Source organism: Pelagihabitans pacificus (genome assembly GCF_009371985.2).
GTDB classification, from domain to species: domain Bacteria; phylum Bacteroidota; class Bacteroidia; order Flavobacteriales; family Flavobacteriaceae; genus Pelagihabitans; species Pelagihabitans pacificus.
This window is the reverse complement of the sequence record NZ_VIKU02000001.1, coordinates 1498307-1555977: the sequence shown is the minus strand read 5'-3', so window position 1 is coordinate 1555977 and position 57671 is coordinate 1498307. Positions and strand designations below refer to the sequence as shown.

50 protein-coding genes (2 of these 50 running past the window's edge) are annotated in these 57671 nt (G+C 44.5%); 27 read left to right on the top strand and 23 right to left on the bottom strand.

Features of this window, described 5'->3' with window-relative positions:
- The 3 genes from FK220_RS06765 to FK220_RS06755 form a co-directional block, all read left to right on the top strand.
- Positions 1 to 252, top strand: partial view of a (2Fe-2S)-binding protein gene (locus tag FK220_RS06765; protein ID WP_152573490.1) — the 3' portion only. 213 nt of this gene lie to the left of the window's left edge; 252 of the gene's 465 nt are visible here — the last part of the coding sequence; its start codon lies beyond the left edge, outside the window; it ends in the stop codon at positions 250 to 252.
- Positions 253 to 281: 29 nt separating this feature from the next.
- Entirely contained in the window at positions 282 to 2486 is a 2205-nt protein-coding gene (locus tag FK220_RS06760; protein WP_152573489.1) for a xanthine dehydrogenase family protein molybdopterin-binding subunit, read from the top strand.
- A 145-nt stretch (positions 2487 to 2631) separates the two neighbouring features.
- Positions 2632 to 3831: a C40 family peptidase gene (locus FK220_RS06755; RefSeq protein ID WP_238718917.1), complete on the top strand. Its 1200-nt coding sequence runs from the start codon at positions 2632 to 2634 to the stop codon at positions 3829 to 3831.
- Here FK220_RS06755 and FK220_RS06750 read toward each other — a convergent pair.
- Positions 3821 to 5362, bottom strand: a complete 1542-nt coding sequence (locus tag FK220_RS06750) for a sodium:solute symporter family protein (protein WP_152573488.1) — start codon at positions 5360 to 5362, stop codon at positions 3821 to 3823. The genes FK220_RS06755 and FK220_RS06750 overlap by 11 nt on opposite strands.
- Before the next feature lie 155 nt (positions 5363 to 5517).
- Positions 5518 to 6996, bottom strand: a complete 1479-nt coding sequence (locus tag FK220_RS06745; RefSeq protein ID WP_152573487.1) for an acyl-CoA synthetase — start codon at positions 6994 to 6996, stop codon at positions 5518 to 5520.
- Between the two features lie 343 nt (positions 6997 to 7339).
- Here FK220_RS06745 and FK220_RS20180 point away from each other — a divergent pair, with 343 nt between their 5' ends.
- Both FK220_RS20180 and FK220_RS06740 read left to right on the top strand, forming a co-directional pair.
- A complete protein-coding gene (locus FK220_RS20180) occupies positions 7340 to 7474 on the top strand; it encodes a hypothetical protein (protein ID WP_262887891.1) in 135 nt (44 codons plus the stop codon).
- A gap of 15 nt (positions 7475 to 7489) precedes the next feature.
- On the top strand, positions 7490 to 7729 hold the full coding sequence (locus FK220_RS06740) for a hypothetical protein (RefSeq protein ID WP_152573486.1): 240 nt from the start codon (positions 7490 to 7492) through the stop codon (positions 7727 to 7729).
- A 48-nt stretch (positions 7730 to 7777) separates the two neighbouring features.
- On the opposite strand, the gene FK220_RS06735 is transcribed toward FK220_RS06740, so the two are convergent.
- The gene (locus FK220_RS06735) at positions 7778 to 8842 is read right to left on the bottom strand and encodes a Gfo/Idh/MocA family protein (RefSeq protein WP_152573485.1); all 1065 of its coding nucleotides are present in this window, start codon (positions 8840 to 8842) and stop codon (positions 7778 to 7780) included.
- Positions 8843 to 8933: 91 nt separating this feature from the next.
- Between FK220_RS06735 and FK220_RS06730 the strand changes: the two genes are divergently transcribed.
- A complete protein-coding gene (locus tag FK220_RS06730) occupies positions 8934 to 10496 on the top strand; it encodes a sulfatase family protein (protein WP_152573484.1) in 1563 nt (520 codons plus the stop codon).
- Positions 10497 to 10505: 9 nt separating this feature from the next.
- Here the strand turns inward: FK220_RS06730 and FK220_RS06725 are convergent, their stop codons facing one another.
- The 16 genes from FK220_RS06725 to pdxA form a co-directional block, all read right to left on the bottom strand.
- Positions 10506 to 11711, bottom strand: a complete 1206-nt coding sequence (locus tag FK220_RS06725; RefSeq protein WP_152573483.1) for a hypothetical protein — start codon at positions 11709 to 11711, stop codon at positions 10506 to 10508.
- Positions 11708 to 13849 carry an outer membrane protein assembly factor BamB family protein gene (locus tag FK220_RS06720; RefSeq protein ID WP_152573482.1) on the bottom strand — a complete coding sequence of 714 codons (2142 nt, stop codon included), beginning with the start codon at positions 13847 to 13849 and terminating at the stop codon, positions 11708 to 11710. Before FK220_RS06720 ends, FK220_RS06725 begins: the two co-directional genes overlap by 4 nt.
- Entirely contained in the window at positions 13839 to 14405 is a 567-nt protein-coding gene (locus tag FK220_RS06715; protein ID WP_152573481.1) for a hypothetical protein, read from the bottom strand. The genes FK220_RS06720 and FK220_RS06715 overlap by 11 nt, the downstream gene beginning before the upstream one ends.
- 91 nt (positions 14406 to 14496) lie before the next feature.
- Positions 14497 to 14955, bottom strand: a complete 459-nt coding sequence (locus tag FK220_RS06710) for a 3-oxoacyl-ACP synthase (protein WP_152573480.1) — start codon at positions 14953 to 14955, stop codon at positions 14497 to 14499.
- A 102-nt stretch (positions 14956 to 15057) separates the two neighbouring features.
- Positions 15058 to 15645, bottom strand: a complete 588-nt coding sequence (locus FK220_RS06705; RefSeq protein ID WP_152573479.1) for a hypothetical protein — start codon at positions 15643 to 15645, stop codon at positions 15058 to 15060.
- A gap of 222 nt (positions 15646 to 15867) precedes the next feature.
- Complete coding sequence (locus tag FK220_RS06700; protein WP_152573478.1) at positions 15868 to 17589, bottom strand: IlvD/Edd family dehydratase; 1722 nt, start codon at positions 17587 to 17589, stop codon at positions 15868 to 15870.
- A gap of 167 nt (positions 17590 to 17756) precedes the next feature.
- Positions 17757 to 18869 carry an NAD(P)/FAD-dependent oxidoreductase gene (locus FK220_RS06695; protein ID WP_152573477.1) on the bottom strand — a complete coding sequence of 371 codons (1113 nt, stop codon included), beginning with the start codon at positions 18867 to 18869 and terminating at the stop codon, positions 17757 to 17759.
- 261 nt (positions 18870 to 19130) lie between these two features.
- Positions 19131 to 20534, bottom strand: a complete 1404-nt coding sequence (locus FK220_RS06690; RefSeq protein WP_152573476.1) for a hypothetical protein — start codon at positions 20532 to 20534, stop codon at positions 19131 to 19133.
- Positions 20535 to 20552: 18 nt separating this feature from the next.
- Positions 20553 to 22565 (bottom strand): DUF4836 family protein, encoded by a 2013-nt coding sequence (locus FK220_RS06685; protein WP_152573475.1) that lies wholly within the window; start codon positions 22563 to 22565, stop codon positions 20553 to 20555.
- Positions 22566 to 22593: 28 nt separating this feature from the next.
- Positions 22594 to 23280 (bottom strand): hypothetical protein, encoded by a 687-nt coding sequence (locus tag FK220_RS06680; protein WP_152573474.1) that lies wholly within the window; start codon positions 23278 to 23280, stop codon positions 22594 to 22596.
- Positions 23281 to 23489: 209 nt separating this feature from the next.
- A complete protein-coding gene (gene accC / locus FK220_RS06675) occupies positions 23490 to 24839 on the bottom strand; it encodes an acetyl-CoA carboxylase biotin carboxylase subunit (RefSeq protein ID WP_152573473.1) in 1350 nt (449 codons plus the stop codon).
- A 68-nt stretch (positions 24840 to 24907) separates the two neighbouring features.
- A complete protein-coding gene (accB, locus tag FK220_RS06670; RefSeq protein WP_152573472.1) occupies positions 24908 to 25396 on the bottom strand; it encodes an acetyl-CoA carboxylase biotin carboxyl carrier protein in 489 nt (162 codons plus the stop codon).
- A gap of 24 nt (positions 25397 to 25420) precedes the next feature.
- Complete coding sequence (locus FK220_RS06665; RefSeq protein WP_152573471.1) at positions 25421 to 26416, bottom strand: beta-ketoacyl-ACP synthase III; 996 nt, start codon at positions 26414 to 26416, stop codon at positions 25421 to 25423.
- A 256-nt stretch (positions 26417 to 26672) separates the two neighbouring features.
- Complete coding sequence (gene rpmF / locus FK220_RS06660; RefSeq protein WP_152573470.1) at positions 26673 to 26870, bottom strand: 50S ribosomal protein L32; 198 nt, start codon at positions 26868 to 26870, stop codon at positions 26673 to 26675.
- 7 nt (positions 26871 to 26877) lie between these two features.
- The gene (locus FK220_RS06655; protein WP_152573469.1) at positions 26878 to 27408 is read right to left on the bottom strand and encodes a YceD family protein; all 531 of its coding nucleotides are present in this window, start codon (positions 27406 to 27408) and stop codon (positions 26878 to 26880) included.
- A gap of 199 nt (positions 27409 to 27607) precedes the next feature.
- Entirely contained in the window at positions 27608 to 28654 is a 1047-nt protein-coding gene (gene pdxA / locus FK220_RS06650) for a 4-hydroxythreonine-4-phosphate dehydrogenase PdxA (protein WP_152573468.1), read from the bottom strand.
- 73 nt (positions 28655 to 28727) lie between these two features.
- Here pdxA and FK220_RS06645 point away from each other — a divergent pair, with 73 nt between their 5' ends.
- A complete protein-coding gene (locus FK220_RS06645; protein WP_152573467.1) occupies positions 28728 to 29324 on the top strand; it encodes a riboflavin synthase in 597 nt (198 codons plus the stop codon).
- Positions 29325 to 29441: 117 nt separating this feature from the next.
- On the opposite strand, the gene FK220_RS06640 is transcribed toward FK220_RS06645, so the two are convergent.
- Genes FK220_RS06640 through FK220_RS06625 form a run of 4 tightly spaced genes read right to left on the bottom strand, consistent with a single transcriptional unit; the run spans position 29442 to position 33458 of the window.
- Entirely contained in the window at positions 29442 to 30044 is a 603-nt protein-coding gene (locus FK220_RS06640; RefSeq protein WP_152573466.1) for a hypothetical protein, read from the bottom strand.
- Positions 30045 to 30078: 34 nt separating this feature from the next.
- Positions 30079 to 31164 (bottom strand): acyltransferase family protein, encoded by a 1086-nt coding sequence (locus tag FK220_RS06635; RefSeq protein ID WP_152573465.1) that lies wholly within the window; start codon positions 31162 to 31164, stop codon positions 30079 to 30081.
- 39 nt (positions 31165 to 31203) lie between these two features.
- The gene (locus FK220_RS06630) at positions 31204 to 31617 is read right to left on the bottom strand and encodes a DUF3052 domain-containing protein (RefSeq protein ID WP_152573464.1); all 414 of its coding nucleotides are present in this window, start codon (positions 31615 to 31617) and stop codon (positions 31204 to 31206) included.
- A 35-nt stretch (positions 31618 to 31652) separates the two neighbouring features.
- A complete protein-coding gene (locus FK220_RS06625; RefSeq protein ID WP_152573463.1) occupies positions 31653 to 33458 on the bottom strand; it encodes a sodium:solute symporter family protein in 1806 nt (601 codons plus the stop codon).
- A gap of 75 nt (positions 33459 to 33533) precedes the next feature.
- Here FK220_RS06625 and FK220_RS06620 point away from each other — a divergent pair, with 75 nt between their 5' ends.
- The 20 genes from FK220_RS06620 to FK220_RS06525 all read left to right on the top strand — a co-directional run.
- Positions 33534 to 34289 (top strand): sulfite exporter TauE/SafE family protein, encoded by a 756-nt coding sequence (locus FK220_RS06620; protein ID WP_152573462.1) that lies wholly within the window; start codon positions 33534 to 33536, stop codon positions 34287 to 34289.
- Positions 34290 to 34398: 109 nt separating this feature from the next.
- Positions 34399 to 35799, top strand: coding sequence for an AGE family epimerase/isomerase (locus FK220_RS06615; RefSeq protein WP_152573461.1), 1401 nt, complete (start codon positions 34399 to 34401; stop codon positions 35797 to 35799).
- A 289-nt stretch (positions 35800 to 36088) separates the two neighbouring features.
- A complete protein-coding gene (locus FK220_RS06610; protein WP_238718916.1) occupies positions 36089 to 38674 on the top strand; it encodes a zinc-dependent metalloprotease in 2586 nt (861 codons plus the stop codon).
- Between the two features lie 236 nt (positions 38675 to 38910).
- A complete protein-coding gene (locus tag FK220_RS06605; RefSeq protein WP_152573460.1) occupies positions 38911 to 39594 on the top strand; it encodes a toxin-antitoxin system YwqK family antitoxin in 684 nt (227 codons plus the stop codon).
- Between the two features lie 66 nt (positions 39595 to 39660).
- Positions 39661 to 40836, top strand: a complete 1176-nt coding sequence (locus tag FK220_RS06600) for a bactofilin family protein (RefSeq protein ID WP_152573459.1) — start codon at positions 39661 to 39663, stop codon at positions 40834 to 40836.
- Positions 40814 to 41185: a hypothetical protein gene (locus FK220_RS06595; protein ID WP_152573458.1), complete on the top strand. Its 372-nt coding sequence runs from the start codon at positions 40814 to 40816 to the stop codon at positions 41183 to 41185. The genes FK220_RS06600 and FK220_RS06595 overlap by 23 nt, the downstream gene beginning before the upstream one ends.
- Entirely contained in the window at positions 41169 to 41648 is a 480-nt protein-coding gene (locus tag FK220_RS06590; protein WP_152573457.1) for a hypothetical protein, read from the top strand. Before FK220_RS06595 ends, FK220_RS06590 begins: the two co-directional genes overlap by 17 nt.
- Complete coding sequence (locus FK220_RS06585) at positions 41638 to 42777, top strand: type II secretion system F family protein (protein WP_152573456.1); 1140 nt, start codon at positions 41638 to 41640, stop codon at positions 42775 to 42777. The genes FK220_RS06590 and FK220_RS06585 overlap by 11 nt, the downstream gene beginning before the upstream one ends.
- Positions 42778 to 42827: 50 nt before the next feature.
- Positions 42828 to 43268, top strand: a complete 441-nt coding sequence (locus tag FK220_RS06580; protein ID WP_152573455.1) for a type IV pilin protein — start codon at positions 42828 to 42830, stop codon at positions 43266 to 43268.
- Positions 43269 to 43272: 4 nt separating this feature from the next.
- Entirely contained in the window at positions 43273 to 43758 is a 486-nt protein-coding gene (locus FK220_RS06575; protein ID WP_152573454.1) for a prepilin peptidase, read from the top strand.
- Between the two features lie 11 nt (positions 43759 to 43769).
- Positions 43770 to 45188 carry a GspE/PulE family protein gene (locus FK220_RS06570; RefSeq protein WP_152573453.1) on the top strand — a complete coding sequence of 473 codons (1419 nt, stop codon included), beginning with the start codon at positions 43770 to 43772 and terminating at the stop codon, positions 45186 to 45188.
- Positions 45188 to 47110, top strand: a complete 1923-nt coding sequence (locus FK220_RS06565; protein WP_152573452.1) for a type II secretion system protein GspD — start codon at positions 45188 to 45190, stop codon at positions 47108 to 47110. Before FK220_RS06570 ends, FK220_RS06565 begins: the two co-directional genes overlap by 1 nt.
- Positions 47110 to 48306 (top strand): PilN domain-containing protein, encoded by a 1197-nt coding sequence (locus FK220_RS06560; RefSeq protein ID WP_152573451.1) that lies wholly within the window; start codon positions 47110 to 47112, stop codon positions 48304 to 48306. The genes FK220_RS06565 and FK220_RS06560 overlap by 1 nt, the downstream gene beginning before the upstream one ends.
- The gene (locus FK220_RS06555) at positions 48299 to 48826 is read left to right on the top strand and encodes a hypothetical protein (protein WP_152573450.1); all 528 of its coding nucleotides are present in this window, start codon (positions 48299 to 48301) and stop codon (positions 48824 to 48826) included. Before FK220_RS06560 ends, FK220_RS06555 begins: the two co-directional genes overlap by 8 nt.
- Positions 48810 to 49766: a hypothetical protein gene (locus FK220_RS06550; protein WP_152573449.1), complete on the top strand. Its 957-nt coding sequence runs from the start codon at positions 48810 to 48812 to the stop codon at positions 49764 to 49766. Before FK220_RS06555 ends, FK220_RS06550 begins: the two co-directional genes overlap by 17 nt.
- Before the next feature lies 1 nt (position 49767).
- The gene (locus FK220_RS06545; protein WP_152573448.1) at positions 49768 to 50253 is read left to right on the top strand and encodes a hypothetical protein; all 486 of its coding nucleotides are present in this window, start codon (positions 49768 to 49770) and stop codon (positions 50251 to 50253) included.
- Positions 50254 to 50340: 87 nt separating this feature from the next.
- A complete protein-coding gene (locus tag FK220_RS06540) occupies positions 50341 to 50853 on the top strand; it encodes an OmpH family outer membrane protein (protein WP_152573447.1) in 513 nt (170 codons plus the stop codon).
- An 82-nt stretch (positions 50854 to 50935) separates the two neighbouring features.
- Positions 50936 to 51886: an autotransporter outer membrane beta-barrel domain-containing protein gene (locus tag FK220_RS06535; protein WP_152573446.1), complete on the top strand. Its 951-nt coding sequence runs from the start codon at positions 50936 to 50938 to the stop codon at positions 51884 to 51886.
- 37 nt (positions 51887 to 51923) lie between these two features.
- The gene (locus tag FK220_RS06530; protein WP_152573445.1) at positions 51924 to 52514 is read left to right on the top strand and encodes a hypothetical protein; all 591 of its coding nucleotides are present in this window, start codon (positions 51924 to 51926) and stop codon (positions 52512 to 52514) included.
- 13 nt (positions 52515 to 52527) lie between these two features.
- Positions 52528 to 57671, top strand: partial view of a hypothetical protein gene (locus FK220_RS06525; protein WP_152573444.1) — the 5' portion only. 1174 nt of this gene lie beyond the right edge of the window; the window shows 5144 of its 6318 coding nt (coding positions 1-5144); it begins with the start codon at positions 52528 to 52530; its stop codon lies off the right edge, out of view.

Here is a 57671-nt window from a genome sequence, read left to right as displayed (position 1 = left end):
ATAACGACCATCGAAGGTCTTTCCGAAAATGGCGACCATCCGGTGCAACAGGCTTGGATCGAAGAAGATGTATACCAATGTGGCTATTGTCAGGCTGGGCAAATTATGAACGCCAGTGCTTTCTTAAAAAGCAATTCCAACCCGACGGACGCAGAAATCGAAACGGCCATGAATGGCAATATTTGTCGGTGTGGCACCTACACCAGGATTAAAAAAGCGATTAAAAAGGCCGCTGCCTCGGAAAATGCCTAGAAGCCAATTAAGAATTTAAAACAACAACAATGAAACTCGTAAAAACTACTTACAATAGACGCTCCTTTTTAAGAAGTTCGGCACTAGCCGGAGGAGGAATGATGCTAGGTTTTAGTTGGCTGGCATCCTGTAAGCCGACTCCGGAGCAACTTAAAAGCATCCCGAAGGAATGGTTCGATATCAACGGATTTTTAAAAATTGCCGATAACGGCATGGTGACTATCATGTCGCCCAACCCCGAAATAGGTCAGAACGTGAAGACGGCCATGCCCATGATCGTTGCCGAAGAGTTGGATGTCGATTGGGACGATGTCATCGTCGAACAAGCCCCATTGAACACCGATATTTTTACGCGACAACTGGCCGGTGGAAGCCAATCGATACGTCAAGGATGGGAAGGGTTGCGGATGGCCGGGGCAACCGCTCGGCAAATGTTGATTACCGCGGCTGCCGCTGCCTGGCAAGTTCCGGCAAACGAAATTACCACGAAAGCAGGGGTGCTGAGCCATGAAGGAAGCAATAAAACGGCCGGATATGGGGAAATGGCCTCGGCGGCTGCAGGCGTCGAAATTCCGGAGGAAGTGCCTTTAAAGGAAGCCACGGAGTTCACCATCATCGGTACAGACCGGAAAAATGTGGATGGACCAAAGATTGTCACAGGGCAGCCGATGTTCGGTCTTGATATCCAGGAAGACGGCATGCTTACCGCGATGATTGTGCATCCGCCTGCTTTTGGAATGACCTATAAATCGATGGATGTGGAATCGGTCAAGGCAATGCCGGGCATAAAGGATGTTTTTCCTATTGAAGTGTACCCAGAGGGCGTGGAAAAACAATGGTCGGATGGCGGTGGCATCGCAACCTTGGTTGCAGTGGTCGGGGAATCTACCTGGCAGTGTATGCAGGCGAAAAAAGCCTTAAAGGTTGAATGGGAGACCACTTCCAAGCTCGAAAGCAGCGCTGATCACGAGGAAGCGCTCACTCGATTATTGAATAGCAAGCCCAAAGAAGCCGCTCGGCGAGACGGTGACGTCCCCAAAGCGTTCAAAAATGCCGCCAAGGTAATAGAACGCACGTATAGCGCTCCTTTTTTGGCGCATAATACGATGGAGCCCATGAACTTTTACGCCCATGTGACAGCGGAAGAAGCAAAATTGAAAGGGCCCATTCAAACCCCTGAGTTTTTGGAGAAAACCTTGGCTTCCCGTTTGGAGATGCCGTTGGAGAAAATCGATATCATGATGACCCGGATGGGAGGTGGCTTTGGCAGACGGCTGTACGGTCACTTTGGAGTGGAAGCGGCCGTTATTTCAAAAAAGATGCAGGCACCCATCAAGCTGGTCTATACCCGCGAAGATGATATGACCCAAGGCACCTATCGCCCTTCTTACAAGGTACGCTACAAGGCAGGGCTTGACGAAAATGGTAAGCTTATCGCATGGCACGTCCGGGGAGTTGGAACGAACGACGATTTGGTATTTGAAAACCGCTTTCCCGCTGGCGCGGTCGATAATTACTTGGCAGAAAAACACATGCTGGAATCGAATGTGACCACAGGCGCCTGGAGAGCCCCCCGATCTAATTTCATTGCCGGAGCCGAGCAAGCTTTTATAGACGAGGTCGCAGAGTTGGCCGGAAAGGACCCGATTGAATTCCGATTGGAATTGTTCGACAGGGCCATCAACGACCCAGTGGGCGATCCTGAGACCAATGATTACGATCCCAAAAGATATGCAGGTGTTCTCAGACTGGTGAAGGAAAAAGCCGGATGGACCGGAGGAAAAAATGGAAATAGTGCCCGGGGGGTTGCCTCTTATTACTGTCACAATTCATACGTGGCCCAGGTATTGGATTTGACCATGGAAGGGGACACCCCGACAATCGACAAGGTATGGTGTGCCGTGGACTGTGGTATCGTTATCAATCCATTGAGTGCCAGGAACCAGATTGAAGGGGGCATTATCGACGGTATCGGTCATGCCACCTATAGTCAAATGACCTTTACGGACGGGAAGCCCGATCAAGAAAATTTTGACACCTATAACCTGATTAGGAACAATCAGGCACCCAAGGAAATTGAAACCTTTTTTGTTGAAAACGGTATCGACCCGACCGGGCTGGGAGAACCTTCCCTACCGCCCGTGATCGGCGCCTTGGCCAACGCGCTTTACAAAGCTACCGGCCAGCGTTACTATCATCAACCTTTTATTTCCGAGCGACAAGTGGTCGGATAGAAAATATTTTATTAAACAGTATGTAAAAAAAGCGAATCAGAAGTACTTTTGATTCGCTTTTTTGATTTCCCTTCGAACCTTGTTTTCATCCATTCGTTTTAAGGCAAATTCAATTATTCCTTACTTTTACCAAAAGCTATTTGGTATGCGTTTAATCACCAGCGAGGTGCTATTTTTTTTTCTACTAAGTTTCATGATATCGTGTGGGAACCTTGAGGAAAAGGCTGAAAAAGTACTTTTAGAAGAACAAATTTCCACCATAAAAAATAAGTTTGCACCCGACAAGCGGGTAGCCTTGTTTCAGGTGGAGGCGGTTGCGAGAGAAGGAAAGTATCTCTTAAAAGGAGAAAGCAACCTACCGGAGGCGGTAAGCGCATTAAAGAAAAGACTGTCCGACGACAACATCGACTTTATTGACAGTATTCAGCTTTTGCCATCGGCCGATTTGGAGGGAAAAACACGGGGCTTGATTACCATCTCCGTAGCCAACTTGCGAAGCAATCCCAAGCATTCGGCAGAATTGGCGACGCAGGCGACCTTGGGAACGCCCATCAAAATTTACAAGAAAAAGGGGGACTGGTCCTTGATTCAGACCCCCGACGGCTATCTTGCTTGGGTAGACGATGGTGGTATCGTCCCCTTGACCGAAGATGAATTGGAACGATGGAAAATCACCAAAAAAATTATCTATACCGAAACCTACGGACATGTTTATGAGCGACCGGACAAGAGCTCCCAACCGGTGTCCGATGTCGTAGCCGGAAACGTGCTGGAGCTTTTAGACGAACAAAATGATTTCTATGCCGTAAAGTACCCGGACGGGCGAATCGGCTATGTGGATGGTTCCAAGTCACAACCGTACCAACAATGGCTGGAATCCATGGAGCCTTCAGGGGAGTCACTGGTGACTACCTCAAAGCAATTGATGGGGATACCCTATCTCTGGGGTGGTACCTCCACCAAAGGAGTGGACTGTAGCGGATTCACTAAAACCGTCTTTTTTCTAAACGGTTTGGTGATTCCCCGCGATGCTTCCCAACAAGTGCACACCGGAATACCTATCGATTCGATTCAAAGTTTTGACTTGTTGGAAAAAGGCGATTTGCTGTTTTTTGGAAGAAAGGCCACAGATTCGACCCGGGAAAAAGTAGTGCATGTAGGGATGTGGATTGGCGATAATCAGTTTATTCATTCGTCCGGGAAAGTTCGCATTAGCAGTATGGACAATAAAGCGGATAATTATGACGAATTCAATCGCAATCGTTATTTGCGCAGCAAACGGGTGTTGAAACAAGAGGATAAAGGGCTCATAAGTTTGGTCAAAACACCTTTGTTCAAAGAGTAGGAATTTTGTCCGAACCCCCAAATATCAACTTGAGATGCTTGGAATCGGGCTTTCGCTTTTCACTTAGCAAGCTCACCACAACATAGGTCGTTAGTGAAATTAGAAAAGCGGGAATAATCTCGTGAACATCCTTCAGGGCCTCATATTCAAAACGAAATCCAAAACGCCATACCACGTTTACGATCATTCCCATCACCATGGAGGCCATGGCCCCCAGGTCGGTGCCCCATTTCAGATAAAGGCCGCCAAAAATAGCCGGAAAGAAACTTGCGGCAAAGACGGCCCCGGCGAAGGCAGTCAGCTCCACAATTCCGGCCATTGGGTATAGCGTCAGGGCGTAAACAAGCAAGCAATAGAGGGCCATAAACCATTTGGTCCTTGGAATGATTTTGGAAATAGGCATGGGCCTTATCACGTGCCAGATATCCTTGACAAAGGCGGTACCGACGATAATGATGACCGATGCCAAAGAAGACATTCCCGCGGCAAACAAGCCTGCGACGCAGATACCATTAACCCATTTATTATCGAACTTATCAAGCATAAAACCCACCACCTCATCGGTATCGTTGATGAGGTATGCGGCCTCATCCGATGTCGCCATTCCATGAACCAGGGCGCCCAGGCCCATGACACAAACCAGGGAAATTCCTAGAAAAACAGGTGTCCATATCATGGCGAAGCGCATGCTTTTGGCATTGTTGACAGAATAAAACCGAATAAGGTTCTTGGGCTCGGAAATCTGTTTCATTCCTACTGCCAATCCAATTCCCAAGATGTAAAGAAACGATACGAGCTCCCCGAAGGTCACCAATCCGGATTTCATCGGCTCCCCAGTTTTGGTCATATGATCGGTAGTACTGATCGATTCCATCAAATTATCCACTCCGCCAGCGTATAGAAAGGGAATCATCAACATTAAAATCGCCACCCCGAACATGATAATACCTTGAATCGCATCTGTCCACAACACACTGTACATGCCGCCCCAGATGGTATAGGCGCAGGTGATGGCAATTATGGCAAACGCTCCATACCCGTAAGGAATATCCAAGACCGAGGTCAATACATGGGCGCACCCTTTGGCGATACCGATCATGTACCAAAGCGTTGCAAAAAGAATGATGACAGCTGATAGGATACGAATACTTTTTGCCAAGTTACTCTTGTATCGTAAATGGAAATAATCGGGAATGGTAAACGATTGTAGCCGCGCTGTTTGAAACCGCATTTTTGGCCCTAATAGCTGCCATGAAACAATGCAGAACAAGGTCCATATAAAACCCATCCAAGCCCATGAGAGTCCGTACTCAAAAGATTTACCCGCTTGACCGATATACGTATTGGTGCTGGCAGATGTCGAAAAAAAGGCCAATGAAATCACCCATCCCGGGATTTCCCGTTTCGCAACGTAATACCCCTCAACCCCTTGGGAAGCCTTCTTTTTGAAATACCAACCAATGTAAAGGCATCCGCCTACATAGAGCGCCGTTAAGAGTAAGGTTACATAGTGCTTTTCTAGATACGCCATTAATGTTCTGGATTAGGGTCGCTGTCATCAACGATGATTTCCCTTTTGATTACCAACAGGGCGTTGAGCGCAACCACTAAGATGATGCCGAGGTATGGGAATAGTGTCAAAAAATCCATCTTGTTCCATTTAATTATGCCCGAACTGACGGCAGTTTAGAAAAATTTCTTCAAATCGTTCTTGGTTACCTTTCCTAATACATTCCTAGGCAACTCCTTACGTAGGATATAGTTCCTTGGAATTTTGTAGGTAGGTAAGTGTTCCTTTAACCAGTTAGACAGCTTTTCAAAGTCGATGCTCTCCGCATCGGAGACCAAACAGGCCGAAACCGTTTCGCCCCATTCCTCATCGGGAATTCCGACCACGGCACAGTCGTTGACCGAAGGATGTTTTCTCAAGACATCCTCTATTTCCAAGGCGGATATCTTATAACCTCCCGACTTTATGATATCGACACTATCGCGACCTAGAATTTTGTATAATCCATCGTTCAGCATTCCAATATCCCCGGTAATGAACCAACCATCTTTGGTAAAGGCCTTTTGGGTAGCTTCCTCTTTTTGCCAATATTCCTTAAAGACACTGGGGCCTTTGATTTGAAACTCCCCGGGCTGGTTTTCCCCAACCGGATTGTTATCGGTATCTACCAGTCGCATTTCAACCCCTGGTAAAGGCAAGCCCACATGGCCCGGTCGGCGTTCCTCTCGGTACGAATTGGACAAGCCCATACCGATTTCAGTCATCCCGTAACGTTCCAACAAGGTCTGGCCAGTAATACTTCGCCATTTTTCCAATACTGGAACGGGCAGGGCCGCGGAACCGGAGACCATCAATCGCAATTTGGAGGCCGCCTCGGAAAGTCTTTGTTGCTCCTCGGGCGATGCTATTTCCCAAAAGGAAATCAATTTGTAATAAATGGTCGGGACCGCCATGAATAACGTTAATCTCCCGGAAGCGATTACGCTCCAAACTTTTTCGGCGTCGAACTTGGGCAAAAATTCGCAACAGGCCCCACTCCACAGGGCACAACTCATCACGTTAATGATCCCGTGCACATGATGCAGGGGCAGGATGTTCAAAATATAATCATCTTGCTCCCATTCCCAGGCGTTGACCAAGGTAGTGATTTGTGCTTCGATGTTGGCGTGCGTCGTTACCACTCCCTTTGGTTTGCTGGTAGTGCCACTGGTATACAAAATCATCGCTCTTCGGTCCATTGCCACATCGGGTAAAACAGCAGTATTTTTGGTCAGCGCTTTTTCCAATGGCACCAAGGAAATTCCTATTTCCCGTTCTAACGGCCGCAGAAAATCGAAAAAATCGGAATGGGCGATAACAGTTTCGGCCTGGGTATCTTTCAACACATATTGGATGGATGGTAATGGGTGTAATACACAAAGGGGAACAGCTATGCCACCTGCCCCCCAAATACCCCACTGCACTGCGGTGTATTCGAAAGAGGGAGGTACCAGGAAGGCGACCCTAGCCTCATGTAAATCGGTTCTGTCCCCTAGGAGATTGGATGCCACCGATTGGGATGTGTGGGTCAACATCCCATACGTATAGGTATTTCCATTAGATACCAGGGCATTTCGGGATGCAAAATCAAAGGCTCTTTTTAATAAGGTAATCATAGATGTAAATCTCAAAATGTGAACGCTGTATTGCACAATACGTAGCAATTTCATCATCGACAATCCGTTCGCATCGTATAACAAAGGCACAAAATACGGTTCTTTTTTCGGTAGACCACATTTTGCTGGAGTCTTGTTATGTTTTAGAGGGTTATAACCCATTGGATTTTGGAAATAGCCATATTTCAAGGGTTTAAAACAGACACTCTGTATAACCGATAGTTTTCGTACCTATGCAGAAATGTTACTTAATTTTTTTGCTGCTGTTTGGCGTTCTTTCCGCAGGCAATATATTCTTGAACCTGTCAAGGGCTATTCGGAACGAATAGGCCAAATGGCATATATGCCAGAGAAACTGAAATCGGGAATAAGCGAGAACGTCCGTAGTTTAAATCAAGAACAAACCAACTTTCTCATTGATGAAAAAGGAAATCCAATCGGTGCCCTAATTATACATTTGACAGCTACCGAAGCGTAGTAGTAAGCAGAGACCTTGGAAGGGCGCCAGTTTTCGGAGGCAGACGAACAAAAATGGATGGTGGGTGCCAGTATGGGGCCGGAAGCCAGGGAACAATTCAGAGGAAAACCAATAATGTACGATCTCGAAATTTGGGATGACGCTCGCAGAAAGACCTTGGAGCGACTTAGGACCAAAGACGATGAGTCAGTGAACCACCACTGGGCTTGGCACCACGGGCGGGAACACCAAACAAACCATAAGGGGCCAAATTGAATTGATTAAAAACAGATTCCCTGAAATACCCTAAGCTTTCAATTGCTCTCAGGATACCAGTTTTACGGTTTTACCAGTTCGGAACGATTCATCTGCGGCCAAAACAATTCGCAAGCTGTTAACCGCATCGCGCAAATGGTCCGTAAGGTCGATATCTTCGGTAATGGTCTTTAAAAAGTATTCCTGTTCCAGCAAACAGAGTCCGTCGTGATCGGGTTCGTCCGAGGTGTTGATAATTTCGTCCGTCTTTATGAACTCTCCGTTCGCATCCGTTTCACCGTGATGCAGTTTGAGCCCTCCTGTTTTTGTATGGCCCTCCACATCGTCTGACGCACCTTTGGCCTCTTCGACGATTGATACGCATCCTTTTGGGCCGATAACATCTTTTATAAAAAAGGCGGTATCACTCATCATGGGCCCCCAACCGGCTTCGTACCAGCCCACCGAGCCATCTTGAAACCGCACCTGTAGCTGTCCGTAATTATACATGTCGGCGGCAATCTCATCCGACAGACGCGCCCCGATGGCACTGACGCTCACCGGAACCGATCGGGTCATCAGGCACATGATGTCCACATAATGTACCCCACAATCTACGATGGGCGACATGGAACGCATTAACTGCTTGTGGGTATACCATTGTTCACCGGAGCTCTGTTGGTTGAGGTTCATGCGCATAACCAATGGCTTGCCCAAGCCTTGCGCAATCTCAACAAATTTCGCCCATGCCGGATGTACGCGAAGAATGTACCCGACGACCATTTTTTTGTTTTTCTCGGCCGCAAGGTCTACTAAACTTTGGGCCTCCGCTACTGTTAAGGCCAACGGTTTTTCCACAAAGACATGTGCATCGGCATTCAGTGCTGCCCGAATATATTCGGCATGGGTATCCGGATAGGTATTGATAGAGACCGCGTCGGGCTTCGCTATTCCCAAAGCTTCTTTAAAATCCCCAAAGGTGGGAAGGCCGCCCAATTCATTGGAAAGTCTTTCGCGGCTTTCGGGTTTTCTGCTGACCAGGCCAACGATTTCAAATCCTTCTAGCTGATGATAGGCACGTGCATGGGAGGTACCCATATTGCCACAGCCAACGACTAACACTTTTATTTTCATAGTTGTTTTTTCAGTTGTTCCAACCTTCGCCAGATTCCGTTTCATGGTTTATGCTATATTTATAAACAAGAACCACTCTGAAAATTAAACAATGAAGATGATACCACCAACGAACTATGCAAAGTTATTGTCGCTCTTTTGCGTTATTGCTTCAGGGATGCTTTTTATTTCTGGGAGGAGTTTTGAAAGCACGCGGGAAAATACGGTTCAACCACCCCAACCGAACATCCTGTTTCTCATCGCAGACGACTGGTCGTATCCGCATGCCGGGGTATATGGGGATCCAACGGTACATACCCCGACCTTTGACCGATTGGCTGCTGAAGGTGCTGTTTTTGAAAATGCCTATTGTGCCGCTCCTTCTTGTTCCCCGTCCAGAGCGAGTATTCTGCTCGGCCGGTATCCGCATCAACTGGGAAGTGCCGGCAATCTATGGTCTGTGATTCCTACTAAATTTCCCAATTGGGTATCGCTTTTGGCAAAGGCAGGCTATCATACTGGAAAAAGCAGAAAGGGATGGGGGCCTGGTGATTTTGAGGCAGGGGGTTACCAAGAGAACCCGGCAGGGAAGGATTACCCGGATTTTGATGCTTTTTTAAAGGATAGGAAAGAAGGGCAACCTTTCGTGTATTGGTTTGGAAGCCATGATCCGCATCGCATTTATGAGACGAATACAGGGGTAAAAACGGGCATGGACCCAAGTTTAGTGGTGGTTCCTGAGTTTTTGCCGGATACGCCCTGCGTCCGCAACGATATGCTGGATTATTATTACGAAGTTGAGCGTTTTGATCGGGAGTCGGGAAACATTTTGCAACGATTGGAAGCCGAGGGACTTCTTGATAATACGATGGTCATTATGACCAGTGACAATGGGATGCCTTTTCCCCGGGCAAAGGCCAACCTCTATGACCATGGCACGCGAATGCCCCTGGCCATCTACTGGAGAAATCATATTGAAGGTGGAAAACGGATTTTCGAGTTTGTCAATTTTGTCGATTTTGCCCCCACTTTTATGGAAGCTGCCGGGATGGAGATGCCCCAATCCTTCAGTGGTAAAAGTTTGTTGGAGTTTTTCAATAGTATTCCGGACCATGGGCTACGACGGGACAAGGTGTTCTTGGAACGGGAACGTCACGCCAACGTGCGCAAAGGGGACCTGAGTTATCCGAGTAGGGCGGTGCGTACCAAGGATTTTCTATACATCAAGAATTTCGAGCACGATCGTTGGCCTGCGGGCGATCCCAACGTACATCAATCCGTTGGGCAGTTCGGTGATGTGGATAATTCCATTTCTAAATACTTGATTATGGCCATGGAAGGAAATCCGACCGACAAGGACTATTTTCAGCTGGCCTTTGGAAAAAGGCCCTTTGAAGAGCTATATGTTTTAGCCGATGACCCGTACAACCTCGTCAACCAAGCTGGAAATCCCAAGTACAAAGCGATTAAAGCAAGTCTTGAAAAGGAACTGCAAACCTGGATGGAGGAAACCAATGACTTAAGGGCCAGGGAACCCCAAACCGACTACTGGGACAAGGTGTTGTATACCCCGGATTATCAAAAGGAAAACTTTGATTTGAGCGAGCAGGTCGATTCTTATAAAATGTTATTAAGAGATGGGGGTTCTTTTAAGGAAATGTCTTGTAACCAATAATGCGTTTGATCAAAAATCACCTGATTTTTCTTTTGGAAAGACTAGGTTTCCGACGGCCTTGCAAAAGGCTATCTGTTTTTCGGACGGAGGTGGTGTAGCAAGTTGCATTCGTTCATAGGCCATTGCAAAAACCTTGTATTTGACACGATCGGCCATCCGGTTCATTTCAAAATTGGTCGCTCCAGATGTTTCTCCTATTTTTTCCAATTCCCGTTTCCACCAAGAGTGATTTGCTTTCTGTGGTTTTTTGTAATCTTGATTAAAACGTTCTATGAAGGTTTTCGTGAGCATTTCTTCCTTTCTAAATGCTACTTCGCGGTTTTTTTCTGCGTTTTTGTAGTGCTTTGTTTTTTTAAGATTGGTTAATTGGGTCGAAATACTGTCTGTAGCAAAGAGCGATCCGTACGATTTTATGATGCGTTCATAGCCTTGGGCGGCTTCGAGAGGGTTTTTATTAATTTGGTTTTTTTGGGCTTCTTCCCAACTTCTTCGATAAGAGCGGATTAAAAAATCATCCGATTGCATTTTCGTTCCTTTTTTATGGGATTGCAAGGCAAGCCAATCAAATGCCTTCAAAAGCTGTTCCGAAGGAGGCCAGCGATGATCGCCTTCGTACGTTATCAGGGTATTGTTGACATTGAGTTTGTTTAGAAACTTTTGTACCCCAGTCATTTCCAAGTAGTTCATATCCCTGTTTCCACAAAGCCCGACATAGGAAAAATCGTGATTGGAAGGGGTATGGGAAGTATGCTGGGAGAGGCCGGCACCGCAAGCGATGACCCCGGCCATTTGGTTGGTTAATACGGCAATTGCCGAGGCCAAGCGGGATCCTCCGGAGAAGCCTGCGACATACATTTGTTTTTCGCTGATGGAAAAATTTGAAAAAATATGGGTAAACCATCTATTGGCCAATTCAAAATTACGCTCGTAAGGTCCGTTTCTGATATTGTTTGAACAGACCAATATATAGCCGTGGGTTTCCGCAGAGGGGATAAAAGGCTTAATACCCGTTTTCCCCCTTCCTGCCGGGTCAAAAACAAATACGATAGGGCTTAATTCATTCTCATTGAAAGACTGCGGCAGGTATAGGGCAAAAGTTTCATTATTACTTGCGCCAACAGGAATCGAATCGATAATAGTCCCCTTTTCATAGGCGTGTTGTGCGTTGGAAAAGAACGCCATGGCAAGTCCTATAACTGCTAGTATTTTTTTCATTCTTCCAAAGCAAAGGCAATGATCCAATTTCCTTTTTTGGTACCCAGCTTTTCTCCACCACAGGCAAGGGCAATATACTGTCTGCCGTTCACTTCGTACATTGCCGGGGTGGCGAACGCCGCCGCCGGAAGTTGATATTCCCAAAGAAGGTCGCCGGTCTTTTTATCAAATACCCTAAAAAGGCCATCGCGGGTAGCCGCAATGAAAAGGAGTCCGTTTTCGGTGACGACCGCACCTCCATAATTCTCGGTACCGGTACCGATGCCCTGTTCACCCAGTTCGGGGGTATTTCCGAAAGGAATCGACCATAGATAGTCTCCGGTATTCAAATTGATGGCATGCATGGTACCCCAAGGCGGGGCAATCGCGGGCAGGCCGTTGCTATCCAGAAACTTGTTATATCCCATGTGGACAAAAGGAATCGGCTGCTGATTTTCTTTTTGAAGGGTAGTTTCAGCCACACTGTGTTGAATTTCCTCATCGAATAAAAAACGCAACAAGGCATTCATTTCTTCTTTTGATATGTCTGGATACCCTGTCATCATACCTTTTCCTTGGGTAATAATCATTGTTACTTCCTCTTTTCCCAATCGCAGCTGCAAATCGATCAACGACGGAAACCCGCTGCCCTCAATTCCCTTTCGGTCGGGTTGATGGCAGCTCACACAATATCGGTTGTACACACCTTCTCCCCCCGGTAAACCGGTGCTATTCGCTTTGGCGTTATCCATCTGGAGCATCCGGGGCATTTCATTGCTGTTTACATAGAGGATTCCTTCTTCGGGGTCGGCCGCGGCCCCACCCCATTCGGCTGCTCCGTCGTAACCGGGCAACAGGAGTACCGGTTCCAATCCAGGAGGGGCATAGATTCGTTTGTCGGATGTTCTAAAAATTTCCAAGAGCTCGTCTTTGTTTTCGGCAAATGGACTCAAATCGTTTTCTGTTAATTCGGTCGATTGCCTCGCGAACGGTTTGGGTTTAATAGGAAATGGCTGGGTGGGCCATGCCTCCTCGCCTTCCAATGTCGAAGCCGGGACCGGAACCTCTTCAATATCGAAAAGGGGAGTTCCTGTTTTTCGGTCGAAGACGTATACATAGCCCTGCTTGGTTACCTGGGCGACCGCCGGAATCTTTTTTCCTTTCCGTTCTACCAACAACAGATTGGGCGGGGCGGGGGGGTCCCGGTCCCAGATATCGTGATGGGTAAACTGAAAATGCCAAAGATATTCACCGGTATCGGCGTTCAATGCGACTAGACTGTTGGCGTACAGATTGCTTCCTTTTCGGACTCCTCCATAGAAATCGGGGGCTGCGGAACCTGTGGGCACGTAGATTATTCCCGCTGCTTCATCCACTGCCATCCCGGCCCAATTGTTGGCGGCACCCACCAGATTGCTGTGTCGGATCTCGGAATCGCCCCAAGTCTCCGAACCGGGCTCATCTGCGGCAGGAATGCTACGGAACACCCACTCGACCGCCCCGGTGATTACATTGAAGGCCATAATATCCCCTGGGGGAGCCCCTGTACCTTCCGAGACCCGCAGCGGCATCACGATAAGGTCTTTGTAAATGGTCCCGGGGGTGTTGGATATTACGAATTTATCTTGAGCCGATTCGGCCATGCCCAATCGCATATCCACTTTGCCATTCTTCCCAAAGGAGGGTATGGGTTTTCCCGTTAAGGCATCCAAGGCATACAGGTCGGAACCTCTTGTACATAAAATACGCCTGTCATTCCCCTTTTCCCAATAAGACACCCCGCGACTCGTTGAATGCCAAACCTTCACGGAATCCCCGAATTGCCATAGTTCCGCTCCGGAAGCAGCGTGCAAGGCAATCACCCTGAGTGCCGCGGTCACTCCATATAGAATACTGTCAACTACGATAGGATTCATTTGCATCTGTCCCCAGTCGGGGGCTTCGTAGGACCAAGCCACCTTGAGCCTGGAAATATTTTCAGGGGTAATCTGCGAGAGGGTAGAGTAGTGGCTTCGTCCGGGATCGCCAAGATAGGACGACCAAGTCGTATATTCCGATGGTGTCGTTGAATTTTCTTTTTGGGTCGGTTCGCAACCTATGGGAAGCAAGGAAGATATTACAAGTAAGCCCAATAAAACAACGTATTTTTTAGAAATCATACAATGGTATTATTTCTTTAAAAATACACAAAATCGAGGCAAGCTTAACGAGCATTTTTGTAGCCCTTGCCGAAACCGATTTTCGTGTGTCTTCGCTTAACCGCTCCAGATGGGGCACTAACCAATGCTTCAATCTTTTATCGGTTTTAGACCAATGGGTCAAGGTCTCCATCGTCGTGTTGAGTACGATCCAATCGTTGTGATGGGAAAGGTTATGGGTAAGTAGCTCCTTTGCCTTTCGGAGCTGCTGCCCGTTCATATGTTGTTCAAGAACCAAAAAAAGTTGTGCTAGGGTCCACTGCGTCGAAGCTTGATCGATTTGGGTAATTTCATCCAAAAATCGCCCGATATAGGGTACCAACAGATCGCAACGCTCCTTACAGATTCGTTTCATGGCGTTCGATACCCGTAACCGCACCACCTCGTCATCGCTAAAATAGCAATGGAACAACTCTTCGAAGCGTTCTGGTTGTTGCAGGACGGTTTCCACTACTGCTATCGTATTGCCCAGCGAGTTGGGATGACCGCCTGTGAGAAGTGTCTCAAAATCACCCATGGTCTAAAAATATAAAAACCTTCAAAAAGGGGCACCTCCTTTCAAATTCCAGAAAGGACAGTCGAAGTAAGATATCGCAATGATTCGACTCTTATTGGATTTCGAGTATTTTGATGGAAGTACCGTTAAAGGCTATTTCGTCTCCCTTCAATTTTCCCAAAAGCAACCTCCCGATCGGTGTTGCCGTCGAGATACAATAGGTAGTGCCGTCGGAAGCTTTAAATTCTCCTGCCGAGATGGCCAAAAAGTAATTGTTTTTCGATGTTTTTACCCAGCTGCCCAACCCAATACCGCCCGATGTTTTTCCCAGAGGTACTTTGGTCAAGATATGTTTCATCTTTTCCGCTTCGGCCAATTGTTTTCCCAATTTTTCCCGTTCCAATTGCACCATGGCCCGACCGGTTTCGTGTTTGTCACCGGCACTACTTTTGGTCTCTGCGTTCAAAGACTCCTGTAAATCATTGATGGCCCGTTGTATTCTGGAAATCCTGTCGGCTGCGAAACAAGTACAAAAATCAAACAAGGCCTCTTTTGAAGATGTTGGATACATTGAATTAATTTTAAAGGAACCCCCGATGGCTTACATTTAGTACATAGCCCTGACAACAAGCGAATATACCGCTATCCGCACCTACGATTTGACGGTTTGCGACTACTTGTGATAGAGGTCGGCCAATCGATACATTAGAAATCGAATCATCACGTCATCCGCCACATCATTTTCATACATGGAATGAACCCGTCGAATATTCTCTCTTTTAAAAAAGTCAAGGTCGGCGGTTCTATTTTCGTTGAAAATCTTCCACGATCGTAATCCTTCGAGCATATTTTTGTGGGCAATGTACTTTTTTTTCTCTTGCTCCAAGGTTTTCGATTCGTATTCCCTTTTAAGCAGTCCCTCCATTTTTTGGGCTTGCGTAGTGATTTTGAAATAGGCCCTTAATACCAAGGAGTGGTACTTCTTTCTAAATACGGCATCGAATTCCAATCCCAATAAATCATGATTCCCTGCTATTTCGACATCCGTCGCAACGGTATAAAACCCTCTTTTATCAGCGGGTCTTGAATCCACATTGGCTACGAAGGAATTTTTCCATTCTTCGGATTGTACGATTGCCATCCAACCTTTGTCATATTGTCGATTCTTGACCGTTTTCGACGAAGTGCAGCTTCCCGTCAAAAGGAAAAATGGGACAAGCACATACCACACCCAGGTATTGTCAGGTATCCTTCTTTTCATTCCAAGTGTTCTTTTGCCCGGGAGGCAACCTATCGGAGAAGTCTTGGTTGGTAAAAGTGTGGGCAACGAAGACAGGCCATTATAAAAAGGCTTGGTTCCGAATTGGCTACGGTTTCGGGGAAGGGCAATATAGGAAGAAAAATAGTGATGCCAGGAAAAATTTCCCGGAAAAGAGAACATTGTTTTAGATGAAAGCCGGCTTAACCATCATTTGTGGTCGCCCTAATGAAGGTCCCGCTCCACTTTACTTCCTGAGCCTCCGGTGAGAAAGTCCAAATCAGCACCTTTATCCGCCTGTTGTACATGGTCGATGTACAATTTTACATAACCACGATCAGCAAGGGGTTTTGGTGCCCTCCAGGCGGCTTTTCTTAGGCTTAGCTCCTCATCGGTAATCAACAAGTTCAATGTTCTTTTCTCGACATTGAGCTCGATAAGATCTCCATTTTGCACCAAGGCCAATGTTCCTCCGATCGTGGATTCGGGTGAAACATGTAAAACGACTGTGCCTGCGGCGGTCCCGCTCATGCGCCCGTCGGAGATACGTACCATATCTGTCACTCCCTGTAAAATCAATTTTTCGGGCAAATCTACATTCCCGACCTCGGGCATACCCGGGTATCCCTTGGGCCCCACTCCCTTCAGTACGATAACACTATTCTTATCAATATCAAGATCGGGGTCGTCTATTCGCTCGTGGTAGTCTTCCATACTTTCAAAAACCACCGCTTTGCCCTTGTGCGTCATTAAGTGTTTGGAAGCGGCCGAAGGTTTGATGACCGCCCCATTTTCGCATAGATTGCCTTTTAAAACAGCTATTCCAGCTTCTTTTTGTAACGGTTTCTCCAAAGTAAAAATGACATTATGGTCATAGCACACAGCATCCGCATAGTTTTCCACCAATCGTTTCCCGTTAACGGTGACAGCGTTGTTTCGAAGCATAGGTTTCAGTTCCTTCAGGACTACTGGAAGTCCACCGGCGTAGAAAAAGTCCTCCATCAAATGGTCGCCCGAGGGTTTTAAATTGACCAGCAAAGGCACCTTGCTTCCAAGGATGTCGAAGTCATCCAACGTTAAGTCCACCCCTATTCGACCGGCGATAGCGGTCAAGTGGATGATCAAATTGGTGGAACCACCAACGGCTGCATTCGTGATAATGGCGTTCTCGAAGGCGTTTCTCGTGAGTATTTTCGAGAGTTTCAGGTCTTCTTTGACCATTTCCACAATACGTCTTCCCGACAACTGGGCAAAAAGTTTTTTTCGGGAATCGGCAGCGGGAATCGACGAAAATCCAGGCAACGTTAGCCCAAGTGCCTCCGCCATGGTAGCCATGGTACTGGCGGTTCCCATCGTATTACAATGCCCGATACTTCGAGCGACGCACACTTCGGCTTCGGTAAAATCTTCTTCGGTATAGCCGTCTTTCTTCCGTTTTTCCTTGATCATCCAGTTCATCGACCCCGATCCTATCTTCACCCCGCGAAAGCGTCCGCTCAACATAGGTCCTCCTGGCACTACTATAGTGGGTAGGTCTACGCTACAGGCGCCCATGATGGTGCTCGGGGTGGTCTTATCACAACCGGTCAATAGTACAATACCGTCCAAAGGATTGGCCCGGATGGATTCTTCGGTGTCCATACTGGCCAGATTTCTGAATAGCATCGTCGTGGGCCGCATGAGCGTTTCTCCCAAGGACATGACCGGGAACTCGAAAGGAACCCCCCCAGCCTCTAGAATTCCCCGTTTGACGACTTCGGCGAAATCCCTAAGGTGGCCATTACACGGAGTAAGATCGGACCAGGTATTGCAGATGCCAATGACCGGTTTGCCCTTGAAATAGTCGTCTGGATACCCTTGATTGCGAAGCCATGAACGGTGTACAAATCCCATTTTGTCTTTGCCGCCAAACCATTCACTACTTCGAAGGGGTTTCTTTTTTGCCATAAAGGAAAGGTTATTATTGAAGCTTTAAAGTAGGGATAATCCCTTAGAACAACAAGAGCGATCCGAACCACGCCTCACATCGGGATTGCCTCGAACAGCTGCTTATCCGTTGAAATGACTACCATTTGACGGGGGAAGGCTATCGCCCTAACCGGAAACCCGGGATACTACACCAGATCCGCCAGTTCTTTACCGACCAGACTGCCAATGGCTATACCCATTCCACCCAATCTCACCCCACAAAATACCCTCTTGGATAGTTGTTTTACAATTGGTTTTTTCTGTAAACCCATGCCCATGATACCACTCCATCTTCGGTCAATTTCAAAAGGGGTGTTCGGTAAGATTACCTCCTCTAACATGGTTTCCAGCTGCTTTTGAATACGGTCGGTTTCACCAAGGTCAGTGGTTTCCTCCCCTTTAAAATCCAAGTTTCTTCCTCCCCCGAACAAAATACGTTCGTCAATATTCCTAAAATAATAATAACCTTCGTCTAGATGAAAAGTGCCTTTGATAGAAAGGTTTGGAATGGGTTTGGTTACCAATACCTGGGCTCGGGCAGGATTCACTTTTTCGGAAATTAATTGGGAAGCAAAGCCATTGGTGGCCACAAGTAAGGCTTTGGTATTGAATTCGAACTGATTTGTTTTCACCCGAATTGACGTGCCTTGTTCAGAAAAATCCTCTACGGCCACAGCGTTAAGGATAGTGACCCCATTTTTTTGGATTTGCCGTAACAGGCTGGCCATCATTTTCCCAGTATCCAACTGTGCTTCCCGGGTATGCGTGATGTAGCATTCCTGAATGTTGTCGAATTGAAACGAATTGCGATGCCGTACGAATACCTTCTTTCCAAAAACAGGTGCTACTAATTCGTTTATGGCATCCATTTGCTTTAGACAATCATGATACAAGGCTTCATGCTTCTGTAAAAAAAGTTCGTGTCCCCCAAGTTGTTCAAAACCGATTTGGGAATCCCCTAAGTTCATACGGAGTAGTTGAATACCATCCCACCGTTTGCGCACCAATTCCCGTACCTCTTGTTCCGAATGGTGGTTCAGGTCGGCGATTATTTCTGAAATACTACCAAAACAGGCAAAACCTGCATTTTTGGTGCTAGCACCTTGGGGCAATATCCCTTTTTCGAGCACCAACACTTTTGCCTTTGGAAAACGGGCCTTAAGACGAAGGGCACAGTTCAATCCAACGATACCGCTGCCAACGACGGTGAAATCGACGTTGGAAAGCCATGTCTTATATTCCCAATAACTGAGGTTCATCTGACTAAAATACCATTAATTCCAGCTAAATCGCAGGCGGCAAAGGGTATTTCATCACAAAATGAAGTGGGATTGCCGCTGACTGGCAAACCGACCCATTGGTCGGTTTATGTAGGATCGATCCGGCTCCGCTGTACAATATAACGGGATAACATACGGTATTTCGTCGATGAACAACCCATCATATTGGGGTTTTCGAGTAGGTGGGGATACTACCGACCGTTTGGTCGGTCATCAAATGAAGTAGTTATGGGCAAGACTTTAGCGAATGGAGTCTTTTTTGGTGGAAAAGAAGACTTGGGATAGCATATTGATGTCTGCTTCCTTGCCGAAAAGACTTCCTTTGACTACGACTTTGTTCGGGTCGCTTTGTGCTGCCGTTAAATGAAATTTTTCCAAGGGTTTTAAGTATGATCCCGCTTGCGGAAGCAATATATCCCTTCGTAGTTGGTCGAAATCGATACGGCAATCAAAAAAATTCGCGCTTATTTGCTCCCGTGCGGCAACATTGCCCTTGTAGGTATCGAAGCTTGTATACATAGGGCCGTCCTTGACGTACAATTGGTATAAGGGAAACGGCTCGAAGACACTATCGGGATTCAGCGTCTCCTGTTCCTCCAAATAGGCCATTAGACTTTCATTTTCTGCCCCAAGGGCAATGTGTACCTTGGGAACCTCTTTTTCTTGTACCGATTTTTTAGCGACTTTTTCAAAATTGTCGTCGAACTCATAGGTAGTAATGGTATCGGTCTGGCTGGTACGGCCATTGACCGCAACATTGATGTATCCATTCGTTCTGCGGAGAACCTCTGGAAGGCTTACATTGTTTTTTTCAAAAAATGGGTTGCCTTCGAGTATCGCTGTTAGCATCTCCCTGTTCCCCTGATAGTCAAAGTTGGCGTCGAAGACCAATTGGAACGAGGCGCCCTCTATGGATTCAATGGTTATTTCCGGTTGAAATCTTTGAGGTACCTCCGTATAAATCGCCCCTTCGATAATCGCCTGACCATCTTCGAAATCAATCGTAACGGTGCTTTGGTCATCGACCCAAGTAAGATGATGATCGGACTTTAGTAAGGTGGTAATCAGAGGATTCTTGTTGTCCTGAATGGTTTTATCTTCGTTTAAGATATCGGCAAAGATTCTTGTCGGTATGGATTTTTCAATTTCGGGGGAAAATGCGCACACCATTTTTATATCGTTCCATGCCAAGGCCATTTTCCACTTGGGAAGCACCGCCACATAATAGCCATGGCCCTCCGCTTCCACTATGGGAATCGATTCATCCTTCAGTTCTGCCTGAACAAACGACTCGAAGCCCTTCGCATCGTAAATTTCAAAAGTGCTGAACAAGGTGTTTTTGACTTGGGGCACGGTATAGAACACGACGTTGTAAGGGGTAAGATCGATTCCCCTTTCGCCTAGACTGTCCGATTCTTTTCTTGAACCGGAAAACCCAATATGATCGTAGTAGTAGCCAGCTGCCATTAGCGCATCCAGGACCAAGGTCTCTTTTATCTCCTGAACAGCGATTTTAATGGCGGTATCGGCTTCTATATGAATCTTTCCCAAGAGGGAAGCGGTATCTTGGCTTCTCTTGTATCCCCAATAACCGATTGCGAAGAGAACGATTACGATTGTTACATACTTTATAAACTTCTTCATTCGTAAAACGCGGGAGTGTTATTCCATCAGGGCATCGATCATATTGATGAAATAGGCGAAGCTGTTCCTATGACCTTCAGTAGGGGTATTCCATATCATCTCTCCCTTCATTTGATTTCCTTTTATCTTTTCAAAATTGAAGAAAACATCTTCCGTATTATCGGTCAGAAAAGCTACTTTCCCCCTCAGTTCGGAGGGATAGGAATCAACCGGGATTTCAGAAACGATTTTTTTTCCGTTCACGAAAAGGCTCGTTACGTTCTTTTTCATGGTGCGTTTATGGACACTGGAAAGTTTTGAGGAAAAAGTACCGTTGGCAATCGCCTGCATATCGTTCTTCGAACTTCCCAAAAAGACGGTGTTGTCTTTGAACATTACATAGAGATCAAAGGGCGATGATTTTGGCATTTTGACTATTTGGTACATACCTCCCATCGAAGCCAATTCTTTTTCCCGAAGCCCGATACGTACCAATCGGTCAAATAAACCCTTTTGTTCGGAAGAGAACATGAACATGAAGTCCGGAACCGTCTCCGTTTTGGTTTTTTCAACCTCTTTGTAGTTATAATCCTCGTCGTATTCATAATCGGTATAGGTCACTTGTCTTTCGGCAAGATCGGTCAATACTAGGAGCATATCACCTCTAACAATTTCAGCGGCAGCTTCCTCGTCGATTAAAATTGAAAATAAATCGGTTCCCAAGGCTACGATATCTCCATAGCTCTTTTCCCCTTCCGTCTTAAACAGCATGTTTATCAGATCTGGATAGGCGTTTAATACGCCCTCGGTGCTCATATTGAGCGACCAATAGCCCAGCAGCCTGTCTTCATTGATATACTTGGTAAAATTCTTGTTGAACGTACCCTCGTACATGGGTTTATAGATTTTCGCCAATTCCTCATTTACGGTATAAACGGTCTTAATGGCAGCATGATCTTCCTCGAAATCGAGTTTTGCGGCAATTGAAATCCCCCCATAAATTTTATCTATGTCTATAAAGCTATAGGGGTTCATGGCACCACCGTAGAACGACTGCGGCATGGCATCTTTGTAAATACGGCCGAAATCATTGACCCAGATACTGGCTTCTTCCTGTCCGTTCCCTATCATCGTTGTATAGCTTGGGTTTCGCAAGATACTTCTTTGTGCATAGCCACCATTCATGATGGTTTTGGCCTTTTCCAAGGAAATTTTAACCAGTTCCCTTCTTTTTTCCGCACGTTTGGCCTCACGCTCCTGACGGTTCTTTTCTCGCTCGGCTTGTTGTTTTTTATATTCCTCGCTGTTGTAATAGTCGTTATAATAATTATCGGTAGTCGCTGTCGGTTCGGCATAGCTATCGCTTTCAATGACCGTTTCCCCAATCACTTCTTGCTCGGCATCAATAGCTTCCTCAACGGCATCTTCCGCTACATCTTCAATGATGATATCTTCCGCTTCCAGACTGTAGGTGGGTTCTTCTGCAGGTACCACTTCGACTGCTTCCTCCGTTGCCCCATTCCCATAATCGTTCCCGTACAGCTCGTCATAGTAACCATAATCATCGTAATAGTCGTATTCTGAAGACTGGTCTTTTGCGAAAAGCAGCAATAGGGAATCGTCGTTCCAAAGGGTCACCGTGCCGTCATAATCATCTTGGAAATATGAGAGTCCGTTTTCGGTTACAATCCGCTCCTTTTCACTTTCCCCCATCATATTCAGGAGCCCTTGTGGGTTCTGTAGAGGAATCAAGAAACAATTGGTGAATACGCCTTCGTTCACTTCCAGGAAATAGTAAAAATTCTTATTGAAGTCAAGCCCCAGATCTTTAATGGTTCCAATTTTTTCCTTGGATTCACGTGCGAGTTCCTTTCCGAGCATTTTTCCAATTTTTGAATTTGAGAACTCTTCCAAGGAAACCAAATCGGTAATCTGTTTGCCCTTAATAGTAACGACTGCAGTGGCGTTGGCCGGTATTTTGGCGGCGAGGTCCTGTGCTTTCAGGGCTAGGATGCTACAAAAGGCGAAAATGGAAAGAAACAGTTTTTTCATCTGGTATTAATTTTTTGCTGGGGCGATATTAATTCGTTAATTGAATTTTGTTCGCTACGTTTTGCTCCCCCATAATGAAGGCCAACGCATCTACTTTAAGCATCACGGCTTTCTTGTTAGGTGAGACTTTCGCTTGTTGGTTGGACACACTCTTAACGGGATTATCGAACCTATAAATGGCAATCAGGCTGGCATCTTCAAATACCTTTCTATCTTCCCGGCTCAGATGATAAATAGATTTCTTGATACTGTCATCATAATTGAAGTGTCTTTGAAAAGTCTTGGTAGTGCCGTCATAAGAGAAATTCTGAGTGGCGAAATTCGTGGCACCCTTCGTGTTTTGTTTTTCAATGAGGTCTTTGAAGATACCGTTCACGCTTTCGATATTCTTAAAATCACAGGAGACGGTGAAAATGTAATCGTCGAAATCCTTGGTGTTTTGGATATTGCTTATTCCTTTGGTCTTTTCCAAGTGGTCTACAACATCTTTGAGCGCTTCGTTAATATCGTCTTCGGAAGGGACCTTGTGACCATTAATGCTATCGAGCATCATTACCGAGGCCAATTTCGTCTTGCTTTTACTTAGATTAAAGGTTACCAACATATGACCGCTTCCGTCCTGGTTCATATTGATTTCTTCGAGAATATCAAAACAGCTGGTACAACATAGGATACAGCCTAGGAGAAATGGGTATATCAGGTACTTCTTGGACATCGGACTTTTGATTCAACGGGTTATTGATTAACTGTTTTTTTAAATGAAAATTGTACCATCATCGATTAACTGCTTATTTTGGGGTAAAAATAGGCTTGTATGATTGGTTATGGATACTGGGAAACCGTGAAAATGGTTCCCTGTTTACAGGGAGTAAAAGGTATTTGCATAAAAAAAGCCTTGAAAATCTCAAGGCTATTGTCTTTTGTCTAGTCTTCTTCGGGCTTCATTACAAAGTCTTCCATGAACTTGGTCGTGTAATTTCCAGCCAGATAGTCGGGATGCTCCATCAACTGTCTATGAAAGGGGATGGTGGTCTTGATTCCCTCAATGACAAACTCGTCCAAGGCCCGTTTCATTTTGTTGATGGCCTCCTCACGGGTCTGGGCGGTGGTAATCAACTTCGCGATCATCGAGTCGTAGTTGGGTGGAATGGTATAGCCACTATATACGTGGGTATCCATACGAACCCCATGCCCCCCTGGAATATGCAGGGTGGTAATCTTTCCTGGCGAAGGCCTAAAACCGTTATAGGGGTCTTCGGCATTGATACGGCATTCAATGGAATGTAATTTGGGAATATAGTTCTTTCCTGAAATCGGAACCCCACCCGCTACCAGTATCTGTTCCCGTATCAGGTCGTAATCGATAACCTGCTCGGTAATGGGATGCTCGACCTGAATTCGGGTATTCATTTCCATAAAATAGAAGTTCCGGTGCTTGTCTACCAGAAATTCTACCGTCCCCGCACCTTCATATTTGATATATTCGGCTGCCTTCACCGCCGCCTTGCCCATATCGTCACGAAGTTTATCGGTCATGAAGGGCGATGGGGTTTCCTCGGTAAGCTTTTGATGACGTCTTTGAACCGAACAATCCCGCTCGGATAAATGACATGCTTTTCCATACTGATCACCAACAACTTGAATTTCAATATGGCGAGGCTCCTCTATCAATTTTTCCATGTACATCCCGCCATTTCCAAAAGCGGCAGTGGCTTCTTTGACCGCGCTATCAAAATGAGCCTCCATCTCATCCTCGCTCCAAACGGCACGCATCCCTTTTCCACCACCTCCGGCAGTAGCCTTTATCATTACGGGATACCCCATTTTTTTGGCCTCTTTTTTGGCATGCGCCAAATCTTTTAACAAGCCATCGGAGCCGGGCACGCATGGAACCCCGGCCGCCTTCATAGTGGCTTTGGCGGTCGCCTTATCGCCCATCTTGTCGATCTGTTCCCCGGAAGCCCCGATAAATTTGATATCGTGCTCGGCACAGATTTTCGAGAACTTGGAGTTTTCCGATAGAAATCCGTAGCCTGGATGTATGGCGTCGGCGTTCGTAATCTCCGCCGCCGCGATGATATTGGGAATCTTAAGGTAGGATTCGCTACTAGGCGCCGGACCAATACAGACGGCTTCGTCTGCAAAGCGAACATGAAGGCTCTCTTCATCGGCCTTGGAATAGACTGCTACTGTCTTGATGCCCATTTCTTTGCAGGTTCGAATGACACGTAGTGCGATTTCCCCTCTGTTTGCTATCAATATTTTTTTGAACATAAGCTACTTGATTATAACTCCAAAAAAGAACTGCTGGAATTTGGTACTTGCCGTTTCAAATTTGTTGTTTAGGAGGGATCCACCAAAAATAGTGGTTGGTCGAACTCGACAGGGGAGGAATCGTCCACCAGTATTTTAACGATTTTACCGGACACCTCCGACTCGATATCATTGAATAATTTCATGGCCTCGATTACACAGAGCACGTCGCCTTTATTAATGTTGTCACCAACTTCGACAAAAGCTGGTTTGTCGGGCGAGGGTTTCCTATAAAAAGTGCCGATGATGGGGGATTTGATGGTAATGAATTTGGAATCGTCTTCTGCAGCTTTGGAAGGTGCCGCCTCGGCAGGTGTTGCGCTCGTATCCGCTGCTGGTGGAGTTGCGGCTACGGGTGCGGCCGCGACCGGGATCTGTTGTACGTAGGTGGTCTCCTGGCCTCCTTCCCGAGCTCCTGTTCGTATGGTAATCTTCACGTCATCCATTTCGAGTTTTACCTCGGAAGCCCCGGATTTGGCCACAAACTTGATTAGGTTTTGAATTTCTTTGATATCCATGGAATTTGATTTTAGTAAACAGTATTAATTATAGGCCCATTTTAAATAAATGGCGCCCCATGTAAAGCCTCCCCCGAAAGCGGCGAACACCAAATTATCGCCTTTTTTGAGCTGGTCTTCATAGTCTGACAACAAGAGTGGTAAGGTAGCCGAAGTCGTATTGCCATATCGTTGTATGTTCATCATTACCTTTGTATGGTCGAGTCCCATCCTGTTGGCCGTGGCATCTATAATTCGTTTATTGGCCTGATGGGGGACCAACCACGACACCTCTTCATGGGTGAGTTGGTTTTGATCCATAATTCGCGCAGCGGCATCGGCCATATTGCTCACTGCAAATTTAAATACCGACTTCCCGTCTTGATAAATGAAGTGCTGCCCATTTTTTACTGTTTCTTCCGATGCAGGCAGCAATGACCCTCCGGCATCCATACTTAAAAAGGTTCTTCCGATGCCATCAGAGCGTAAATATTCATCTTGGAGCCCCATACCTTCTTCATTGGGTTCAAAAAGCACCGCCCCAGCGCCGTCCCCAAAGATAATACAGGTAGTGCGATCTGTATAGTCGATGATAGAGGACATCTTATCGGCCCCTATCAATAGGATTTTTTTATACCTCCCCGAGGCGATATAGCTCGAGGCTGTCGACATTCCGTATAAGAAACTGGAACAAGCGGCCAGAAGGTCATACGCGAATGCGTTGGTAGCACCAATTTTTGACGCCACAAAAGCGGCGGTGGAAGCTACCAAGGTGTCCGGGGTAGCCGTGGCTACGATGACCAAATCAATTTCTTTGGGGTCTACCTTCTTTTTTCGGAACAAATCCTCCACAGCTTTGATGGCGAGATATGAACTTCCCTCCCCTTCCTCGGGCTTTAGAAGTCTTCTTTCCTTTATTCCCGTTCGAGTAGTTATCCATTCATCATTGGTGTCCACCATTTCTTCCAACATTTTGTTGGTCAGTACAAATTTTGGAACATATGCTCCCACAGCGGTGATAGCTGCCGACAATTTACCCATGTTGATGAATTGATTTAGGTCAAAATTGGAACAAAACTCGTGAAAATTAGTGATTTTTCAACACATTTTGTTCAAAAATGGCTTTTTTAGATAAGATTGGATAAAATTGGTTTTTAATGCCCTTTAAAAAGGGAAAGCCCCGGAAACAACACCGTTTTTAAAAGACGATTTTGTACGCCTTTTCCTTATGAAAAGTATCCATAAAAAAACTCCCGGCCAAAAAGGCGGGAGCTTGTGTGTGTTGTATGTGCCGGACTTATGCGTCTGAAGCCTCGGTCTTGTCGATTAAAACCTGGCCTTTATAGTACAGCTTACCTTCGTGCCAGTGCGCCCTATGGTACAAATGCATTTCGCCTGTTGTTGGGTCGGTAGCCAAGGTCGGCGCAACTGCTTTGTAGTGGGTTCTTCTTTTATCCCGTCTGGTTCTGGATATTTTTCTCTTAGGATGTGCCATTGATCGCTTATTTATCCGTTATTAACTTTTTTAGTGCATCCCATCGGGGATCGTTTTCTTTCGTTATTTCTTTTTCTTCTTTCGGTTGCAATGTTCTAAGGGTATCCAGTGCCTTTGATTTCAAAGTGCCGTCGGCAACCCCGGGGTGAACCCGTTTCTGTGGCACCGCCAATACTAACATTTCATAAATGTATTGCGCCACGTTGATTTGATGCTCCCCATGTGGAATGATCAGAATTTCATCGTTCTCATCATTATACACCTCCCCGAATTTTACGACCAAATCCATCGTTGATTCGATGGGTAGGTCGAAAGGTTCGTTGGTGAGGTCACAGTCGACATTGACACTCCCTTTCTCCTTGAAGGTAAGTTCCAACATCGTACTGGTTTTGTTCAAATAAACGGTCACATTCACCATTGCCGCATTGAACTCCCCATAACCAAAAGTCTCAAAGAACCTGTTCTCAATTAGGTAATCAAACTCGTGTTTTCCTTGCTTCAATCCTGAGAAAGGAATACTGTATTCCTTATGCTTCATCCTATTTACACTAGTTTGATCCAAAAACCCATCGAATTGACGGGGTGCAAAGATACTATTATTTTGATAAATGCCAATAGGCTGGAGTTAAATATAAATACCTTTTAAAGTAGTGCGAACATTACAGTCCATGCATTTAGTAAAAAGACCTACGGGAATTGATCATTGTTTCTATTCAGATTCAAAACGAACGAAGTTGCTAGCGCCTTACTTTCTGCTTCTGTAACGGATTTTTCGTCAATTCGGAATATTCCTGTCTATTTCGGAATATTTGGATAGCGGCAAAGACCGCTTCCTTGAAGGAACTGTAGTCGGCTTCCCCTTTTCCTGCAATCTCATAGGCCGTACCATGATCGGGGGAGGTGCGCACTTTTGAAAGTCCGGCGGTATAATTAACGCCCTTACCGAAAGATAATGTCTTGAATGGGATGAGCCCTTGGTCATGGTAGGCAGCTAAAATGGCGTCGAATTTTTTGTACGTATTGGAACCAAAGAAGCTATCGGCCGAGTAAGGACCAAAAACCAGGTGCCCGGCATCGGACATTTCCTTGATAACAGGTTTCAGGATTTCCTCGTCTTCTTTTCCGATGACTCCTTGATCGCCGCTGTGGGGATTAATTCCCAACAGGGCAATTTTCGGCCTGCGAATGCCAAAATCCATCATCAAAGACTTTTCAACGGTCCGCACTTTTGTCCGAATTAAAATCGGATTGATGGCCGAAGGGGCATCCTTCAGCGCGACATGATCTGTCAGGAGCCCAACTTTCAGCTCATCGGTAATCATAAACATAAGGCTTTCACCCTCTAGCTCTTGAGCCAGATAATCGGTATGGCCGGGAAATTTGAACTCTTCGGTCTGGATATTGTGCTTATTGATCGGCGAAGTGACCAATACATCTATTTCACCTTTTTTCAGCGCACTTACAGCCGCCTCGAGCGACAACAAGGCATATTTTCCGCCCTCCTCAGTAGCCGCACCGAACTGTATGTCTGGAATTTCTTTCCATACATTGACCACGTTGATCTTGCCGTCGATGGCTTTATCGGCTTCCTGTATCCCATGAAAATTGATTTCCAGATTCAGGGCGTTTTTTTGAAAGGAAATGGTTTTGTTTGAGGCAAAAATGACCGGGGTACAAAAATCGAGCATACGGGAATCCACAAAGGTTTTAAGGACCACTTCGCAGCCGATTCCGTTCAAATCCCCAACGGAAATCCCTAGTCTAATTTTGCTGTTTTCATCCATGATAATCAGTACCTTTGTCCTGTTCTTGTACGAACAGGTATCGACGTGCAAAACTACTTAAATTATACGGAAGATGTTTACAGGAATTATCGAAACTTTGGGTGAAATTACTCAATTGCAACACGAAGGAAGCAACCTTCATATCACGATTGCCAGTGAGCTCACCAGTGAATTAAAAATCGATCAAAGCGTGGCCCATAATGGGGTATGCCTTACGGTCGTTTCCCTTCTCGGAAACACTTATACGGTAACGGCCATCGAGGAGACCCTGCAAAAGACGAACCTTGGAAATCTAAAGGTAGGGGATAAGGTAAACCTAGAGCGCGCCATGATTTTGGGATCCCGTCTAGACGGACATATGGTTCAGGGACATGTGGATCAGACCGCATTATGTACGGCTGTCGAACAAAAAGATGGCAGTTGGTTTTTTTCGTTCAAATACGATGCCTCCCTGGGCAACCCCACCATCGAAAAAGGATCGATAACCATCGATGGTACGAGCCTTACCGTAGTCGATTCCGGTATTGACACCTTTAGTGTTGCCATCATTCCGTATACATACGAGAACACTTGTTTTAACTCTTACGAGGTAGGTACCCTTGTAAACTTGGAGTTCGATGTAATCGGAAAGTATGTGGCCAAACTTTTAGGGAAGAGAGAACCGTCTTAAAGATCTTTTGAACTCGTTTTCTCTTGTGCGTTTGTTTTCCTTATTTAGCCAAAAAGAACAAAAAGTAGTTGCCAAAGCACCTAGGCGATTTCGGCAGTAGGGCCTAACTTCCTTAGGCTAGTTCTCAGAGGTACATTCATTGTTGTAATAGCTTGCGATTTCACCGGCATGTTTAAGCGTCTTACGTTCAATTCTTTCAGTTAGGGAAGGACAATCTCGAAGAAATGCCATCACCCGTTTTCTTTTTAACCCCAACAATCCTTGGGTTACCCTTATTAGTTGGGGACTGCCTTCTTTTTTGAAGTAATCGATTTCTTGTACCAATTGCTCACCTTGATCCTGAAATTCCAGTATATAGTGTACCAATTTTCCTTTTTCCAATAACCTTAGAAATATTCTTTCACCTTTGCCAGAAATACTGACCACGTTTTCCCTCAGAAACCTTGATTGCTTATCGACCCATATGCTTTCATAATATCTGTCACCAACTTGATACCCAATGATTTTGGTTGGTCCGAAGCGTTTTTTCATGTTATTTCCCTTGAATCGAATTTTTGGTAACAGCCCGGTTGGTTTACGGTCTTTTATGTAGCCCCAAAGGGTATCGTTTTCGAGGGTGATCACATACCCTTTTTGGTAATCGTTCTGAGCGAACACGCTAGCGAATATTAAAAAGAAAAATACTGTCAACGGTATCGGATATGAATAAAACAACTTCATTTCAAACTTTTCTAGTAGTACCCAGGCGCAATAATCATACCTTAATAAAAATCTTGCGTTGGTACAGCAGATAGCCCAGAAGCGCATAAAAACCTACCACAGATAGCGCATACAACAGGGAGGAGAGTTGCATCGACATAAAATCCTGTACATAAATGGTATCGAAAAGCCATCCGTGTAGCGACGTCTCCCCTACTTGAATCATGCCCATCACCTTACTGATGAAACTGGAAAGGAAGTAGAGTATGATTGCGTTGGCTCCCGCATACCTGAAAATACTGCCAAAATGGATGCCCTTGATATCGGTCAAATAGTATATCAGGGCAAGGATCAGGTTGGCCCAACCGGCAGTCACCAAGACGAAGCTACTGGTCCATAATGCCTTATTGATAGGAAAAACGATATCCCATAGATGACCTAACATCAATAGTACGCCTCCGATGCCGACAAGTATGGTCGCTTTCTTTGGCTGCTTTGAAGTTAGGATGAGTCCAGTGAAAATACCCAATAAAGAGCTTACGATAGCTGGAACCGTGCTTAAAAAGCCTTCTGGGTCATAATCGGGCTTGTAATTGTGGGATCCGAAAATTTGCACATCCAAATAATTCGCTAGATTGTTCGGGGCGCGATCCAAAGTAGACTCCATGCCGTTGACGGGAACCAATTCCATGAGGCCCCAGTAGCCTACCAATAGTACGATGGATAATCCTATTAAGGTCTTCCAGTGGAAGTTTAGAAATAAAATCGAACCAAAGAAGAATACTACACCGATACGTTGCAAAACCCCTGGAAAACGGATTTCCGCAAAGTCCTTGAAAAACGGAAAACTAATGGTAAACGCCCCCAGGAATAATCCCAGACCGATTAATTTAAGCGTTCGAACGCTTATTTTTTTATAGGTGGCAGCGTTCGTTTCCTTGTTCCGATATGCAAACACGATAGAAGTTCCAACGATGAATAGAAAGAAGGGGAACACCAGATCGGTCGGTGTATATCCGTGCCATTCGGCATGTAAAAAGGGTGCGTACACGCTAGACCAAGTTCCCGGGGTATTCACCAATATCATCAAGACAATGGTCATGCCCCGAAAAATATCTACTGAAATAATTCTATCTTTCATTCGTACACTCGGTTTAATCTAGATGTTTGGTCATTTAATTCAACGGTTCTTCAGTCGGTACATGAATTTGAGCCCGCTCCAGTCCTGATCCACAGCTGCAACTTTTACGTCTACCAAAGGCGTAGTTTTCAAGATATATTCCCGAATGACATCCCTATTGAGGTCCGTTTCGATTCCAGAGGTTCCTTTGGGCCAACTTACCCATAAGGAACCATTTTTCTTCAAGGCCTGGATATATGTTGACAGCACCTGCTGCAACTCTTCAAAGTGTAAACAGAATAGATGGATGAAATCGGAGCTTTCCGTCTGGGCATCTTCCAAAATGGCTATGCCTTCCGGCCAATACTGGAGCAGGTCGAAGTAGTTTTCGGGCTGCTGGTACAGTACGATTTTAAATCCTTCCTTCAATCCGAGCTTTTTGCCCAAGGGTGTTTTTGAGTAGCCGGAACTCATGGCATCACTTTTTGTAATTGTTTAAATTGAACAGCTTATAATATGTCATTCTTCATGGTATTCCAGACCCTTGCCAATAAGAAGCCCGAAACCACCACTGCTATCGTGAGTCCGCTAGCCAAGGCGTAGTTCCCGTAAATCCAGTTTCCGGTGGCAAACATACAGCAATAAACCAAGATGCATCCAAGTATCATTGCCAATATTCCAGAGGGTACCGACCATTTTTCAGTCCCTTCGACAATTATGTTTCCTTCCGCGGTTGCTTGTTCAACGACTTTCTTCCAACCTGGCCCTCCCGGTTGTATCTTTTTATAGAAGTTCTGCAAGGTCTCTTTCGATTCGGGCTTCGTCAAATACGTAGTCATTAACCAGATAATGGTCGTGATCAACACGACCAGGGGAAATTTACTCCACTCGGGAAAGGGCGCACTATCACCAATAAAAAGCACGTCCTCAAATTTCCAGAACAACAAAGAGATAATCCCGGAGGAAAACATGGCTACAATTTCACTCCAAGCATTGATGCGCCACCAAAACCATCGGAGTATAAAAATGAGGCCGGTTCCAGCCCCGAACATAATAATGATATCGAAGAGTTGTGTCGCGTTGGTAAGTTCCAGGGCGAAGAGCGCACTCAGTACCATGAGTACGACGGTCGTAATACGCCCCACGTTAACGAGCTCTTTCTCACTGGCGTTCTTATTAACCTGTTGCTTGTAAAAATCGTTGACTACATAAGACGACCCCCAGTTAAGGTGGGTTGAAATGGTCGACATATAGGCAGCTCCCAGCGAGGCCAGCACAATCCCCAGCAATCCGCTCGGCAGTTTCGTCAACATGGCCGAATAGGCCAAATCGTTGCCCAATTTACTTTCTTCTACGTTCGGAAAGGCCTCCTGGATACTTGCAATATCCGGGTATACGACCAACGAGGCCAAGGCAACCAAAATCCATGGCCATGGGCGAAGAGCATAATGCATGATATTGAAAAAGAAGGTAGCTCCAATGGCATGGTTCTCATTTTTCGCCGCCAACATTCGCTGAGCAATATAGCCTCCCCCACCTGGCTCACCACCGGGATACCAGGCGCTCCACCATTGTACCGCTATGGGAATAATCAGAATGGTTATCAGCGCATCCGTATCCGAAAAGTCCGGTAAAATAGACATTTTACCTTGCACATTCTCGTGATTCACGAGATTTGAAAGTCCGCCCACCTCTGGTAGGTTGACCAAATAAATGGCCGCCCCTAGGGCACCTACGATGGCCAGGAAAAATAAGACGAAGTCGGTATAAACCACCCCCCTGAATCCGCCAATGGCACTGAAGATTACCGTGACGGTTCCACCGATCAAAACAGTCTGTAGAGGGGTAAGACCTAACATGACCTGGCCGATTTTGATAGCGGCCAATGTGACGGCCGACATGGCCATCACGTTAAAGACGATACCCAAATATAATGAACGAAACCCTCGTAAGAAATGGGCGGGCTTTCCACCATAGCGCAAGTCGTAAAACTCCATATCTGTGGCCACGTTGGATCGTCGCCATAGTTTAGCATATACGAAAACCGTCAAAAGGCCAGTGAGCAAAAAGGCCCACCAGCCCCAATTGCCGGAAACGCCATCCGACCGAACGAAATCGGTGACCAAATTAGGGGTGTCCGTGGAAAAGGTTGTAGCAACCATTGAGAAACCCAATAACCACCAGGGCATGGTTCTCCCGGAAAGAAAATATTCGGAGGTATTTTTCCCGGACTTTTTTGAAACTACAATACCGATGATAAGAACGAGAGTAAAAAATCCGATGATGATGGAATAATCCAGGGTGCTCAGTTCCATGGTGCGGTTGTTGGTTACTAGCTAAAGATAGAATTTTTTAAGATACTTTTGTGGTTTGTCTGTTAAACTTACATTGTGCCAATAACCCTTGTTTTCGACATTTCAATCACTTCATGGATACTCGCATTTATCGCGGCATTTGTGATAGGGGTTTCCAAATCGGGAATTAAGGGTATCGCCATCATCATCGTGACACTGATGGCTCTGGCCTTTGGCGCTAGGCAATCTACCGGGCTCATTGTACCGTTGCTCGTGGTCGGTGATATTTTTGCAGTGGTCTACTACAACCGGCATACCCAATGGAAATATATCCTTCGTTTTCTACCTTGGATGATGGGAGGGGTCCTCATCGGGGTGTTGATAGGAAAGGACTTGGACGCATCGACCTTTAAGATCGTTATGGCGGGAATTGTTTTGTGCAGTGTCCTGATGATGTGGTGGTGGGATCAAAAGAAATCGAAGACAGTTCCTACTCATTGGGCTTTTGCAGGATTTATGGGAATCTTGGCCGGGATAACTACGATGATCGGTAATTTGGCCGGAGCCTTTGCGAATATATTCTTCTTGGCCATGCGCCTTCCGAAAAATGAGTTCATCGGTACGGCGGCGTGGTTATTTTTTATCATCAATATTTTTAAACTTCCTTTTCATATTTGGTCCTGGGGCACTATTACGACAGACACCTTGTTGATTGATTTGCTTTTAATTCCAGGCATCGTACTAGGGCTTTTTATTGGTATACGGCTAGTGAAGATTATAAAGGAAGCCTTTTATCGAAGGATGATTTTGATTTTAACCGCTATGGGGGCCATATTAATTTTGTTGAATTAGCGGACATTCCCTGGTGGTAGTCGTTCTTTAACATCCGTATTGCCTTGATTCCTTGATTATTGGTTATATAATGGGTAGATTTAGAAGGTATCCCAGTGTTTCAATATCGATGAAAACCATATACCCTTTTCAGAATTTTGCCATTCCTATATGTGCTGTTGTTTTGTTCATTTCCTGCGAAACGCGGCATGATAATTCTAGGATTCAAGCGGCAGAACTGTTACCTGAGGTAGAACGATCTCTTAAGGAATTGGCAACGGTTTGGTATCCGCGTTCCGTTGATTCCGTTCATGGGGGCTACTGGTCTGATTTTAACGCTTCTTGGAAGCTTGATGGACCACAGGACAAAATGATTGTTAGTCAGTCGCGCCACGTATGGACGGCATCTAAATTAGCCCTATTTTATAATGAAGATCAATACCAATACATTGCTGCCCATGGTTATCGGTTTTTAAGGGATTATATGTGGGATTCAATGTATGGTGGATTTAATACCAGGGTGAGCGTTGAAGGCGATTCGGTTCAAACGGTATCCACGGGGAAAAGCGCTTATGGAAATTCATTTGCGATTTATGCGCTTGCCACCTTCTATAAGGCATCAAAGGATACAATGGCCCTAGACCTTGCCAAGAAGACGTTTTATTGGTTAGAGGAGTATTCGCACGACCCTGAGTTTAAAGGATATTTTGACGTACTCCAACAAGATGGATCTTGGATGTTGAATAGGAAGGAGAACAACGGGGACGGTAATTTCGCAAGAAAGGATTGGAAAGACCAAAATTCAAGCATACATCTTTTGGAGAGCTTCACGGCTTTGTACGAGGTGTGGCCCAATGAATTATTGAGAAAACGCCTTCTGGAACTACTGTTGCTGATTCGTGATACGATTACATCGGAAACTGGAAGCCTCACCCTTCACCTCGAAAGGGACTGGACGCCCGTTTCTTTGAGAGATTCTTCGGAAACCTTTAGAGAGAAGAATTTTTGGGCAGACCATATTTCGTTCGGTCATGATATTGAAACCGCATTCCTCCTTTTGGAAGCCTCGCATGTTTTGGGGCGAAAAAATGACACGCTTACCTATAGCAAAGCCAAACAAATGGTCGACCATACAATTGAAATGGGTTGGGATGCTATCAATGGAGGGTTCTTCGACGGAGGCTATTATCACGAACCCGGTGTATGCACCATCGAGAACAGGGCAAAAGTATGGTGGACACAGGCTGAAGGGCTCAATTCGCTATTACTGATGGCTCGATTATATCCCGAGGAAGAGCGTTACCTTGAACTATTTAAAAAGCAGTGGGGGTACATCGAAACCTATCTGATCGACAGCACCCACGGCGGTTGGTTTCATGAAGGACTGGATTCGAATCCTGACGCCATTAATCACCCTAAGGCGCATATATGGAAAACAAATTACCACACTATCCGCGCATTGATACAGGTGATACAAATGCTGCGGGGGGAATACATGTTGATCGAAGGGATGGTGCATGTGGCACATTAGATAGCGGCTTAAATCTGTCTGCCCGTTTCCAAGTTTGTGGGATTAATCCCGTATCTTTACATGTCCAAAATAGATGTAGCGAGTTGTGACGTTCACACCTTTATTGTTTGTCTGCGTGGATTCATTGTTGGTTTTAAGACCATAAATTCATCCAACTCATTAAAAATTTCTATTTTAGGACTCTTTGGATGTGGTAATTGCCCTAATATACAAGGTTCAGGCCATTGTAATTTTCCATATCCCTTTGAATAGCTCATCCGACCCGACCAACCCCATACTAAACCTGTAATTGAAACGTTCGCTATTTATGATGCGTTATATCGGTTGTTTTCTACTATTATTCGTGGTCACCTCATGTGGATCGCTTGGCTTAACGGGCAAATCGGCCAAAAATGTCGAGAACGACAATTCTGCCTTGAACAAATCCAAGACCTATGATCGCTTCATCACCAAGGAGGCTATTACCGTAAACGGGCTTTTTGATGTACATCAGGTAGGGGGAACCTATTATTTCGAGATTCCCGATAGCTTGCTGAACCGTGAAATACTGGTGGTAACGCGTTTTATCAAAACGCCTTCAGGCGCTGGAAACTATGGCGGTGAAAAAATTGCGGAGAACACGATTATTTTTGAAAAAGGGCCTAACAACAATGTTTTCCTGCGAATCGCCACCTTGGTCAGTGCCGCAAACGAAGAGGATGCCATTTCAAAGGCGGTCAACAACTCGAACATTACGCCTATACTAGAGTCCTTTGACATCAAAGCGAGCAACGAAAAGAAAGACACCTATCTGATAGAGGTGACCGATTTTGTCAATAGTGAAAATCCGTTATTGACTTTGAGTAGTGCACAAAAGGGCGCGTACAAACTCGCAAGCCTCGAGAAGAACAAATCGTATATCAAGGAAATCAAAACCTTTCCGATGAATACGGAAATCAGGACCGTAAAGACTTACAAAGCACAGAACACCAAGGAGAAGCGAAGAAAGCAGTTGCCCGCGGCTGTTTTGGCCGGTGTAGTGACCTTGGAAATCAACAATTCGTTTGTGCTTCTTCCGAAAAACCCGATGCGGAAGCGCTTATTCGATGCCCGTGTGGGTTATTTTGCCAGCTCCTATTTGGAATATGGTGATGACCAACAGAAAGTAGACCGCAACACCTACATTCATCGTTGGCGGTTGGAGCCCAGGCCAGAGGATTTCGAAAAATGGAAACGCGGGGAACTGGTGGAGCCTAAAAAGCCCATCATCTATTACATTGATCCCGCCACCCCAAAAAAATGGAGACCTTATTTGATTCAGGGAATTAATGATTGGCAGGTTGCTTTTGAGCAGGCGGGCTTTAAAAACGCCATCATGGGGATGGAATGGCCTGAAAATGACCCCAACATGAGTTTGGAAGATTCCCGTTTTTCCGTCCTTCGCTATTTTGCCTCTCCCTCCAAAAATGCCTACGGGCCGAATATCGTGGATCCAAGAAGCGGCGAGATTTTGGAAAGCCATATCGGGTGGTATCACAATTTGATGAGCCTTTTGCACAATTGGTATATGGTACAGGCAGGCGCGGTCGATTTTAGGGCACAGCAAATGGAGTTTGATACGGAACTCATGGGGAATCTCATCCGTTTTGTGGCTTCCCACGAAGTAGGGCATACACTCGGACTTCGCCATAATATGGGTGCTAGTAGTGCCACCCCGGCCGATAAGTTAAGGGATGCGGAATGGTTGAAAAAATATGGACATACCAGCTCTATCATGGACTATGCCCGTTTTAATTATGTGGCCCAGCCGGAAGATAATATTCCTACGGAATATTTAATGCCCCGAATCGGGGATTACGACAAATGGGCCATTCAATGGGGATATTCCCTTTTTCCGGAGGAAATGCCTTTGGAAGAAGAAAAAGAACTGTTGGCCCAAATGGTCGTAGATAGTGTCTCGAATAATAACCGACTATGGTTCGGCGGTGAAGGGCGTGATTTTGACCCCCGCTCACAGACAGAAGATTTGGGAGACGACGCCATGATTGCCAGCACCTACGGAATTATGAACTTGCAACGCATCGCCCCTTGTCTACGGGAATGGACCAAAGGTAAAAATAGCGATGACTTTTCGAATTTGGACGAAATCTATCAAGCCCTGGTGAACCAATACAGTGACTACATTTTTCATGTGACCAAGAACATAGGAGGTATTTACGTAACCCCAAAAACAATGGGGGAGGAAGGCGAAGTATACCGGCCGGTACCAAAAGAGGTGCAGAAGCAGGCGCTCGCTTTTTTGAACAAGCATATTTTCAGGGAACCAAAGTGGCTTCTCAGAAATGATATCCTGAATGCCATCCAATCGCCACAATCCAAAGAATCGGTGACCCAGACGATGGAAAGCGTGATGATGAACCTGTTAGGGGGAAGCAGACTTAGCAGAATGACCTTTATTGCCGAGCGCTACGAAGAGGAAGATCCCTACCGTCCCGAGGAATATATAGACGACTTAAATCATCTGATATGGGGCGACATGTACGTTTTCTATCAAACCAACGCCTACAGGAGGAAACTACAGAAAGCCTACGTTTCCAATATGATCGCCCTTTACAAGCCCGAAGAAGCCGATGGAATTGTAGAAGGTATTCTGGCCAAGCTTTCCGAGGGATATACCGCCAATACCGATGTGCGCTCCTTGGCCTTGGACAATCTGATAACACTTCAGGGTAAAATCAAACAGACGCTTCCAGTCATGACCGACCGTTTGACCATTGCGCACTTGAACTATCTGAAAAGGGAGATTGAGGAGGTGGTTGGTGAGACGAAGGATATCAATCCTATATTCATTCCCCTAAATAGGGACATGTCTATTAAGGAAGATGGAGAGAAATGAAGAAAGCGTGAAAAGCCTTTTAACTCATTGCCATCCTTTTATCTTATCGCTAATTGAATATTTTGGAAAAAGAAGGGTTACTTACCCGTGATAGGGTCTTACATTAGACACCCTATTTCCTTGATTTTCAATCTCCGTCAACATCATTTGAAAGTAAAAAGATTCCAATTATTTAAAAATAGTCAGCTCGTTTTCATTACTTTGTCGCATCAATTTGTCATAATCCCTTTCATTTTATGAAATTTTATCTAACCGCTCTCTTATTCCTGTCCTTCTTTTTGTTTCCAAGCAAAAACGTACAACGCAAAATAATTTCAGATAGCGAATTCAACTATACTTTCTATGTCTCTACGGAAGATATAGCTGCCAAAAAAGGACCGAGGTACTATTACTGGTACAAAGCTGGGGAGATTCATTCTTCACAAGGAGGCAGTGCAGGAGACTTATTGCACGGAGATTTTACAAAAAGTTATAAAGACAATAATCTTGCCGAACAGGGAAGTTTTAAAAAAGGACTAAAGGACAATCTTTGGAAGAAGTGGTATAAAAATGGACAATTGTATGAAATAGCTAGTTGGAAGAGTGGTCTTAGAACGGGACAGTATCTCCAGTTTTCCGAAGCAGGCCAAGTAATGATTAGTGGAAGGTTCAAGAAAGATATGAAGCATGGTATTTGGATCAACGGAACTACTAACGACACGGTATTCTTCAAAAAGGGGGTTGAAATCGATAAGCCCAAAAGATATAATAGAAAACCCTTGACCAAAAGAATTACAGGTTTCTTCAAGGAGTTGTTCAGAAAAAAGGAAAAGAACGACCCTTCAAAAAAGCAAAAGGCTGATAAAAAGGGCTTAAAAGCTAAAAAACAGCCAAAAAATAAAAAATCGAAAAAGCAAAAAAAAGTAAAAGAACAACAGTAATTTCTAAAAATGGTTAAGGCAGGTTCTTTGTTATATGCAGTATTTGTCTGCCTTTTAATTTCGGTGATGAGCGCTGCGCTCATCTTTATCTTTAATTACAATTTGGAACTGTCTACACGGCAGGCAGTACAATCCGATCTTATTGACCTATGCGATTCCTGTACAGAGTTTTACCTATCCGATCCCGATAACTTCTCGGACCTTAGGTCCGAAAAACGAGACCTCTTTGATAATGGTTTGATTTGTGGGTTCTCCAAAAAAAAATGGGGGTCTTACACTGTGTTGACGGTACAGGCTTTTTTTAAGAAAGATACTATTCAAAAAAGTGCTTTTGTGGGGCCGCGTGAAGGCAAAGACAAGCTGGCACTGGTAGTTTGTGACTGGGACGAACCGTTAAAAATATCGGGGTTAACCAAAGTAATAGGCCCCATGAAACTCCCTTCATCAGGATATAAAATGGTCAATATCTTAGGAAACAATCAACTCAACAAACCCCAACTTTCAGGTGCCATTACCAAATCTTCCCAATCGCTTCCCGAAATAACTACAGTGGCTCCGTTAATGGAAAACACCAGCGGTATAAGAACAAATCTATCCAAGATTGACAAGCGATCCCTTTTATACAATGATTTTAAAGAAACTCCTATAGTAATCGAATTGGACATGGGTGAACAACTCAATAACCTTTCGTTTAAAGGGAACGTCCTCATCAAATCGATCGACACCTTGTATATCGATTCTTCTACCGGCTTGAAAGACGTCATCGTTCAGGCTCCCAAGATAGTTATCAGGAAAGGGTTTGAAGGACGTGCCCAGTTCTTCGCAGAAAAAGAAATTTTTGTAGAAGAAGCGGTGTTATTGGCGTACCCTTCGAGCCTTGTGGTAACATCGGGCAATAGCCTATTAGATAAGAAAATCACCCTTTCGAAGCATAGTAAGCTCTATGGAGGGGTCGTCATGGATGCCACGACTTTCGACGAAAAAGAAGCTAATAAAATAATTGTCGAGGAAGATGCTTCTATAACGGGAACACTGTTTTGCAACGGTAGATTACAACTGCAAGGAACCGTAAGAGGAACGGTTCATGCCCACAAGCTGCAATTGGAAACCAAGAGTGGTAAGTACGAGAATACATTACTAAACAGTACGATCGATGCGGTGAATATCCCAAACGGGTTTATTTATCCCCCCCTGTTCAAAACACAAGAAAAAACCCCCTATGGAATCGCCAAAACCCTCTAAAAGAGGTTACATAGCCGCAAGTTCGCTTATCGAGTCGGTAATAGCTATCACAATCATCACCATTTGCCTTTTGGTAGCACTCAAATTATATATCACCATTTTGGAAGGCCGCCCTTCGATAAATAATCACCGGCTTAAATTTCATGTGGATAAATTGGTTGCTGAAATGAAACTGACTCCAAATTTTGACTCCGAGCTATATGATTTCAAAACGTACAAAATCAAAAAGACCGTTTCCGACCATGGGAACCAACTACATTTAAAAAAAGTTAGTTATACCATTCAGGGGCAATCCGATACAATTACCTATCATTATTTGATACTAAAAGAAGATGAAGACCAACCTTAGAGCGTTTACCATCCTGGAGGTATTGATCAACATTGTTATCATGTCGATTATCATCGGGATGGTGTATTTTGTCTATTCCTCTTTTTCGAAACAGATTTATTTTTATCGGTCGGATGTGGAGGAAGAGCTTGCGTTGAGTAGTTTTTGCCTACGACTAAAGGCCGATTTTTTTCAGGCCGAAAAGATTATTGGAACAGCCTATTCTTTTGAGGTGGTACGATATGATACGAATCGCATCCAATACGAAGTCGCAAATGGTTTTATTTATCGAACGCAGGCCGGAAATCGAGATAGCTTAAGAATCGATAAGATCGAAATTTCTTCAAAAATAGACCCGATTACCAATGAAAACCTGATTCGGAAAGCCCAGTTGAGCACTATTCTTTTTGAGGCACCGATGGAGTTCACGGTCGCAAAGAAATATCCTAGTATACTAGATAACAATACGGATTATGGGGATTGATATCAGTAAGATAAACACCAAGTCAGAGGCAAAAAAATCTCCCGGCACGTTTTCGCTCGATTTTCTGAACAAAGAATTCAGCCTCTCAAGGAAAATCGGTGCGAAGCAGCGGGAAGCCTTGTACAAAGACCTTTATACCTTGCTGAATGCCGGGGTAGATTTCAGCACTGCCCTTGATATTTTGGCCAACCAGCAAAAAAAGAAAGCTATTAAAGCGTTGATTCTGGATGTCAAAAATCAAATCATTAACGGGCGTAGCTTTCATGAAGCATTGCGGCAGACAGGGCAGTTTACCGCTTACGAATACTTTAGTATCAAGATAGGGGAAGAAACCAAAAAATTACCCTTAGTCTTGATGGAACTGCATAAGTATTTCAAGAGGCAAATAAAGCTGCGCAAGCAGATAGTTTCGGTTATTACCTATCCAACGTTTGTACTGGCACTCACGGTAGGCGTACTTTATTTTATGCTTACCTACGTGGTTCCCATGTTCAAATCGGTTTTCAACCAATTTGACGCCGATTTGCCCAAATTGACAAGAAATATCATCACGCTGTCCGAAAAATTTCCGATGATAACGATAGTGTTCATCGGAGTGGCGCTATTGTTGACCGCCATTTTCAAGATATATGGTAAAAATAATACCTTTCGCGCCTACAAATCCAAAATCCTTTTGAGGATACCCTATTTCGGAAAACTGACAAAAATGATTTATCTGGCGCGATTCTGCCAGTTTTTAGATTTGTTGCTTACTTCAAAAACCCCATTGACCGATTCATTGGGTATGGTGAAAAAAATGATAGGCTTCTATCCAATTGAAAACTCCATCGAGCCCATTAGAAAGGATATCATTAAAGGCTCTTCTTTCTCGAAGGCAATGGCAAAACATCACATATATGAATATAAGATGATTTCAATGGTAGAAGTTGCAGAGGAAATCAACGAGTTAGACGCGATGTTTTCAAGGTTGGCCGATGAGTATGATGAGGAAGTAGAGCATAGGACCAAAATGATCGGAGTAGTTTTGGAACCACTAATCATCATTTTTATTGGCTTAATTGTCGGAATAATCATGGTGGCCATGTACGCGCCTATGTTCGATTTAAGTAAAATTATCAACGGTGGGTAAATAGGAATTGGAAAAAAAGTTTAGTTTTGTAATGTTAAAAAAATGTTATAATGTACTTGCGGTTTAAGAATTTTCAACAAAAAAATAGGAAAGGTAAGTACTATGCCGATGCCTATTCTATGACGGAAATCCTGATTGTACTATGTATCATCGGAATTTTATTATTGATGGTTTTGCCTAGTCAGACATCTGTCATATCGCAGGCCAAATCAATCGAGGCCCAGAGCATGCTGAACCATTTGTACGGATTGCAGAAGAATCATTTTTACCGCTATTCAAGGTATTCCGCAGATTTTGAGGAAATAGGTTTTGAGCCCGCACCGACAATCGACGAAGGAGGACAAGCGGTTTACAAAATTGAAATCATTGAGGCTTCCACCAATTCGTTTCGGGCAACGGCTACCTCCTTATCTGACTTTGATGACGATGGCAATTACAATACCTGGGAAATTGACAACAAAAAATCGCTGAAAGAAACGGTAAAAGACTGATTAAGTGGAGATTTTTTTGGAGGCAGTCCTCTTTGTGTTGCTACTGCTTGTTTTTTTTCAGGACATGAAGCACCGGACCATACATGTTGCCTTGCCGTTTACCATCGCGATAATCGGAGTCATTTTCTTTTTTAAAAAATCCTATCCTATGTTGATTCTTTGGTATAATTTTTTATTCTTGCTGCTTACCTGCATAGGATTATACCTGTACCTTTCGCTGAAAGAAAGGAAATTGGTAAATCCTTTTAAGTCGATTGGCAAAGGAGATTTTCTATTCTTTTTAGCGGTCATACCATACTTTTCGACCTCTAATTACATTTTATATTTTATCACCGGAATGTTCTTTTCAATTATTGCATTCTTGGTAATCAAGACCATCACAAAAACCAATTTGGTGCCCTTGGCAGGGCTATTGGCGTTTTACATGATCGTATTAAAGTGCATCGTTTACGTAACCGACCTTGATTTTTTGGAAGCCGAACTTATTTGACCAACCAACCGATGATATCAGAGATAACGCTGACCGTTGAAGAACAGCAGGTCATCAATTCAGATCTTGCCCATAACTACGGGATTATTCCGAAGGAAATGGATGAGTTTGTCATTGGGTTTTTTGTAGACGAATCAAAGTTATTCGAGACCTTGCCGGATGAACTGGAATTGATTCTCGGGAAAAAGGTCAAATTATTTCCTGCCCCGGCAGAAAAAGTCGCCAAAGCATTATCACAATACTACAGAAGGGGAAGAGGGTCAACCACCGATTTGGAAACCGGTAAAAATTTTAATATTTCTTCCCAAGACTTCTTACAGGACCTCATTTTTGAGGCCAAAGCGATTGGGAGTAGTGACATTCATTTTGAGGTCTTTAAGGCCGATGCCCGAATACGATATCGAATAGACGGAAAACTTATTGAAAAGTATAAGATAGAAAAGGAGAACTATTTAGAACTTGTCAATAAGATAAAAATCAAATCAAACCTTGACATCACCGAAAAAAGATTGCCTCAAGACGGCCGTATTAATTATGACGACTTCGATATTAGGGTATCTATCCTTCCCACCCTGCATGGTGAAAAAATCGTCATGCGTATTTTAGGAAGGGACACCGATCACTTAAGTATTGATAAATTGGGAATGGCCGAGGATGAAAAAAGGCTTTACTTGGAGGCCCTTAAATCATCTAAAGGAATTATTCTAATAAGTGGCCCCACAGGTTCCGGAAAGACTACCACGCTCTATTCCAGCCTGAAACTATTAAACGATATCAGAACAAACATCGTTACCGTTGAAGACCCTATAGAATATACCTTAAAAGGAATCAATCAGGTGCAACTACGGGAGGATATCGGCTTGACGTTTACCAGCGCCCTTCGAACTTTTCTAAGACAGGACCCCGATATAATAATGCTGGGTGAAATCAGGGATGGTGCAACCGCGGAGATGGCGATACGGGCAAGTTTAACCGGCCATTTGGTTTTATCTACCATACATACAAACTCAGCCTTGGGGACCATTTCAAGACTGGTTGATATGGGTATTCCTGCGTTTTTAATCGCGGAGACCCTTAAAATTTCCGTGGCGCAGCGGTTGGTACGCAAGCTCTGCAACAATTGCAAGCAGACACACGAAACAGTGAAGGAGGAATATGAACACGAAGCTTTCAAAAGTATTGCAAGACATTATAGCCCAATAGGTTGTGAAAACTGTTTCTATACGGGGTATAGTGGCCGTACCGCCATTTACGAGGTAATCCCGATCGACGCGTCGCTTGCGCAAGAAATAAAGAAAAGCGCATCCCATTTGGAATCATTTATTTCTGAAAAGAATGTTTCCAGGCTTTTTGATAAGGCCATTGAACTCGTTAAGAACGGAACAACCTCGATCGAGGAAGTATATTCCATTATAATAGAAGCCCAATAATGAAAAAAGTAGTTATACTAAGCTGTATGTTGTTTGTGGGCTTTGCGTTCCCCCAGAACCAAACACAAACATTGGAAGAACTATTCGAAGAGATTGCCAAGGAGCAAGCTGGTCTCGATGAGCTCACCGAGTTGGATGTTGCAGGTCTCACGCTGTTTGAGATCATTACTTCCTTGGCAGAGGAACATCGAATTAATGTGAGCGCAGACCCTGGACTTTCCGAAATGGTAGTCAGTAATTTCTTTGACGTAAAAGTAAAGGACATCTATATATTTCTGGCCAATAAGTATAATCTCGAGGTCGGATACATGAACAACATCATAACATTTAAAAAGCGGGAAGTTCTGAAAGAGGTCCCAAAGGAACAACCCAAAAAGCCAATCGATATTACATTTAATCAGGCAAATGACTTTTTATCGGTGAAATTAAAGAACGATTCCCTGCCCTTGGTCGCGGAACGGATTACCGAATTATCCAATAAGAATATCGTTTTGGCACCTGAGGTGAAGACGATGAAAGTATCGGCCTATATCATTAACAGGCCTTTTGACCAAGTGATAGAAATGATTGCCCGTTCAAATCAATTGGTCGCTTCGGTGGACGAAAACGGCTTTTACTTTTTATCGAAGGATTTGGAGGTCGCCCAAGTTCCAGATCAAGGAAGAAGAACAGCCGGACGGCGACGGGGATCTACCAGAAATACGCAAAGTACGGGCACTGCCGGTGATTTGGAAATAGCCTTGAACGAACAGGGATTTTTAACGATACGTGCATACGAAATCGATGCTGCCACCTTAATTTCCAAGGCTTCCGACTTACTCAACATCAATTACTTCTTTTATGACAAACCCGATGAGGCCATATCGACTTTTTATTCGGAAAGTATTGATTTTGATAATTTGTTGAACCACCTTTTCAAAGGAACCAGATACACCTCAAAAAAACTGGACGATCTATATCTCATCGGACTCCAGACTACGGAGGGACTCAGACAAACGGAATTGATACAACTCGAGAACAGGACAATCGAGACCGTTCTGAACACGCTGCCCAAGGCCTACGTTCAGGATGTAGAGATGCAGGAGTTTGTTGAACTTAACGGAATTTTGGTATCTGGATCTAAACCGATATTGGAGGAGTTGAAATTGGTGATCCAACAATTGGATAAAGTAGTGCCTTTGGTGCAAATTGAAGTGCTTATTGTGCAGTACCAAAAGGGGTATGATATTCAAACAGGCTTACAGGGTATATTGAGCGAGCAGGGAAAGGACGTGAAAACAGAAGGGGTGTTGTTTCCCACGGTTGACGCCACGGTGAATTCGACTTCGCTGAACAAACTGATCGACGCCTTCAACGGTTTAGGTATCATCAACATCGGAAAGGTGGCTGAAAACTTTTATGCAAACTTGACCGCCCTGGAAAACAACTCCATCATCGAACTAAAATCCACTCCGAAAATTGCTACGCTAAGTGGTCATAAAGCCAATGTTTCCATTGGGGAGACCAATTACTATTTTGAACAAACCAACCGGCTGATCAATTCGGGAATCAACGATAATATTCTGCAGTCGGGCCAGTGGAAACCTACGGAGGCTAACTTGAGTGTCGATATTCTACCCTATGTTTCCAAGGATGAGCACATTACCTTAAACATCATAGTGGAAAAGAGCGCCTTCCTCGGGCGGGCGGGAGAAAACGCTCCTCCCGGTAAATCAACCCAAAAATTCGAGTCTTTGATACGGGTAAAGAACAACGAAATGATATTGCTGGGCGGATTGGACGAATTGGAAAAGGAAAATTCCGGAACAGGAACTCCTTTTCTTGCAAGAATTCCGGTAATAAAGTGGTTCTTCAGTAGCAAAAGAAGGTCCAAGGAAAAATCTAAACTACACGTGTTCATCAAACCAACCGTGGTCTATTAATGGTTCAGAAAGCACTAAATAGTATACTGTCCGGCAAGAAATTTCTTTGTATCGAAGTGCTGATGCAGGAAGATAAGACCCACTATCATGTGATAGAGGTTTGGCAAAAGAACAATTCATTGGCCATAGATTCTTCGTCCAGCTATATAGGTTTTGACGCACTCATGGAACAAATTCCAAAAGATAGACCGACCCTTTTATCTTTTACAGGCCAAGGAATTATTTCAAAAAAGATAGCGAATACCGGAAACTATCGTTCCAACTTGCTCTTCAATGCGAATCCCGATGACTTTTACTGGTATGAATTGGTACATTCAGAACATGTCTATGCTTCCGTGGCACGAAAATCCGTAATAGACAATGAACTCGAGGCATTTAATAAAAATCAGGTTTTCGTTGTAGATATTAGTATCGGTCCTTTTGTTATATCCACCATAAAGCCCCTACTGCCGGATGTAAGTTCGCTGTTTTCCAGGAATTTTAAGCTTGACTTTCAAAACAATAAAATATCCGGTGTTGCCAAACTTGCCCAGATAGACCATGAAACTTCCTATGATATCGACGGGGAGACGATTACAACCAAAAACATCGTTTCTTTTGCGACACTGGTACAGTATCTTTTTCCCAATACCGATATCGACTTCGAAAAGGATTTTCTCGAACCCAATAGGGAAGAACTTAGGTACCGGAAGGCTTTCAACACTACCGGCATGGTGGCCCTACCCGGCTTTCTTATTGCCCTTTTTGTAAGCTATCTTTTACTAAGCCATTACCAACAGGCCTATATCGATTTACAGGTATCGCTCGAGGAAGAAAATATCGCCTACAATAAACTGGTACTTCTCGAAAACGACAGGGATAATAAAGAAGCAATATTGAACGAATCGGGCTTAAACGATAGTAACTTCCTGAGTCATTACCTATCGGAAATCACAAAGGAAGTCCCGTCTGAAATTAACCTGATCACCCTTTACATTTTTTCACCTACCACCAAGATCAAGCCTGGACAACGAATTCTTTTTAACAATGATGAGGTAGAAATTACGGGGGAAACATCTTCGAATGATGCTTTCGCCAACTGGATCAAGGCCATTAAGGAATATCCTTGGATAGAAAATCTTGAAATCGTTGACTTTCGCAAAGAGGGCACAAGCAGTAATTTCGAAATCAGGTTAAAACTAAAGTTCAATGTTTGAGAACATGTCTTACAAGAAAAAGTTTTTTGCCTTAATCGGTCTTTTGATCGTCATGGGGATTGCTGCCTACAAAAGATCGTTCTCGGTAGCTTTCGACGCTTATGACAATCTACAGTCCTCAAAATCAAAACTTGCCCAGGTAAGCAATTCTCAACAGAAAATCACTTCCTTGAAGAGCGAGGTAGCGTATTTGGATCAAATCATAGGAAAGAAAGCTGCCAATGCCGATGTGGTGCAACAGGAAATCTTGAATACGTTCAATAGCATTGAAAATGGAGCCGACCTGGTGAATTTGGAAGAAATTCATATCGCCAGTAACGAATATTTCAACATCTACACGAACCGATTGATTTTATCCGGTTCATACAAAGATTTGTTGGAGGCTACGTATCGTTATGAGAAAGAATTCGACTATTCCCGTGTGGTAGGCCTTAGGTTTTATATCGAAAAAGAACCGAGAACTAGAAGAAAAAAATTATTTGAACAGATAATATTTCAGAATTATGAAAAGATTCCTTAGCATATCACTAATAGGATTGCTGTTATCTTCAATCGGCTGTGATGATGTCCTAGAGGAGGATATCAGCGATGACAGCATTACAATCATAGCACCATTGGATCAGACGGCTTTGGAGGGGAATACCGTGCAGTTTAGATGGAATCCTTTAGAGGGGGCCGACGATTACCGCATTCAGATTACTGGGGAACAGCAATTTCTGGTGTTGGATTCACTGGTAAGCACAAGTGTCTTTGACTATCAAATAGACCCCGGAACCTATCGATGGAGGGTGAGGGGTGAGAATTTTGCTTATACGACGCCATACACTTTTGAGGCCACTTTTTCCATAGCCGCCTCCCTGGATTTGTCCGGTCAGCAAATCGCACTTACAGGTCCAGCGGACAATGTTTATTTCAATGAGACGGGAATTTCTTTTTCATGGAAAGCCATCACTACGGCAGACTCGTATGTTTTTCAACTATTGGAACAAGAAAACGCTACTGAGACCCTGGTTTTTGAAGACGATAACGTAACGGGTACTTCCCTTACGCTTTCCAATACCACGATTACTGAGGATGCGGAATACCTTTGGCAAGTGAAGGGAGTAAATGTCAGTAGCGAGACAGCGTTCTCCAGCCGAAGTTTTTTCATAGATAGGGAGAATCCTCCTGCTCCGGTGCTAGCGACACCTTCCAATGATGAAAGTTTTAATGTGAACGATATGGTGGATTTTACATGGAATTTCACCGATACGGGTGAGATTCAGTCCAGCATCACGAGTACCATAGAAATCTCATCCGATGAAGACTTCACAGTTATCACCTCAAGCGATACAAACAGCGACGGGGAATTCTCGAGTACTTTTACCATGGCCGACACTTACTATTGGCGGGTTCGCGGTGAGGATGCAGCGGGGAATACAGGGCAATACAGTGTAACGGGTTCCTTCATCGTTAATTAAAATGGACAGGAAGAAAATAAATACGATACTAATTGTTGCGGTGGTCGCGATATGGGGTATTGTACTCTACAAATTTATCGCATCCTATCTTACGGACCCCGATGCCGGACCCATAGCTGAAATTCCTACAAAACCTGCGATTGCAGCGATTAGAAAAAAAGACACGGTTACCCTGAACTTTCCAGAACGCGATCCCTTTTTAGGGACGGTCGTGACCAAATCGAAACCAAAAGCGCCAGCGGTAAGGAAGAGTGTGACAAGAAAACCTAAAAGCCCATCAAAACCGGTGTTATGGCCTAAAATAGAGTATCTGGGATTTGTAAAGTCTAGTGCCAGTAAGGGTCGGCTAGGACTGGTCAGAATCGATGGGAGATTACATCGGGTAAATGCCGGTACCGAGGTGAATGGTCTGCGGATAAGAAAAATTTCCAAGGATGCGTTGGTAATTATGAATGGCAAAGAGGAGCGTAGTTTTGGGAAAAATTAACTTTTTTAATAAATTCTTAACATTTTCCTTTTATAGGAATTTTTTTTCAAATATATTTGATGCTTTCCCTCATCTTCCTATAGTACCATGAATCGGAAAGCCTTATTTTTTGTTACAATTTGTAATACGATTCTCCTACTTATTCTGACGACTTTTTTGTTTTTTAGGTTTGCTCAGGACGAAGACAAAATTGTGTATGTCGATAATATCAGGTTGTTCAATGGTTTTAATATGACCAAGGATTTGAACAGGATCAATGGTGAAAAAATTAACAAACAAAAAAAGAAACTGGATAGCTTATATACCATCTATGGTATTTTTAAAGATAACAACCAAACGGACAAGCTTGGGGCTTTGGAGACACAGTTGAGAAACCAGGACCAGGAATTGAAGAACATGAACGAACGCTTTTCAAATGAAATAAGCCAAGCCGTTTGGAATCGCTTAAATAGCTATATTAAGGATTATGGTGCCGCAAACGGTTATAAAATAGTCCTGGGAACCCAAGGTAATGGCAACGTGATGTTCGCCCAGGAGGGGATAGATATCACGGAAGCGGTTATAAGCTATTCCAATAGCCTTTATGAAGGGGAACTATGAGCGGCCCTTGTTAACAATTTTAACCTGATGAACAAAATGACTTTGTAAACGCAGTAATAAGATACATCTAAACCAACCAACCATGCCCAGAACACGCACCATCAACGTTTTTTTCTGTCTATTTTCATTTTTTCTAGCCAACGCCCAAACCAACTCGACCAATGTTGGGGCGAACTCTGGCACCCAAGGGGATAACAACACCTTGGTAGGATTCCGATCGGGCCAGGTCACTACGGCAAATAACAACAGTTTTTTAGGTGCTTTCAGTGGACGTCAAAACATAGACGGCCAAAACAATACCTTTGTTGGTCACAATGCAGGAAGAAATAATGTTTCGGGGAATAACAATTTGTTTATCGGCCAAGGAGCGGGAAGAAATTTAGTCGATGGTAATAGAAACGTATTCTTAGGCCCGAATGCCGGGAACGATGCCTCGGGATCACGCAATGTCTTTATCGGATTTCAGGCAGGTTCCTCAGAAACCGGGAACAATATGTTGATTATTAACAACAACGATGCCAACACCCCGTTGGTTTATGGAAATTTCGGTTCTGGTCAACTTGCCATCAATACGACCACCATGCCAGCGGGCACCGCCTTGACCGTAGGTGGAAACGCACTGGTGGACGGTGCGTTGACGACCAATGGCAAATTATCGATTGGTACTACTATCGATGACCCCGACTATCAATTAACGGTGAAAGGCGCCATTCATGTACAAGAGGTCAAGGTAGATCTATTGGGGGCTATTGCTCCCGACTATGTTTTTTATGAAGACTACGATTTGAATACGCTCCAGGAGGTAGCAGACTTTATTGCCAAGGAAGGGCATTTGCCGAATATTCCCTCAGCGAAAGAAATGGAGGAAGTGGGGCTACATCTTAAGGAAATGAATTTGAAACTCCTCGAAAAGATTGAGGAACTCACCCTATACCTCATTGATCAAAACAAGACCCTGGAGGAACAGAAGATAACCAATGGGAAACTTCATAAACGGTTGCAAAAATTAGAATCCATACTTGTTAAAGAGTAGCTTTAAGCAGCAATAATATTTATCAAAAGCAACTCTTATGAAGGGTTTTTCCCTAACATCATTGGTTCTATTGTCGCTACTCTCCTACGCCTGTAAGACGGATACGGAGATTGGTAAGGTCGATGTGTCTTACAAGTTTTTCAACTTGGAACGGGCTGGCTGGAAATCTAAATCCATTTCCCATAATTTTTCCGATATGGCCTACACGGCCACTTTGGTGCCGATCCAATACTATATCATCAAGAACGAGGGTTTTGAAAATCCTTCCAGGATTGACTCTATTTACCAATCACACAAGACAGATCGGGTAGTTGAAATTGAGTTTAGACACGATTCCAAAGACGATTTGCTCAAATCGGAGTATACCCGAATGGATTATGAATCGGGCGTGAAGTACATGGCTTTTTCCATTGAGAAAGATTTCATGGCGGTCACAAAATCCGGGGATACGATCAATTGCTCAGGGGTAACCTTGGAACGTAATTTCAAATTGGCCCCCTTTAAACGTTTATTGCTCCATTTTGGGGATATTCCAGAGAACGAACAGATACAACTGGTGTACCAGGACCAGCTTTTTGGTAATGGTATTCTAAAATTCAAGTTTACCGAAACGCCCTTAAAATTATAATACTTTCATAGAAATGATACAAACGATCAGAACCAGTAAGTATTCAAAGATCATTGCCAGTTATCTGGCCCTACAGTTGATTGTTCAAATGACCCAACCCTCGAACTTGTGGGCATTGACCAGCGGACCCTCACAGCCTGAGTTCAATACCTTCACACCTATCGGCACTTCCGATATGGTAGATTTGGCAACTGGTGATTTCAATTACAACATACCCATTATGGATGTCGGAGGCTATCCGCTGAATTTGGCTTATGACTCGGGGGTGACGATGGATCAAGAAGCTTCTTGGGTCGGTTTGGGGTGGAACTTAAATGTGGGACAGATCAACAGACAGGTCCGGGGAATCCCCGATGATTTTAAGGGAGATGAGATGACTTATGAAAATCACATGAAGGATAATGTGACCGTCGGGGTCGAGGCTTCCTTGGACCCCCAGGTTTTCGGATTTGAAACACCTGACAATATAAAAAATAATGGAAGTGCGTCTCTAGGGGTTAATTTACAGTACAATAACTATACTGGTCTTTCCTTCACCCCATCTTATGGGCTATCGTTTAATTTGTCAGAACAGATCAGCGTGGGCATGAATGTGCAAACCTCCGCCACCGAGGGCGCCACGATTTCACCCAATGTTAGCGCGAAGACCCATTCGGGGGAAGACATTGAAAACTTTGTGAATGGGAGGCTGAACGCGGGAGTGTCCTTCAATTCCAACAGGGGCTTATCCTCTTTTAGTCTGGCAGGGAGTATCGGTACTCCTTTTAAGGGAGGTAAAAAAACGATAAGGACCAATGGAAGTCCCAGTAGCACTTACGGTACCATTGATGCGGGAATGGGGGGCTTTGGTAGCCTTTCTTTTGCCAATACCACACTTACTCCAAGGAAGAGAACCGCTTTTAAAGACATTTCCGGTACGGTAGCGGTCTCTGTTGGTACCTCCATTTGGGGTTTAGACGGTGAAGTAGAGATTTCAGCGATGGGAGCGGTCCAGAAGGTAAAGGACCCGTTAAAAATGGAAAAAGCATACGGCTATGAATTTACGGGACACGCCACCCCGGATGATATTCTTGATTATAACCGGGAGAATGATGGCTTGATCAGCAAAACCACGCTGGCACTCCCGACCACGAACTATACCTATGACCTGTATTCGGTAAATGGCCAAGGAGTGGCCGGTATGTTCCGACCTTTCAGAAGTCAGGTAGGCCAGATCAACGACGAATTGGTAGAGGATGAAAGCGACAGCTTTCAATTGGGTGTGGAGATAGAAGGTACGACCTCTTTCCACACTGGGGTCAACTTTACCGCCGCACCTTCGGAGAGCAGAACGGGCATATGGGATACCAAGGCGTTAAAGCATTTTAGACAGCAACGGGAAGATATAAGAGGCAATGGGGAAAGTTTGGATTACGAACCCGTTTACTTTAAGTATGTAGGGGAGCCGAGGGTCGATCAAGATCAACAATTGTTTGAGAATCTGGGGGGATATGCCCCGATTGCCCTTGAAATAGGTGGGGCGAAAAATAGTTTTGACAAACCGGCCGAAAATCAATTTAGGGTGAAAAAATATGATTCGCAAGGGGTTCCTTATTATCCAAGTGCTACGAATAACCCGGATGAACGGCTTTCAGCAATCACGGATAAGTTCAAAAGACAAAATAGGGAGGTAAGAAATCAAGCCGTTCAAAAATTCAGTGTCGGGGAGATCGAGGCGTTATATCCCGAGGGAGGCTATCATCAAAACCGGATTAACACCCATGCGAAGCAAAAAAAACACCATACCGCCGAAATACGTGTTCTAAAAGGGGATGGTGCTACCTATGTCTTTGGGGAAACGGCCTACAACATCGATAAACAGGAGGTAACCTTTTCTACGGATAGTGATAACTATGATTGTGCCACCGGTATCGTTCGGTATAATCCAGGAGAAGATTCGAATGGCAACAGGGCGGGAATCGACCAATTCTATAACAAGGCCGTAACCCCGGAGTATGCACATACGTATTTATTGTCTTCCGTTTTATCCTCCGACTATGAGGATCGTACGGGAGATGGTCCCACCGACGATGATTTGGGTGCCTATACTCTTTTTACGTACGCACCTAAAACGGAATACCAATGGAGAGTGCCCTATGGAACAAGGGAAGCCTCTTACAACGCCGGGCTCAATACGCACCCCAATGACCAAAAGGGAAGTTATATCTATGGAAAAAAGGAACTTAAGTACATCGATAAGATTATTACGAAAACCCATGTGGCAATCTTCGACCTTACACCGAGGAAAGATGCGTTGGGAACCGCAGGCACTCAAGGCGGACAGCCCTCGTCCGGGCAGGAAATGTATAAGATCAAGAGTATCCGTCTGTATTCCAAGCCAGAAGCGGAAGCAGCCAAACTCCTCGATGATATCGAAGGAAACGAGCTGCCGATCACGGCAATAAAAACGGCCCATTTCACCTACGACTATTCCCTGTGTAGAAATGTTCCCAATAACAGGGTTCGGTCTTTGGATGAAAGTGAGATCGATTTTATAAATGAGTCAGGGGAGGTCGAAAATACAGGCAAGCTTACTTTAAAGAAAGTACATTTTACCTACAGGGGATCACAAATGGGGAAATACACTCCCTATACCTTTAACTATGATAATTTCAATCCCGACTACAATCTAAAATCCTACGATATCTGGGGGAATTACAAGCCAAATTCTACTGGCGGTTGTGGCACTCAGGACGACATCACGGCACCCGAGTTTCCATTTGTTCAGCAAGAGGATCGAGTACAGCAAGATAAGTATGCCTCCGCCTGGTCTCTCTCCTCGATTGATCTTCCCTCAGGTGGGCGTATTGAACTAACCTATGAAAGTGATGATTACCAATTTGTCCAGGACCGGGACGCCATGCAGATGTTCAGAGTGGTCGGTGCCGGTAATAACGATGGAACAGGAGGCACATTTGATCCCACTGTAAACCAAGAGCTATACGGTGCTTTATCGGCGGCAGGAACCCAGAATGCAGATGCAAAATACCTATACGTAAACCTGCCGGATGAACAGTCGATTATTTCGTCCGAGGAATTTGAGTTGAAATACTTAAAAGGGATTAAGAACAAGCCACTTTATTTCCGGTTTTTGATGAACATGACAAAAAAGGGAGCTCAATCGAACGCTAGCAAGGACTATGACTATGTGACCGGGTATTTCGAACTTGACGGACGACCTAATACCTTTTCGGTAACCAATAAGGGCATCTTCGCGGCGATTCCAATGAAATTTATAGATATGGAAGGCGTACTGTTCGGTGCCGTTAAGCCTGAAGTGAACCCGATATCCTTGGCAGGTTGGTACTTTGGAAGAAAGGAATTGAATGGGTTTGTATACGGACTTAACCCTGATGCTACGACCCAAAACATCAAAGATATCGCCCAAAATATCGTAAGTAGTTTTGGTGCTATTAAGGATATTTTTACTGGTCCCAATGCGAAGCTCAGAAGCTTTGAATATTTGTGTGCACAGCGTTTTGTTCCAGAAAAATCGTGGATTCGACTATCGACGCCTAAAGAGTATAAATTGGGAGGGGGCTCCAGAGTTAAAAAATTGGTCATGAAAGATCAATGGCGCCAAATGGTCGGTGTAAGCGAGGAGGCAGATCCTCAACAACGTTATGACAAGGAATATGGGCAAACGTATCGATATGATGCGGAAGATGGTGGTTCTAGTGGAGTAGCTACCTTTGAACCCAATGGGAGTAAGGAAAACCCTTTTGTGGAGCCTTTCTACAATAAAGGGGAACGCTTGGTGGCGCCAAAGGAAGTTAGTTATATCGAAAAACCGTTTGGTGCCGAATTTTTCCCTGCACCTGTGGTTACCTACGGGCGTACTACCGTGAGCAATCTGGAGCGGGAAGGCATTACCCGACATGCGACGGGAAAGGTCATCACAGAGCATTACACCTCTAAGGATTTCCCGACCAAAGTGGACTATACCGATATCGATAGCCCGGCTAATTTTGCTACAAATCAAGGGCAATTTTTACAAAATCTGGTCAAAGGACTTCTTGGGGCAAAAGTCCAAGTTAAAAATGAATATACGCTGTCCCAAGGCTTTGTGGTGCATACCAATGACATGAACGGTAAATTGCGAATGCAGAAAGTATTTGGTGAGAAAGCACCGATTACTGCGAGCGATCCCAGTCCCGATACACCCGAACAGCCTATATCCTCTGTGGAGTACAAATACAGTACGCTAGCCAATAATACAGAGGTTTTGGACAATAAGGTACCAACCATTAATAGGAACGGTACAATCAGTACCGACCTTAGAATCGGGGTCGATTACGATGTGGTAACCGATTTCAGGGAAAGCTATTCCAACTCAAGGACCACTGGATTCAAAGGCAATATTGTCACCCTTTTTGTAGGCCCCTTCCCAATTGTGGTGCCCACGGCAATCCCCTCGCGATCCGAAATAGAAAATGTTGCCCACTCGACCATTACAACCAAAGTAATCCATACCACAGCCCAGTTAAAAGAAAAAATCGCCTTTGATTTGGGAGCCAGGGTATCTACCGTAAACGAGGCATGGGACGCGGAAACGGGACAAGTGGTTCTGACGCGTACCATTAATGAATATGATGACGAATATTATAATTTCAACTTCCCGGCCTATTGGTCGTATACCGGTATGGGGCAAGCTTCCAAGAATATAGGAATCAAAGGTAGGCTTGTTAAAAATGGCAACCTCTTTGCTGCCGAAGATGGTACCAATCTAGAAAACTATCTGTATCAGGGAGATGAACTAATGGTCGATGACGGTATTAGTGATAACTCCCAAAGGCTCTGGGTCGTAGGTGTTAATGCTGGCAATGTAAAACTGATGGATGCCTCCGGGGCTATGGATAATGATTTGGACCTACAGGGACCACTTGATTTCAAGGTCATTCGTTCCGGGTACCGCAATCAACAAATGGCAAATATGGCCTCCATTACCTTGATGAAGAACCCGATCAAAAACGCTTCTGGAGATTATTTGACAGCTTTAAACAATACTAGTTTTGTTCAACCTGTCACGGCCAGTACGGACAACAATCTTAGAATTGTCAATGCAAGCGCCGTTGAATATGACGATTTTTGGAATTGTCAATGCGAGAACGACCTGCC

Bases quoted from the DNA above. Each gene is read 5' to 3' on its own strand.
- FK220_RS06560 (WP_152573451.1), top strand. From the start codon at position 47,110: ATGGTTCAGAAAGCACTAAATAGTATACTGTCCGGCAAGAAATTTCTT.
- FK220_RS06540 (WP_152573447.1), top strand. From the start codon at position 50,341: ATGAATCGGAAAGCCTTATTTTTTGTTACAATTTGTAATACGATTCTC.
- FK220_RS06570 (WP_152573453.1), top strand. From the start codon at position 43,770: ATGATATCAGAGATAACGCTGACCGTTGAAGAACAGCAGGTCATCAAT.
- FK220_RS06680 (WP_152573474.1), bottom strand. From the start codon at position 23,280: ATGTCCAAGAAGTACCTGATATACCCATTTCTCCTAGGCTGTATCCTA.
- FK220_RS06755 (WP_238718917.1), top strand. From the start codon at position 2,632: ATGCGTTTAATCACCAGCGAGGTGCTATTTTTTTTTCTACTAAGTTTC.
- pdxA (WP_152573468.1), bottom strand. From the start codon at position 28,654: ATGGATGAAAACAGCAAAATTAGACTAGGGATTTCCGTTGGGGATTTG.
- FK220_RS06535 (WP_152573446.1), top strand. From the start codon at position 50,936: ATGCCCAGAACACGCACCATCAACGTTTTTTTCTGTCTATTTTCATTT.
- FK220_RS06600 (WP_152573459.1), top strand. From the start codon at position 39,661: ATGAGCGCTGCGCTCATCTTTATCTTTAATTACAATTTGGAACTGTCT.
- FK220_RS06665 (WP_152573471.1), bottom strand. From the start codon at position 26,416: ATGGGTAAATTGTCGGCAGCTATCACCGCTGTGGGAGCATATGTTCCA.
- FK220_RS06745 (WP_152573487.1), bottom strand. From the start codon at position 6,996: ATGATTACCTTATTAAAAAGAGCCTTTGATTTTGCATCCCGAAATGCC.
- FK220_RS06725 (WP_152573483.1), bottom strand. From the start codon at position 11,711: ATGAAAAAAATACTAGCAGTTATAGGACTTGCCATGGCGTTCTTTTCC.
- FK220_RS06645 (WP_152573467.1), top strand. From the start codon at position 28,728: ATGTTTACAGGAATTATCGAAACTTTGGGTGAAATTACTCAATTGCAA.
- FK220_RS06715 (WP_152573481.1), bottom strand. From the start codon at position 14,405: ATGGGTGATTTTGAGACACTTCTCACAGGCGGTCATCCCAACTCGCTG.
- FK220_RS06630 (WP_152573464.1), bottom strand. From the start codon at position 31,617: ATGAGTTCCGGCTACTCAAAAACACCCTTGGGCAAAAAGCTCGGATTG.
- FK220_RS06690 (WP_152573476.1), bottom strand. From the start codon at position 20,534: ATGAAGAAGTTTATAAAGTATGTAACAATCGTAATCGTTCTCTTCGCA.
- FK220_RS06655 (WP_152573469.1), bottom strand. From the start codon at position 27,408: ATGAAGCATAAGGAATACAGTATTCCTTTCTCAGGATTGAAGCAAGGA.
- FK220_RS06640 (WP_152573466.1), bottom strand. From the start codon at position 30,044: ATGAAGTTGTTTTATTCATATCCGATACCGTTGACAGTATTTTTCTTT.
- FK220_RS06545 (WP_152573448.1), top strand. From the start codon at position 49,768: ATGGACAGGAAGAAAATAAATACGATACTAATTGTTGCGGTGGTCGCG.
- accC (WP_152573473.1), bottom strand. From the start codon at position 24,839: ATGTTCAAAAAAATATTGATAGCAAACAGAGGGGAAATCGCACTACGT.
- FK220_RS06550 (WP_152573449.1), top strand. From the start codon at position 48,810: ATGAAAAGATTCCTTAGCATATCACTAATAGGATTGCTGTTATCTTCA.
- FK220_RS06705 (WP_152573479.1), bottom strand. From the start codon at position 15,645: ATGAAAAGAAGGATACCTGACAATACCTGGGTGTGGTATGTGCTTGTC.
- FK220_RS06565 (WP_152573452.1), top strand. From the start codon at position 45,188: ATGAAAAAAGTAGTTATACTAAGCTGTATGTTGTTTGTGGGCTTTGCG.
- FK220_RS06700 (WP_152573478.1), bottom strand. From the start codon at position 17,589: ATGGCAAAAAAGAAACCCCTTCGAAGTAGTGAATGGTTTGGCGGCAAA.
- FK220_RS20180 (WP_262887891.1), top strand. From the start codon at position 7,340: ATGCCAGAGAAACTGAAATCGGGAATAAGCGAGAACGTCCGTAGTTTA.
- FK220_RS06625 (WP_152573463.1), bottom strand. From the start codon at position 33,458: ATGGAACTGAGCACCCTGGATTATTCCATCATCATCGGATTTTTTACT.
- FK220_RS06580 (WP_152573455.1), top strand. From the start codon at position 42,828: ATGTACTTGCGGTTTAAGAATTTTCAACAAAAAAATAGGAAAGGTAAG.
- FK220_RS06735 (WP_152573485.1), bottom strand. From the start codon at position 8,842: ATGAAAATAAAAGTGTTAGTCGTTGGCTGTGGCAATATGGGTACCTCC.
- FK220_RS06750 (WP_152573488.1), bottom strand. From the start codon at position 5,362: ATGGCGTATCTAGAAAAGCACTATGTAACCTTACTCTTAACGGCGCTC.
- FK220_RS06605 (WP_152573460.1), top strand. From the start codon at position 38,911: ATGAAATTTTATCTAACCGCTCTCTTATTCCTGTCCTTCTTTTTGTTT.
- FK220_RS06720 (WP_152573482.1), bottom strand. From the start codon at position 13,849: ATGATTTCTAAAAAATACGTTGTTTTATTGGGCTTACTTGTAATATCT.
- FK220_RS06585 (WP_152573456.1), top strand. From the start codon at position 41,638: ATGGGGATTGATATCAGTAAGATAAACACCAAGTCAGAGGCAAAAAAA.
- FK220_RS06730 (WP_152573484.1), top strand. From the start codon at position 8,934: ATGAAGATGATACCACCAACGAACTATGCAAAGTTATTGTCGCTCTTT.
- rpmF (WP_152573470.1), bottom strand. From the start codon at position 26,870: ATGGCACATCCTAAGAGAAAAATATCCAGAACCAGACGGGATAAAAGA.
- FK220_RS06615 (WP_152573461.1), top strand. From the start codon at position 34,399: ATGAAAACCATATACCCTTTTCAGAATTTTGCCATTCCTATATGTGCT.
- FK220_RS06685 (WP_152573475.1), bottom strand. From the start codon at position 22,565: ATGAAAAAACTGTTTCTTTCCATTTTCGCCTTTTGTAGCATCCTAGCC.
- FK220_RS06710 (WP_152573480.1), bottom strand. From the start codon at position 14,955: ATGTATCCAACATCTTCAAAAGAGGCCTTGTTTGATTTTTGTACTTGT.
- accB (WP_152573472.1), bottom strand. From the start codon at position 25,396: ATGGATATCAAAGAAATTCAAAACCTAATCAAGTTTGTGGCCAAATCC.
- FK220_RS06530 (WP_152573445.1), top strand. From the start codon at position 51,924: ATGAAGGGTTTTTCCCTAACATCATTGGTTCTATTGTCGCTACTCTCC.
- FK220_RS06590 (WP_152573457.1), top strand. From the start codon at position 41,169: ATGAAGACCAACCTTAGAGCGTTTACCATCCTGGAGGTATTGATCAAC.
- FK220_RS06760 (WP_152573489.1), top strand. From the start codon at position 282: ATGAAACTCGTAAAAACTACTTACAATAGACGCTCCTTTTTAAGAAGT.
- FK220_RS06635 (WP_152573465.1), bottom strand. From the start codon at position 31,164: ATGAAAGATAGAATTATTTCAGTAGATATTTTTCGGGGCATGACCATT.
- FK220_RS06595 (WP_152573458.1), top strand. From the start codon at position 40,814: ATGGAATCGCCAAAACCCTCTAAAAGAGGTTACATAGCCGCAAGTTCG.
- FK220_RS06555 (WP_152573450.1), top strand. From the start codon at position 48,299: ATGTTTGAGAACATGTCTTACAAGAAAAAGTTTTTTGCCTTAATCGGT.
- FK220_RS06695 (WP_152573477.1), bottom strand. From the start codon at position 18,869: ATGAACCTCAGTTATTGGGAATATAAGACATGGCTTTCCAACGTCGAT.